Annotated in this window: 46 protein-coding genes, 4 tRNA genes, 3 rRNA genes and 3 pseudogenes (2 of these 56 cut by a window edge); 20 read left to right on the top strand and 36 right to left on the bottom strand. The window is 47.2% G+C overall.

The features are described 5' to 3' along the window. The 11 genes from rplV to rpsL form a co-directional block, all read right to left on the bottom strand. Positions 1-171, bottom strand: partial view of a 50S ribosomal protein L22 gene (rplV, locus tag IPG31_12695; protein MBK6619160.1) — the 5' portion only. 159 nt of this gene lie to the left of the window's left edge; the window shows 171 of its 330 coding nt (coding positions 1-171); its start codon is at positions 169-171; its stop codon lies beyond the left edge, outside the window. A 10-nt stretch (positions 172-181) separates the two neighbouring features. Further along, positions 182-466, bottom strand: a complete 285-nt coding sequence (rpsS, locus tag IPG31_12690; protein ID MBK6619159.1) for a 30S ribosomal protein S19 — start codon at positions 464-466, stop codon at positions 182-184. 5 nt (positions 467-471) lie between these two features. After that, a complete protein-coding gene (gene rplB, locus IPG31_12685) occupies positions 472-1,305 on the bottom strand; it encodes a 50S ribosomal protein L2 (GenBank protein MBK6619158.1) in 834 nt (277 codons plus the stop codon). Further along, entirely contained in the window at positions 1,305-1,640 is a 336-nt protein-coding gene (gene rplW / locus IPG31_12680) for a 50S ribosomal protein L23 (GenBank protein ID MBK6619157.1), read from the bottom strand. Before rplW ends, rplB begins: the two co-directional genes overlap by 1 nt. Next, complete coding sequence (rplD, locus tag IPG31_12675; GenBank protein MBK6619156.1) at positions 1,637-2,257, bottom strand: 50S ribosomal protein L4; 621 nt, start codon at positions 2,255-2,257, stop codon at positions 1,637-1,639. Before rplD ends, rplW begins: the two co-directional genes overlap by 4 nt. Positions 2,258-2,285: 28 nt before the next feature. Then, positions 2,286-2,942 carry a 50S ribosomal protein L3 gene (rplC, locus tag IPG31_12670; GenBank protein ID MBK6619155.1) on the bottom strand — a complete coding sequence of 219 codons (657 nt, stop codon included), beginning with the start codon at positions 2,940-2,942 and terminating at the stop codon, positions 2,286-2,288. Positions 2,943-3,029: 87 nt separating this feature from the next. Further along, positions 3,030-3,338 (bottom strand): 30S ribosomal protein S10, encoded by a 309-nt coding sequence (gene rpsJ / locus IPG31_12665; GenBank protein ID MBK6619154.1) that lies wholly within the window; start codon positions 3,336-3,338, stop codon positions 3,030-3,032. A 149-nt stretch (positions 3,339-3,487) separates the two neighbouring features. Then, positions 3,488-4,678: an elongation factor Tu gene (gene tuf, locus IPG31_12660; GenBank protein ID MBK6619153.1), complete on the bottom strand. Its 1,191-nt coding sequence runs from the start codon at positions 4,676-4,678 to the stop codon at positions 3,488-3,490. A gap of 32 nt (positions 4,679-4,710) precedes the next feature. Next, complete coding sequence (gene fusA / locus IPG31_12655; GenBank protein MBK6619152.1) at positions 4,711-6,804, bottom strand: elongation factor G; 2,094 nt, start codon at positions 6,802-6,804, stop codon at positions 4,711-4,713. A gap of 83 nt (positions 6,805-6,887) precedes the next feature. Continuing rightward, positions 6,888-7,358, bottom strand: a complete 471-nt coding sequence (gene rpsG, locus IPG31_12650) for a 30S ribosomal protein S7 (GenBank protein ID MBK6619151.1) — start codon at positions 7,356-7,358, stop codon at positions 6,888-6,890. 65 nt (positions 7,359-7,423) lie between these two features. Beyond that, positions 7,424-7,801 (bottom strand): 30S ribosomal protein S12, encoded by a 378-nt coding sequence (gene rpsL, locus IPG31_12645; protein ID MBK6619150.1) that lies wholly within the window; start codon positions 7,799-7,801, stop codon positions 7,424-7,426. 384 nt (positions 7,802-8,185) lie between these two features. Between rpsL and IPG31_12640 the strand changes: the two genes are divergently transcribed. Continuing rightward, positions 8,186-8,734 (top strand): L,D-transpeptidase, encoded by a 549-nt coding sequence (locus IPG31_12640; protein MBK6619149.1) that lies wholly within the window; start codon positions 8,186-8,188, stop codon positions 8,732-8,734. 117 nt (positions 8,735-8,851) lie between these two features. Here IPG31_12640 and IPG31_12635 read toward each other — a convergent pair whose 3' ends face one another. Next, a complete protein-coding gene (locus tag IPG31_12635; protein ID MBK6619148.1) occupies positions 8,852-10,183 on the bottom strand; it encodes a GNAT family N-acetyltransferase in 1,332 nt (443 codons plus the stop codon). Between the two features lie 122 nt (positions 10,184-10,305). Beyond that, positions 10,306-12,453: an Ig-like domain-containing protein gene (locus IPG31_12630; GenBank protein MBK6619147.1), complete on the bottom strand. Its 2,148-nt coding sequence runs from the start codon at positions 12,451-12,453 to the stop codon at positions 10,306-10,308. Positions 12,454-12,948: 495 nt separating this feature from the next. On the opposite strand from IPG31_12630, the gene IPG31_12625 reads away from it, so the two are divergent. Both IPG31_12625 and IPG31_12620 read left to right on the top strand, forming a co-directional pair. Beyond that, positions 12,949-14,952 carry a methyl-accepting chemotaxis protein gene (locus IPG31_12625; GenBank protein MBK6619146.1) on the top strand — a complete coding sequence of 668 codons (2,004 nt, stop codon included), beginning with the start codon at positions 12,949-12,951 and terminating at the stop codon, positions 14,950-14,952. Between the two features lie 74 nt (positions 14,953-15,026). Next, complete coding sequence (locus IPG31_12620) at positions 15,027-20,237, top strand: Hpt domain-containing protein (protein MBK6619145.1); 5,211 nt, start codon at positions 15,027-15,029, stop codon at positions 20,235-20,237. A gap of 30 nt (positions 20,238-20,267) precedes the next feature. On the opposite strand, the gene aroB is transcribed toward IPG31_12620, so the two are convergent. From aroB to IPG31_12590, 6 genes are all read right to left on the bottom strand, one after another. Next, entirely contained in the window at positions 20,268-21,383 is a 1,116-nt protein-coding gene (gene aroB / locus IPG31_12615; protein MBK6619144.1) for a 3-dehydroquinate synthase, read from the bottom strand. Between the two features lie 187 nt (positions 21,384-21,570). Beyond that, positions 21,571-22,938 carry a phenylacetate--CoA ligase family protein gene (locus IPG31_12610; GenBank protein ID MBK6619143.1) on the bottom strand — a complete coding sequence of 456 codons (1,368 nt, stop codon included), beginning with the start codon at positions 22,936-22,938 and terminating at the stop codon, positions 21,571-21,573. Between the two features lie 192 nt (positions 22,939-23,130). After that, positions 23,131-24,282: a glycosyltransferase family 4 protein gene (locus IPG31_12605; protein MBK6619142.1), complete on the bottom strand. Its 1,152-nt coding sequence runs from the start codon at positions 24,280-24,282 to the stop codon at positions 23,131-23,133. Between the two features lie 32 nt (positions 24,283-24,314). Beyond that, on the bottom strand, positions 24,315-25,532 hold the full coding sequence (locus IPG31_12600) for a glycosyltransferase, exosortase A system-associated (GenBank protein MBK6619141.1): 1,218 nt from the start codon (positions 25,530-25,532) through the stop codon (positions 24,315-24,317). Positions 25,533-25,646: 114 nt separating this feature from the next. After that, positions 25,647-26,723, bottom strand: coding sequence for a bifunctional diaminohydroxyphosphoribosylaminopyrimidine deaminase/5-amino-6-(5-phosphoribosylamino)uracil reductase RibD (gene ribD, locus IPG31_12595; GenBank protein ID MBK6619140.1), 1,077 nt, complete (start codon positions 26,721-26,723; stop codon positions 25,647-25,649). A 42-nt stretch (positions 26,724-26,765) separates the two neighbouring features. Then, positions 26,766-29,483 carry a cation-transporting P-type ATPase gene (locus IPG31_12590; GenBank protein MBK6619139.1) on the bottom strand — a complete coding sequence of 906 codons (2,718 nt, stop codon included), beginning with the start codon at positions 29,481-29,483 and terminating at the stop codon, positions 26,766-26,768. 75 nt (positions 29,484-29,558) lie between these two features. Between IPG31_12590 and IPG31_12585 the strand changes: the two genes are divergently transcribed. Continuing rightward, entirely contained in the window at positions 29,559-30,095 is a 537-nt protein-coding gene (locus tag IPG31_12585; GenBank protein ID MBK6619138.1) for a tyrosine-protein phosphatase, read from the top strand. A gap of 45 nt (positions 30,096-30,140) precedes the next feature. Here the strand turns inward: IPG31_12585 and ttcA are convergent, their stop codons facing one another. Next, positions 30,141-31,022: a tRNA 2-thiocytidine(32) synthetase TtcA gene (ttcA, locus tag IPG31_12580; GenBank protein MBK6619137.1), complete on the bottom strand. Its 882-nt coding sequence runs from the start codon at positions 31,020-31,022 to the stop codon at positions 30,141-30,143. A gap of 159 nt (positions 31,023-31,181) precedes the next feature. Here ttcA and IPG31_12575 point away from each other — a divergent pair, with 159 nt between their 5' ends. Genes IPG31_12575 through IPG31_12565 form a run of 3 tightly spaced genes read left to right on the top strand, consistent with a single transcriptional unit; the run spans position 31,182 to position 32,644 of the window. After that, a complete protein-coding gene (locus IPG31_12575; GenBank protein ID MBK6619136.1) occupies positions 31,182-31,637 on the top strand; it encodes a cupredoxin family protein in 456 nt (151 codons plus the stop codon). Next, a complete protein-coding gene (locus IPG31_12570) occupies positions 31,634-32,167 on the top strand; it encodes a DUF411 domain-containing protein (protein ID MBK6619135.1) in 534 nt (177 codons plus the stop codon). Before IPG31_12575 ends, IPG31_12570 begins: the two co-directional genes overlap by 4 nt. Beyond that, on the top strand, positions 32,168-32,644 hold the full coding sequence (locus IPG31_12565; protein MBK6619134.1) for a cytochrome c: 477 nt from the start codon (positions 32,168-32,170) through the stop codon (positions 32,642-32,644). Positions 32,645-32,661: 17 nt separating this feature from the next. Here the strand turns inward: IPG31_12565 and IPG31_12560 are convergent. The 3 genes from IPG31_12560 to IPG31_12550 form a co-directional block, all read right to left on the bottom strand. Continuing rightward, a tRNA-Arg gene (locus IPG31_12560) sits at positions 32,662-32,737 on the bottom strand. 79 nt (positions 32,738-32,816) lie between these two features. Then, positions 32,817-34,094: an HlyC/CorC family transporter gene (locus IPG31_12555; protein MBK6619133.1), complete on the bottom strand. Its 1,278-nt coding sequence runs from the start codon at positions 34,092-34,094 to the stop codon at positions 32,817-32,819. A 105-nt stretch (positions 34,095-34,199) separates the two neighbouring features. Next, on the bottom strand, positions 34,200-34,397 hold the full coding sequence (locus IPG31_12550) for a DUF3460 family protein (GenBank protein MBK6619132.1): 198 nt from the start codon (positions 34,395-34,397) through the stop codon (positions 34,200-34,202). Positions 34,398-34,649: 252 nt separating this feature from the next. Between IPG31_12550 and IPG31_12545 the strand changes: the two genes are divergently transcribed. The 4 genes and pseudogenes from IPG31_12545 (at position 34,650) to IPG31_12530 (ending at position 37,920) form a co-directional block, all read left to right on the top strand. Then, positions 34,650-36,068 (top strand): homospermidine synthase, encoded by a 1,419-nt coding sequence (locus tag IPG31_12545; GenBank protein ID MBK6619131.1) that lies wholly within the window; start codon positions 34,650-34,652, stop codon positions 36,066-36,068. A gap of 31 nt (positions 36,069-36,099) precedes the next feature. Then, entirely contained in the window at positions 36,100-37,113 is a 1,014-nt protein-coding gene (locus tag IPG31_12540; GenBank protein ID MBK6619130.1) for a metal-dependent hydrolase, read from the top strand. Positions 37,114-37,323: 210 nt separating this feature from the next. Further along, positions 37,324-37,473 (top strand): annotated as a pseudogene (locus tag IPG31_12535) (ATP-binding protein). A gap of 285 nt (positions 37,474-37,758) precedes the next feature. Next, positions 37,759-37,920 carry an IS3 family transposase gene (locus tag IPG31_12530; GenBank protein MBK6619129.1) on the top strand — a complete coding sequence of 54 codons (162 nt, stop codon included), beginning with the start codon at positions 37,759-37,761 and terminating at the stop codon, positions 37,918-37,920. 183 nt (positions 37,921-38,103) lie between these two features. Here IPG31_12530 and rrf read toward each other — a convergent pair. The 5 genes from rrf to IPG31_12505 form a co-directional block, all read right to left on the bottom strand. Further along, a 5S ribosomal RNA gene (rrf, locus tag IPG31_12525) occupies positions 38,104-38,216 on the bottom strand. A gap of 54 nt (positions 38,217-38,270) precedes the next feature. Further along, positions 38,271-41,286, bottom strand: a 23S ribosomal RNA gene (locus IPG31_12520). Between the two features lie 172 nt (positions 41,287-41,458). Further along, positions 41,459-41,534 (bottom strand) — tRNA-Ala (locus IPG31_12515). Between the two features lie 2 nt (positions 41,535-41,536). Beyond that, positions 41,537-41,613 (bottom strand) — tRNA-Ile (locus tag IPG31_12510). 90 nt (positions 41,614-41,703) lie between these two features. After that, positions 41,704-43,243: ribosomal RNA gene (locus IPG31_12505) — 16S ribosomal RNA — on the bottom strand. The 16S, 23S and 5S rRNA genes sit together here with 2 tRNA genes alongside, the layout of an rRNA operon. A gap of 370 nt (positions 43,244-43,613) precedes the next feature. Here IPG31_12505 and tnpA point away from each other — a divergent pair. Beyond that, positions 43,614-44,003 (top strand): annotated as a pseudogene (gene tnpA / locus IPG31_12500) (IS200/IS605 family transposase). Between the two features lie 257 nt (positions 44,004-44,260). Here tnpA and IPG31_12495 read toward each other — a convergent pair. Next, positions 44,261-45,580 carry an N-acetylmuramoyl-L-alanine amidase gene (locus IPG31_12495; GenBank protein MBK6619128.1) on the bottom strand — a complete coding sequence of 440 codons (1,320 nt, stop codon included), beginning with the start codon at positions 45,578-45,580 and terminating at the stop codon, positions 44,261-44,263. After that, on the bottom strand, positions 45,556-46,083 hold the full coding sequence (gene tsaE / locus IPG31_12490) for a tRNA (adenosine(37)-N6)-threonylcarbamoyltransferase complex ATPase subunit type 1 TsaE (protein MBK6619127.1): 528 nt from the start codon (positions 46,081-46,083) through the stop codon (positions 45,556-45,558). The genes IPG31_12495 and tsaE overlap by 25 nt, the downstream gene beginning before the upstream one ends. On the opposite strand from tsaE, the gene queG reads away from it, so the two are divergent. Beyond that, positions 46,057-47,154 (top strand): tRNA epoxyqueuosine(34) reductase QueG, encoded by a 1,098-nt coding sequence (gene queG / locus IPG31_12485; GenBank protein ID MBK6619126.1) that lies wholly within the window; start codon positions 46,057-46,059, stop codon positions 47,152-47,154. The two genes, tsaE and queG, sit on opposite strands and share 27 nt — an antisense overlap. A gap of 13 nt (positions 47,155-47,167) precedes the next feature. Here the strand turns inward: queG and IPG31_12480 are convergent, their stop codons facing one another. Beyond that, on the bottom strand, positions 47,168-47,866 hold the full coding sequence (locus tag IPG31_12480) for an SDR family oxidoreductase (protein MBK6619125.1): 699 nt from the start codon (positions 47,864-47,866) through the stop codon (positions 47,168-47,170). 170 nt (positions 47,867-48,036) lie between these two features. On the opposite strand from IPG31_12480, the gene IPG31_12475 reads away from it, so the two are divergent. The 7 genes from IPG31_12475 (at position 48,037) to IPG31_12445 (ending at position 54,077) form a co-directional block, all read left to right on the top strand. Beyond that, positions 48,037-48,504: a hypothetical protein gene (locus tag IPG31_12475; GenBank protein ID MBK6619124.1), complete on the top strand. Its 468-nt coding sequence runs from the start codon at positions 48,037-48,039 to the stop codon at positions 48,502-48,504. After that, on the top strand, positions 48,495-49,667 hold the full coding sequence (locus IPG31_12470; protein ID MBK6619123.1) for an N-acetyltransferase: 1,173 nt from the start codon (positions 48,495-48,497) through the stop codon (positions 49,665-49,667). The genes IPG31_12475 and IPG31_12470 overlap by 10 nt, the downstream gene beginning before the upstream one ends. Positions 49,668-49,673: 6 nt before the next feature. Next, entirely contained in the window at positions 49,674-50,480 is an 807-nt protein-coding gene (locus IPG31_12465; protein MBK6619122.1) for a nucleotidyltransferase family protein, read from the top strand. 19 nt (positions 50,481-50,499) lie between these two features. Beyond that, positions 50,500-51,576 carry an LPS export ABC transporter permease LptF gene (lptF, locus tag IPG31_12460; GenBank protein ID MBK6619121.1) on the top strand — a complete coding sequence of 359 codons (1,077 nt, stop codon included), beginning with the start codon at positions 50,500-50,502 and terminating at the stop codon, positions 51,574-51,576. Beyond that, positions 51,573-52,640, top strand: coding sequence for an LPS export ABC transporter permease LptG (gene lptG, locus IPG31_12455; protein ID MBK6619120.1), 1,068 nt, complete (start codon positions 51,573-51,575; stop codon positions 52,638-52,640). Before lptF ends, lptG begins: the two co-directional genes overlap by 4 nt. A gap of 41 nt (positions 52,641-52,681) precedes the next feature. Further along, positions 52,682-53,911, top strand: a complete 1,230-nt coding sequence (locus IPG31_12450) for a CDP-alcohol phosphatidyltransferase family protein (GenBank protein ID MBK6619119.1) — start codon at positions 52,682-52,684, stop codon at positions 53,909-53,911. A 90-nt stretch (positions 53,912-54,001) separates the two neighbouring features. Further along, positions 54,002-54,077 (top strand) — tRNA-Lys (locus IPG31_12445). A 25-nt stretch (positions 54,078-54,102) separates the two neighbouring features. Here IPG31_12445 and IPG31_12440 read toward each other — a convergent pair. The 5 genes and pseudogenes from IPG31_12440 to IPG31_12420 form a co-directional block, all read right to left on the bottom strand. Beyond that, positions 54,103-54,891: a site-specific integrase gene (locus IPG31_12440; protein MBK6619118.1), complete on the bottom strand. Its 789-nt coding sequence runs from the start codon at positions 54,889-54,891 to the stop codon at positions 54,103-54,105. Next, positions 54,869-56,413: pseudogene (locus IPG31_12435) on the bottom strand (conjugal transfer protein TrbE). Before IPG31_12435 ends, IPG31_12440 begins: the two are co-directional and overlap by 23 nt. Beyond that, positions 56,410-56,721: a VirB3 family type IV secretion system protein gene (locus tag IPG31_12430; GenBank protein MBK6619117.1), complete on the bottom strand. Its 312-nt coding sequence runs from the start codon at positions 56,719-56,721 to the stop codon at positions 56,410-56,412. The pseudogene IPG31_12435 and the gene IPG31_12430 overlap by 4 nt, the downstream one beginning before the upstream one ends. Before the next feature lie 11 nt (positions 56,722-56,732). Further along, positions 56,733-57,122 (bottom strand): TrbC/VirB2 family protein, encoded by a 390-nt coding sequence (locus tag IPG31_12425; GenBank protein ID MBK6619116.1) that lies wholly within the window; start codon positions 57,120-57,122, stop codon positions 56,733-56,735. A 290-nt stretch (positions 57,123-57,412) separates the two neighbouring features. Continuing rightward, positions 57,413-57,671 carry the 3' end of an IS5 family transposase gene (locus IPG31_12420; GenBank protein MBK6619115.1) on the bottom strand. The gene runs 722 nt beyond the window's last position, so only the last 259 of its 981 coding nucleotides appear in the window; the start codon falls outside the window, past its right edge — the gene reads right to left on this strand; its stop codon occupies positions 57,413-57,415.

The raw sequence follows: 57,671 nt of genomic DNA, 5'->3' as shown, positions 1-57,671 counted from the left end.
ATTTGCCACCGCAGATTCCAATAATTTAAGAACAATATTAGCCCCTTTCTTTGGGCTAAAAGTCAGTAATTTAACTGCACTATCTACTGACAAACCCCTTATCTGATTGGCAACAAGGCGACACTTTTGTGCAGACAACCTCACTCCTCGCAACCTTGCAACTGTTTCCATTTTCGATCCTTTAACGTTTATTTACAGCAGTTTTTTTATCACCTGCATGACCTTTAAACGTTCTTGTATGCGAGAATTCACCTAATTTATGACCAACCATATTCTCAGTTACATAAACAGGAACATGCTGCCTACCATTATGCACCGCTATTGTAAGCCCTATAAAACTCGGCAAAATTGTTGAACGTCTTGACCACGTTTTTATAGGTCTTTTATCTTTTTTTTCACTTGAGATTAACACCTTATTTATTAAGTGCAAATCAACAAACGGACCTTTTGCAATAGATCGACTCATCTTGACTATCCTTTTTTCGCATATCTTGCACGAAGAATCATATTATTTGTTCTTTTATTATTTCTGGTTCTCCCACCTTTGGATGGCGTCCCCCACGGACTTACCGGATGCCGTCCAGCAGCGGTTCTTCCCTCGCCCCCTCCGTGAGGATGATCAACAGGATTCATTACCACACCCCGAACCGTCGGCCTAACGCCACGCCAACGAACTGCCCCAGCTTTACCCATCGACTGCAGATTATATTCAGAATTACCCACCTCTCCAATAGTCGCCCTGCAATCAATATGTATTCTCCTAATTTCGCCAGATCTCAGCTTAATTTGAGAATACATACCATCACGCGCCATATGCTGAACAGAAGTACCTGCTGATCTAGCTATCTGCCCCCCCTTACCCGGTCTAAGCTCAACACAGTGAATAACACTACCAACAGGTATCTCCCGCAATGGCAGAGCATTACCAGGCTTTATCGGCGAGCCTTGGCCACTTAAAATTACCGATCCAACCTCGATACCTTTCGGAGCAATCACATACCGCCTCTCGCCGTCCGCATAACAAAGTAGCGCAATATGTGCATTACGATTTGGATCGTATTCTATTCTCTCCACTCTAGCACAAATATGATCTTTGCTACGCCGGAAATCAATTTTTCGGTAATGATATTTGTGTCCACCGCCAATGTGTCTAACCGTAATTTTTCCGGAATTATTTCTACCTGCCGTTTTTTTACTTTTTTCAGTCAGACTGGCATGAGAACGGCCAGAGTATAATCCCTTATTAACGAGCTTAACGACACCTCTTTGTCCAGGGGAAGTTGGTTTAGTTTTAACGAGCTGCATTACCTATCCTCAAATAACTTCACATCTGTAAAGTCAATCTCTTGTTTCCCTTTAATACTTACGTACGCTTTTTTACGGTCATTCTTAGAGCCAAAATACCTACCAAATCTTTTTTTCTTTCCTTTCAAATTTGAAATTTGAACGCTCTCGACCTTAATATTTTGTTTCTTCCATATCAGCTCGATTGCCTGCTTAATTTCAATTTTATTACAATCCCTCACAACAAAGAATATAACCTGATTATTTTTTTCAACAATGAACGTTGCTTTTTCAGATACCTGCGGAGAAATTATCAGATTACAAGCTCTTTCCAAGGAAATTAGACTGGTGATCATAAAAGCAATCCCTCTATTTTAACTATTGCCTCACGCGTAAAAATCACATTATCATACCGAAGTAAACTAATCGGATCAATGTGCATAAAATCGAGCACTCTTACACTTGGCATATTTCTAGATGCTAAAAATAAGTTATTATCAAACCCATCAGTAATGATCACGACGTCTGACATATTGAAATCGCGCAACTTACGCGCCAACTCCTTTGATTTCGGCTGAGTAATGACGAATTCATTACTTATCTTCAACCTCTCATCTCTCACCAGCTGAGACAATATAGAACACATTCCCGCCCTATACATCTTCCGATTAATTTTATGCGAAAAATTTTCATTCGGTTTATTGGGAAATATCTTACCTCCACCTCGCCAAAGCGGATTAGCAGCTGAACCTGTTCTAGCTCTACCCGTTCCCTTTTGCTTCCACTGCTTATGCGTCGATCCGGAAACATCCGATCTACCTTTTTGAGCACGCGAACCAACCCTCGCATTCGCCAAATATGAATTAACTAGTTGATGTATTAATGGTTCATTAAAAGCCCTATTAAAAATTGCATCTGCGACAGCAATATCTTTTGAGCCATCTCCATCTAAACACAGAATTTTCACCACTATTTACTCGCCCAGTATTTTAATTAACAATCTAAATCGGGTTTTTTCTACCCTGTTGTTTTACGCCGGGCCTAACAAGCACAACCCCACCCTTAGCACCCGACACAGCACCTTTTATATATATCAGACTACGCTCGCCATCAATCCGGATAATTTCCAAATTTTGAGTTGTATTTTTCTTGCCACCAAGCCTTCCAGCCATTTTTTTTCCAGGAAAAACTCTGCCAGGATCTTGAGCCATGCCAATTGACCCCGGCTTCCTATGCGCCTTGGAATTCCCATGACTAGCACGATTAGAAGAAAAATGATGTCTTTTAATTGTTCCGGCAAAACCCTTTCCAATTGTGATCCCCGTAACATCCACCTTCTCACCCAGCTCAAAAATCTTATTACTAACTTCATGGCCAAGCTCAAGCACTTTTATTTCTTCAATATCCACAGAAAACTCACGAATAACTCTTCCCGCCTCTACGCCGGCACGGGCAAAGTGCCCCGATTCCGCTTTTTTTATCCTGCCAGCCTTCTGATTACCGTAAGCAATCTGAACAGCGGTGTAACCATCCGTATTTCTAGTTTTTATTTGAACGATCCTATTATTAGACACATCCAAAACTGTAACTGGTATGCTTTGCCCAGACTCGACAAAAACTCTAGTCATTCCTATTTTTTTGCCGATCATTCCCAGCATTATCCAAACCCTCTAAATTTATAAATTTCAAAACTTTATTGCTAGTTTACAAGCAAGGGATTCTTTATCAATCAATTTCAGCAATTTTTACAACTTTATCTCTACATCAACACCCGCTGGCAAATCCAATTTCATCAGGGCATCGACAGTTTTGTCTGTTGGATCAATTATATCCATCAATCTTAGATGTGTACGTATCTCAAATTGATCCCGTGACGTTTTATTTACATGAGGTGATCTCAAGACATCAAACCGCTCAATTCTAGTTGGCAGAGGCACAGGACCCCTGACCACCGCACCAGTTCTTTTTGCTGTATCCACTATCTCTAGCGCCGACTTGTCTATAAGGCGATAATCGTACGCCTTCAAACGTATCCGGATTTTTTGATTTTGCATCAATTTTGCTCTCTTACAATATGTTACTTTTATTAAGATCAGCCGGTCATTATATCACGACTCACAATTACGCACTAAACCATTCGGCACATTCTGATATTTTTATTAACTTATCTTGTCAAAAATTTTATTAAAAAATATGTCTTTTACTACTCCAGTACTTTTGCAACCACACCCGCTCCCACGGTGCGCCCACCTTCACGGATGGCGAATCTCAATCCCTCATCCATTGCAATAGGGGCGATAAGATTTACAGTAACTGAAACATTGTCACCCGGCATAACCATTTCTGTACCCGCTGGCAGCTCTATCGATCCGGTCACATCCGTTGTCCGAAAGTAAAACTGTGGGCGATAACCCGCAAAAAATGGTGTATGCCGACCGCCCTCTTCCTTGCTCAACACATAGATCTCTGCCGTAAACTTGGTATGCGGCAGAATACTACCCGGCTTAGCCAGCACTTGTCCACGCTCAACCTCTTCTCGCTTAGTACCTCGCAATAGTACGCCCACATTATCTCCGGCCTGCCCTTGATCAAGCAGCTTACGAAACATCTCAACACCTGTACAAACCGTTTTAATGGTTGGCCGCAAACCAACAATCTCAAGCTCCTCCCCAACCTTGATAACGCCACGCTCTACGCGCCCCGTCACCACCGTACCTCGACCAGAGATAGAAAACACATCCTCTACCGGCATAATGAATGCACCATCAATTGCACGCTCTGGCTCAGGTATGTAGGTATCCAGCGCCTCCGCCAGTTTAAATATTGAAGGCTGCCCAATCTCACTTTGATCCCCTTCCAGCGCTTTTAGCGCCGATCCAGTTATAATCGGTGTGTCATCGCCAGGAAAATCATACTTTGAAAGTAGCTCACGTATCTCCATTTCCACCAGCTCCAACAATTCGGCATCGTCCACCATATCCGCTTTATTCATGTAGACAATGATGTAAGGAACCCCAACCTGGCGCGCCAGCAAGATATGTTCACGCGTCTGCGGCATCGGTCCGTCTGCTGCCGATACCACTAGAATCGCTCCATCCATCTGCGCTGCACCAGTAATCATGTTCTTTACATAATCAGCATGCCCAGGACAATCAACGTGCGCATAGTGACGATTACCCGTCTCGTATTCTACGTGAGAGGTGTTAATCGTGATGCCGCGCGCACGCTCCTCCGGCGCAGAATCAATCTGGTCATAGGATTTCATCTCCCCACCATACTTGCTCGTCAACACCGTCGTGATCGCAGCCGTCAGTGTGGTCTTACCATGATCCACGTGCCCTATTGTTCCAACATTCACATGTGGTTTACTTCGCTCAAATTTACTCTTAGCCATGTTTTACCTTTCTCGCTTTACCTGGGTTGTATTTATTTTTTACTTACGATTGCTTCAGCAACATTTTTAGGTGCTTCCACATAATGCTTAAACTCCATCGAGTAAGTTGCCCTGCCTTGAGTTGCCGAACGAAGCGTAGTTGAATAGCCAAACATCTCTGCCAACGGCACCTCTGCCTTGATAACCTTAAATCCAGGGGTATCATCCATACCTTGAATTATTCCCCTTCTTGAGGATAAATCACCAACAACATTACCCATAAAATCTGCAGGAGTCTCAACCTCTACCGCCATCATAGGCTCTAAAAGTACTGCATTAGCTTTTCGCATTCCTTCTTTAAAAGCAATCGATGCAGCCATCTTGAATGCATTTTCATTCGAATCGACATCGTGATACGAGCCATCAAACAGCGCAATTTTAACATCTACAACCGGATAACCAGCCAAAACCCCGTTAGTAAGCGAATCGATAAGTCCCTTTTCAACTGCCGGAATATATTCGCGCGGAACTGCCCCACCTTTGATCTCATCAACGAACTCGAATCCCTTACCGGACTCATTTGGCCCCATACGCAACCACACATGCCCATATTGACCGCGCCCACCACTTTGTTTAATAAACTTCCCTTCAACCTCAACCTGTTTTTTTATCGCTTCTCGATATGCAACTTGCGGAGCTCCGACATTCGCCTCCACTCCAAATTCGCGCTTCATCCGATCGACAATGATCTCCAAATGCAACTCACCCATTCCCGATATGATGGTTTGCCCGGACTCTTCATCTGTTCTTACTCTAAACGAGGGATCCTCTTGCGCCAATCTATTTAGCGCTATTCCCATTTTTTCCTGATCGGCCTTTGTTTTTGGCTCGACAGCTACATGTATCACCGGCTCCGGAAAGTCCATTCTTTCCAGTGTAATTATGTTATCTAAGGAACACAACGTATCCCCTGTTGTTACCTCTTTCAATCCAACCGCAGCAGCAATATCACCCGCACGAACTTCTTTTAATTCTTCACGCTGATTAGCGTGCATCTGCAGTATTCGACCAATTCTTTCTTTTTTTCCTTTTACCGGATTAAAAACCGTATCACCCGATTTAACCACCCCGGAATACACTCTAAAGAAAATCAATTGCCCAACGTATGGATCTGTAGCGATTTTAAAAGCTAACGCCGCAAAAGGTTCTTTTTCTCCCGGCTTACGCTCACCAACATCGCCATTCTCTTCTGTGCCTTGTATTGCATTTACATCTAACGGCGATGGAAGGTAATCAATCACAGCATCCAACATAGCCTGCACACCTTTATTTTTGAATGCCGTACCACATAACATTGGAATAATTTCGTTATTGATCGCTCTTGCACGCAGCCCCTGTTTAATTTCCGCCATGGACAGATCACCATTTTCAAGGTATTTGTTCATCAACGCTTCGCTTGCTTCGGCTGCGGTTTCTACCATTTTTTCGCGCCATAATTTTGATTCTTCAAGCAAATTTACAGGAATCTCCTTTTCCTCGAAGTTAATTCCGTTTGATGCATCATCCCAATAAATAGCCTTCATTTTCACCAAATCTACAACCCCAGCAAAGCTATCTTCCGAACCTATCGGCAATTGCACAGGAACCGGCTGAGCCTTTAGACGCGTATTTATTTGCTGATACACACGCATAAAATTAGCTCCAGACCGATCCATTTTATTGACAAAGGCAAGCCTAGGTACTTTATATTTATTGGCCTGCCTCCAGACGGTCTCTGTTTGTGGCTGCACCCCCCCAACCGCACAGAAAACAGTGCAAGCCCCATCTAAAACTCGCAGCGAACGCTCCACTTCGATTGTAAAATCCACGTGACCCGGAGTATCAATAATATTTATTCGATGCTCCGGATAGCTTCCCTTTTCCATCCCCGTCCAAAAACAAGTGGTGGCAGCAGATGTAATGGTAATGCCACGCTCCTGCTCTTGCTCCATCCAATCCATTGTCGCTGCGCCATCATGCACCTCACCGAGTTTATGCGACACTCCCGTATAGAACAATATTCTTTCGGTAGTAGTTGTCTTTCCGGCATCAATATGCGCCATAATGCCTATGTTTCGGTACTTATCTAGCGGGATTTGTTTTGACACAATTAATTCCTGAATATTTACTTACAGATATTTCGCTCGGCATCAGCCACCAATCAACACAAATATGAATTCCACGCAGCAAGCTAAAACCTAAAATGCGAGAATGCCTTATTCGATTCGGCCATTCTGTGAATCTCCTCACGCTTTTTAAATGCCGCCCCTCTATTTTCGGACGCCTCAATTAACTCACCAGCCAACCTTAAGCCCATTGATTTTTCATTTCTTTTCCTAGCAGCATCTCGCAACCACCTCATTGCCAAAGCATTACGCCTTACAGAGCGGACCTCTACTGGAACCTGATAATTTGCGCCACCAACACGCCTACTCTTAACCTCCACCACAGGTCTTATGTTTGATAACGCCTGAGTAAACACCTCTAAAGGATCTTTCCCAGTTTTTTTACCAACCTGATCTAAAGCACCATATATGATCCTTTCAGATACTGATTTTTTACCATGCGTCATCAACACATTCACAAATTTTGCCAACTCAATATTATGATATTTTGGATCGGGCAGAATTTCTCTTTTAGGCACTTCTCTACGTCTTGGCATTTTTTTACTCCAGATTGCTATCTATATACTGATCTTGTCTTTTCTATATTTTATAAAACAGTCAGTTAACTACTCTTTGGTTTTTTTGAACCGTATTTAGATCGAGCTTTCTTGCGATCTTTAACACCAACCGTATCCAAGCTACCCCGAACAGTATGGTAGCGCACACCCGGCAAATCTTTTACCCTACCACCACGAATTAAAACAACCGAGTGCTCCTGCAAATTATGCCCTTCTCCACCAATATAACTACTGACCTCAAATCCGTTGGTTAATCGAACGCGCGCAACTTTTCTCAGTGCCGAATTTGGTTTCTTAGGCGTTGTTGTATATACCCTGGTACAAACCCCTCTCCTTTGCGGACAACTTTCCAGTGCCGGAACCTTGCTTTTAACTGTCTTTGCCTTACGTGGCTTTCTTACTAATTGATTAATGGTTGGCATTTTGCTTCCTATTCAGGAGATCCTATCGTTACTATTATTTATTTCTTGGTTACATCAAGACACCAGCCAGCTATACGCCAGCATTTTCCCGCGTTGCTCTATTATTTACCCGACCGCTTTAGACATTTTATGACTGGGGCAAGTGTATTTTACATCATGGCAAATCAACTAAAAGACCGTGGATTCTATGGTGTTATTTTCTGCATGTCAAGTTTTGGCTTTTGTCTGTGTTTTGGTTTTTAGTTTCTGTCGACTTTAGCTTTTAACTTGATGGCATTATTTTATAACGCTTACACTTACTATTATTCGCGTTTTAATTTTGTATTTCCAGGCATATACATTCTTAGGAAGATTTTTTTCGTAATAGGCGCATATTCAGTGAAAGTGAAAATTTTTTTTACTCTTCTTTTCAATCTAGTTATTTTTAATTTTGCGGTGGCCGATACCTCGATTGAGACCCAGATTGAAATTGACACGTCCAAATTGCAGTTAGCAGTTATGCGAGAAGGTAACATATTGTTATTAATAAAAGATATCTCTATAGGCCGATTTGGTTCCAGTCGAATACGTATCCGTGGCAGCAATATCACTCCGATAGGCACTTTCAAGATATCTTCGATCAGAAAGAGCCAAAGTTTTTACAAATTCTTTGCCTTGGAATATCCCAATCGCGAAAATGCCGATCTTGCTTTACAGGAAAACCGGATTGACTTTGCAACATGGGAAGAAATAACCAAGGCTATCGATAAAAATAGACCTGTCCCACAAAATACTTTATTGGGGGGACATCTTGGTATTCATGGCATTGGTAAAGGAGATATTGACATTCATCGCCGCTATAACTGGACTAACGGGTGTATTGCAATTACTAACGAGCAAATTGATCAACTGAGCCACTGGGTGAGACCTGGAATGCGCGTAACTATTTTTTAGTCACTCGTATCAATTTTCTCATTTTTACACTTCAAGTCACCATCTTCGAATTAAATCTAAAATTCCCTTGATTAATAAGCATTCATCAACCTATCCGTTACACATGGCCATAATAGATCATTCAGGTGACTCGTACAGTCTGCTCCATGCTCCCCGAATTTGCGACACACTGGTCACATCACGTCCAAGCAGCCGCCGCGACAACTTGGGAAGACGTTCGTTATGTCGAAAACTATTGGCAGTCATGCCATTTCCATACACATGGATAAATTTCTTACTGGCGGAATCGTAAATGTGCTCACGTAAATAGCTCTCCTGTATAAATCCCATTTTCAGGGTATTTTTCTGAGAAACAGGATTATCATCATAGACAACTGCGGTAAGTTTATTCAGTCCCACCCGATTAAAAACAAAGTCCATGACCAATAGCGATGCCTCCAAAGCTATACCCACTGTATGATCAGCAGGATCTGGCAGGCCAATCAGAAATTCGGCACGACGATGCAAGAATTGTATTTCAGCCAGATTGGCCAAGCCAACCGGCCGGCCGGTAGCTTTTTTACAAATGATCCAGTTAATCGATCTGCTTTGGCAAGGGTGTTTCACCTGCGCACTGCGCAATTGTGCAGCCAGTTCTTCTGGCGGCTGATGGCGAGGAATCGAGTGATTGTACTGTGCCATGAATACCGCATTCTGATAGCAGTGATATAAATAATCGGCATCCTGTTCGGCATAACGACGCAGATACAAATGGTTCCCTTCGAGCTGCTCAAGCCAGACAATATCAACTTCCGCATAATTCCAGACTGCACGGGACAATTCAGGCTGGATTTCCATTGCACGCGCAAAGCATCCCCGTGCTTCATCGATTTCATTCACGGCTTTCAGCGCTGCCCCCAGATTGTTCCACCCCTCTGCATAGTTCGGTCGCCATGCTAACGCTTTTTTGTAACAGGCAATCGCTTCCTGATTCTTACCACTTCTCTGCAGCACATTGCCGAGGTTATTTAACACCTGGACATGGTTTGGCTTTAACGCCAATGCTTTCTGAAAACTTTCGGCTGCAGCAGCCAGCCGGTTTTGAGTTGTCTGTATATTACCGAGAATATTTAATGCATCCGGATCCTGCGGGACGAGCTGCAAAGCGCGCTGACAATATGTCATAGCTTCGTCAATCCTACCTTGCTGCCAGAGCGCATTGGCATAATTCGCCTGAAAATCCGGTCGCTTGGGATCGAGATGCGCCGCTCTGGCAAAAAAAGTATTGGCAGTTTGATAACGCTGAGTACGGGCGTGGATAACCGCCATTAAATGGATTGCATCAGGATAATCGGGTGCCTTGGCAATGACTCTGGCACAGAAAGACTCAGCCTCCGGCAGATTTCCTGTTTGCAGATACTGGGCCGCAGTCCGTAACCATGCGGAGAGTTGATTGGAAAATCGAGTCATTACTATACCGGGGATCGCTTGCAAAGAGTCCACAAAAACAAGAACGGCGATTCGCGAATTGAGGGATATAACCCCTCCTAACCCATGAACCGCCGCAAACGGAAGAACAACCTCTTGGCTCGCTATGTCATCCAGATTCCAGGAAGATAAATCAGCTCGGGTTCGACATCACCAATAATGCTGATGACATCAGAAGGCTCGGTTACTGCAAAATTAAGTATCGTAGCGTCATGGATACCCGCATACGGATTTCCGGCGGCATCCACGATGGCATGCTCACCGATACGAATGTGATAACTAGTATCCGGCACCAGATCATCGAGCGGATTAATTGTTACCTTACCCTGGTTAAAGGTTACCTGACTGGCATCATTGATATTGATCGCCCGAATATCTGCTCCATTGCTTAGAGTGATTTCACCGTTACCCGGCTGCACTACTTCACTGAAGTAGAGTGTTATATCACTGTTTGCCGAAAACTCTTCCGCACCATCCCACGGATTGCTACCCGTCAGGAACGGGCCGGAAGAAATCGTCCTGAAATTCAGTGTGGTTTCATCGTTAATACCCGCGAATGGTATTCCTGCCAGATCAGCAATTGCGCCTTCCGTGATCCGGATATGATAATCAGTGTCGACAATCAAATCTTCCGCAGGATTGATAGTTACCTTGCCGAAATTAAAAGTCACCTGGCTGGTGTCATGAATATCAATAATCCGGGTATCGCTGCCATTACTCAGAATAATATTTCCCTGACCCGCCTGAACCGGTTCATCGAAAGACAGAACCATATCGCCATCAAGCTGAAAGCCAGCCTCATCACCCGGAAGATTGCTGCTGACCAACACGGGATTGGATGAGGTTGTTGCGAAATTTAAAATAGCTTCATCATTGATACCAGCGTAAGCATTGCCATCCAGATCGATGACTGCCCCCTCACTGATACGAACATGATAGTTTTTACCTACCTCCAGATCTTCGGTTGGATTGATAATCACTCCTCCCCAGGCATCAAAAATTACTTGACTGGCATCACTAATATCAATAACCCGGACATCGCTACCATTGCTCAGAATGATGTTGCCCTGCCCACCTTGCACCGGCTCGTCAAAGAACAGCTGAATGTTATTATCCGCCTTGAATCCTGACTGATCATCCCACGGATCGCTCCATTGCAAACTTGGCGCAGATGATACTGTGCCGAAATTCAGCGTGGCATCGTCAATGATACCTTCGTATGGATTTCCAGCTTTGTCGGTTATGACCCCGCTATCAAGACGGATGTGATAGGTTGTATCGGCAATTAAGTCATCCGTTGGATTGATGATGACCCTTCCTGATGGTCCAAATTTTCCATAATCAGCAAGAAATGTAACTTGACTCGTATCTGTGATATCGATAATACGCTCATCGTTACCATTACTGATAATGACCCGGCCTTGTCCGGCCTTAACTTCCTCATTGAAGTTCAATTCGATATTGGCATCAATTTTGAACCCTTCAAAATCATTCCAGGGGAAACTGAAAACCAGTACGGGAGGAATATCATCATCCGATGGTAGAAGGTCGAATTTTAGCGTAGCTTCAGTGCTACCGTTTTGACCATCGGTAATCAGATAATTCAGAATCACAGGCCCGATATAGCCAGTCTCCGGTGTCAGCAGCCAGCCATTATCGGTTTCGGTCAATGTACCATATGAAGCCGATAACCCGGTTATTGAGAGCGGATCATTTTCCGGATCGACATACCCAGTCGATAAATCTGCCGCGAGTAGAGTGTAAGGCATGTCTACCTTTCCTGCCTGCAGCACTGCTTGGGTACCTGTAAGCTCGGGAGCGTTGTTAACACCACTTATTTTTACAGTGGCTGTTGCCCAGTGCAACGGACCGACGCCTTGTCGAGTTGCATAAATGAAACTATCCTCCAGAAATTGACCTTCACCCAGCCCCTTGACTTCATTCTGCAAGGCGGACGACGGTGCATAAGCGACTTTACCATCATCGGTAATCCAGATATGGGCACCACGCTGACTCAGATTAATATCGCTGATTCCATCCTTTTGCCGTAAGTCCTCCAGATTATCGCCATCGTCAAGCGACCACAGTTTTCGTCGATTTTTACCGCCAAGATCATTTCCCAGAACATTCAGAACTGCCAGGTTGTTCATATCAGTAGAGATATCATCAAATTCGTCATCTCGAGCTCGAGAATGACGAGCAAATTTAATATCTTTAAGCGGTTTGATTACCTTCAATTGCTTTGATGTCATAACATTTGTCCTTTTTCAACATTGATCATCCGTGCATTTTTTTGACTCGTACCCTCAGCACAACATACAACATCAATCTTTTCATTTACCGAAATCGTACTACCGGTAACTCCAGTGAAAACAGGAAAGAACCCTCCAACAGATTAATTTTAGATAAATTACTACGTTAGTGTTACCTCTACATTACCTCAAACTTGTTGTTCGAAAGTTTCTCGTTTACCTCAAATCCTCGAAATCAATTAACAATCAAAACCACGATAAGTATTATTTTTATGAGCCATTTATATTTTTGTATCCAGGAATTAAAAGGTATTCTATACCGCTGGCAATTATGTCAACATAATGTTTATTGATTTGAATCCGGGGTGATTGGCAGGAAGCCTACATGATCGAAATATCGTCGAATTTGGAATCAGCCACTCTAATTAAAACCAAAATGACAACAAGGCCGTGTTACGCATGTTGACGCTGTTTAAAGGTCTTAACATTTCTTATTTGATCCGCATTGCAGGTGTGGTCTTTATTATGCTGTTGCTGGCGAGTTTGTTCATGTTGCATATTGGTGCGCAGCACGCGCGTCAACACTCAGCTTACATGAAAACCATCATAAAAATTTACCATCATGTCGAACAACTGAATGTTAATACTGCGCCACAGCGTAATGAAGAAACTGGACTTCCCTTCACAAAATGGCAGGAGAGTTTGAATCAACTCGGCCAACAAGTTAGATTACTGCAACAAGGGGGCGCGCTCCAGGAAATTGAGCTCAAACCGGTTATTGGTTTACTACCTGCAAGCGTATTTGAAACTTTTGAACAGCAATGGCGAGCAACTGAAGTCAATTTTCAATCCGCTCTGGCAAACCGGGATTCTTTGATCCCTGCAACCGAACTGGAGAAACGTATTCTTGCAATCCATTACGGACTACAAAACAAGCTGCAATCATTATCTGTCGAGATGACACAAGCCCGGTGGAGCGCAGAATCAATTGGAACAGTTAACACCATGGGAACTTGGGCATCAGCGATAGCTGCCACCACCCCCCTGATTACAGCAGTCGGTTCTGATCGCGTGGATAGAACTCTTGCATTGAATGATGTCCTCAGCAGGTTGACGATCATGCGTGGCAAACTAAAAGAAAGCACAGAGTTACTGAGTTCATTAAGAACGGGCGACTTGTTGAATCAACCAGCATCTGCCAACATACCTCTACATATTGAACTGGCATTGAATGACGCGAAGGAATTGCTTCGATTGTCGAATGATATGACCCCTGAGGTTGTGAATACCTGGCAGCGCCTACAAGCATCGCTGACCGCCAGTCAGCAACTGAGCAAGCCTCTCAGTCATATTGAACAGGGTATAACCACATATTTCCATGATTTGCAAACCCGGCAAGCAATATGGATCACCGTATCGTTAACTCTGGCAATCATTGCAGCAGTTCTGTTTATTCGCTGTTTCTCCAGTAACTTGCGTGAGAGGTTATTACGAGGAGAACATGATATCGAGAATACACAGCAAGCCATTCTACAGTTGCTTAATGAAATGGAGAAACCCGCTAATGGTGATCTGACCGCTCGCATGTCGGTAACGGAAAACATGACCGGTACCATTGCGGACGCAATCAATCTGACCATCGAGGAATTGCAAATTTTGGTCAAAAAAGTAGATTATGCCAGCACACATGTCATCAATACTTCCGTGCAGGCCGAAAAAATTTCATCCGGCTTACTTACCGTAGCCCAGGCGCAATCACAGAAAATTGAAGAAAGTACGATTACCGTGCTGGGGATTGCCGAATCGCTGGAAACCGTATCCAGATCCGCCAATGCCTGCGCCGAAGTCTCAAAACAGTCGCTTCAGGCCGCCGAAAGCGGGGCGCGCGCGGTTCAAGATGCCATTAATGGTATGAACGAAATTCGTACTTATATTCAGGAAACGGCCAAACGGATCAAACGCCTTGGCGAGAGTTCCCAGGAGATTGGCGAAATTGTCACACTCATATCAGATATTACCGAGCAAACCAATGTGCTGGCATTAAACGCGGCCATTCAGGCTGCGTCGGCGGGAGAAGCTGGCAAAGGTTTCTCGGTGATTGCACAGGAAATACAGCGCCTGGCAGAACACTCAGCTGAGGCCACCAAGCAAATCAGCACATTAATCCGCAATATCCGTGGAGATACCCAGGACACGATTATCGCGATGGAACGCAGTACGACAGGCGTGGTCGAGGGCACCCGACGCGCTAATGCAACTGGCGATGCGCTGGAAGAGATAGAAACTGTTTCAAAGCAATTGGCGCAGCTGGTTGCTGAGATTTCAACAGCAACACGCAGCCAAACCCTGATTACCAGCAAAATCACCAAAAGTATGGAAGACATTCTGGCTATTACGCGCCAGACAACCGAAGGAACGGCCAGCAATGCTGAATCTATCAAACAGATCGCTGACCATGCAACCAGACTAAAAGCATCTGTTGCCCGTTTCAAGGTTTAGGAAGTTAATGAGGAAAGGCTGTACAGCAAATTTTAAAATACTTTGTTCATCTATAGACTTATAAAGGCCGTTTCATGAGTACTGAAACCAAAATCAATATTTCCAGTGTAGTCGGTATCCGGGAAGCTATCGAACAGATTTTCACGCTGATTATTCGCCATCTTGATGCTTTCCGAGATAATCCGGAAGAATTACAGCAGATTGAAAATTGCCACTATTACACTCATCAGCTAAATGGCATGCTGGAAATGCTGGGACTGAATGGCATATTGTTTGTAACCAGCAATCTCGAATCTCTGCTGAAATCGTTGTATCAGCAGGAACTCGAACCCACTACACCCAACCTGGTGACGGCCAGACAAGCTATTCGTCTGGTCTATCGTCATCTTGACAGCCTGGTAGATGGCGAAGAGGACAATCCGGCAAAATTCTTCCAGATTTATCAAAAAATCATGCAGGCACGAGGAGTCGAGGCGATTTCAGAAGCCGATCTGTTTTTCCCAAGCATGCGCGAAGAACCACCTTTACCACCCGTGCAATATCCTCTCGACATTCAAGCCAAGCTGGTCGCTGCTCGCCAGGCTCGTGCCCAGTTTCAGAAAGGTTTGCTTGGCTGGTTGAAAGATACGAGCAATCGACAAAATCTGCAACAAATGGTCGATGCCATCCGCTCGATTGAAAAACTTCCCGCCTCTCATGAACAAAGAATTTTCTGGTGGATATCCTCCGGATTTCTGGATAGTTTGCTGTTGAATGAACACGGCGCAGACCAGACTACACGTCGCCTGTGTGGAAAAATTGAGCAAGAAATCAGACATCTTGACAAGGAAAATCATCAAATTGCCGATCAGTTGACTCGTGAACTACTCTACCGGGTAGCACGCAGCGAATCTGTCAGTGCGCGCATCCAGGAAATTAATCAGGTCTATGACTGGCAAACGCTATTGTCATCGTTTGATCACCCTCTCCAGTTGGACCAAATGCTGCAGGAAGAAGATGCCCATGTCCCTGAACTTGATGCAATGCGCTGCCTGTTGCAAACGATCAATGATGACTGGCGTGAATTTAGTGCAGGGAAGCAGCAACATCTGGCTAATTTGCTGACATCGACCGAAAAACTCAAGCAGCATTGCCAAAAAGTAGCTTGCCCGCCATTGGAGAAACTGATTAGCGTCCTGCATGGCGCATTTTCCTATTTACGAATCCGGCCACAAGGCATGAATGAAGATATCGCGGTCGATATTGCCTCATCGCTGCTGTTAATTGAAAATGCGCTGGAAAACTTCCATCAATTAGCGCCCGAATTTCCAGATCAGGTTGAAGCATTATCCACTCGCATCCGCGCCGTCATTACTGGCAAGGTAGAAGCCTGCGATTTACCCGATTTACCGGGACCTGATCAGGCTGGTTATCATGTGCAGGAGAAAAAACTGCACAAACAGGTTGCGCAGGAAGTGCAAACCAGCCTGGCGCAAATAGAAGACATTCTGGATCGATTCTTTTTTGAACCACAGATACGCAACGATTTACCTGCCCTGCCTGCCCTATTCAAACAGATTTCCGGCGTGCTTGATATGTTGGGACTGGATGACCAGGCGACTAGATTGCTGGATTTATGCCGTGATCTGGCTGAGAGCCTCACCGATTCAGCCAGCAGTATTGAGCCTGACAAGCAGACCTTGCTGGCGAATGCTCTAAGCAGCTTCAGTTTTTATATTGAAGCTCTGAAAAATTCACAGCCTGATTGCGAAACTATTGTCACCGCAGCGATCAGTATGTTTGATCAGGAGCAGGTTGAATCGGCTTCTTCATTGCAACAGCCTGCCGCAGAGTCCGACTCTGCAGCATCACTACCGAATCTTTCGCTGAAAACTGAAAATAAGGAAATTGACCAGGAGCTGCTAGCAATTTTCCTCGAAGAAGCGGATGACGTACTGACAACTATTAACGAAAATCTACAGCTTTGTCAGACCGATCCAGCCGATATGGCAGCGCTGACGACTATTCGCCGTGGATTCCATACGCTGAAGGGAAGTGGCCGTATGGTACAGCTACGTGAGCTCAGCGAGGTCGCGTGGCGCATTGAGCAGTTGCTGAATCGATGGCTCAGTGAACAAAAATCTGCCAACTCTGCCCTGCTTGAATTGCTGAGTGACTCCCATCTTAAATTTAGCGGCTGGTGCGCTAATCTCAGAAAAAATGGATCTGCCGAAATTGACGCAAACCACTTTATCGAGCGAATCAAGCACTTAATGTACGGCACGGATACACAACTGCCACCATCTTTTGAAACCACATCTCCACCCCAACCCATTACTTCGTCTGAACCAGATTCAGAGCCTGAATCAGAGTTAGCGTTTGTTTTCGAGCCGGAACCTATCGATACGCCATCTCAAATACAGGATGACGCGGCGAATGAAACATTCGTCATGATCGGCGATATTCCGGTAGCACGCGATCTGTTCGCCATTTTTAGTAAGGAGGCACGTGAACGGGTAGTCACACTCAAAAGTGAAATTGCAGCCACTGAAAATGATCATTACCCCCCTGTTTCGCATGAAGTCATGCTGGCTGCGCATACGCTTGCCAGTGCCTCACACTCTCTCGGATTAAATGATATTTCTCGCCTAGCAAAGGTGACGGAACAATGGTTAAATCATTTACTGGAAACCACCCGTCAACTCGATGACCAAACACGACCACGGATAGCAGAGGCAGTGGAACTGCTTGATACCATGGTTGAATCAGCCTGCCAACAACAATTACCGGCAGAACATGTTGTGCAGGCAAGCACAGTGCTCATACAACAATTATCTGATCGTCTGGATGCACTTGAACAATCTGACACGACAGCAGAACGAGTTTGGGAAAATTCCGAATACAAGACCCAAGACGAACAGGTCAATCAGCTTGAATTTGTTTTGCCTGAACCGATAGCTGAGCCAGAGCTGTTAACTGCCCAGCCATCGACTGCGAATGGCACAGCCATCCAGGATCATGAATTGCTGGGCGTGTTTCTGGAAGAAGCTGAAGAATTACTTCCGGAAATTGGCAGTAACCTGCGTGCCTGGCACAATCAGCCTGTTCACTCTGATCAGTCCACCGCGTGCCAGGCATTGCTGCGTGCATTGCATACCTTCAAAGGTAGCGCCAGAATGACCGGATTACTGCAACTGGGCGAGCAGGCGCATCAGATGGAAACTGCAATTGAGAACCGGCAGAATCGAACGACTGATACAGCATTTTATGACGCACTTGACAGTCAGTTTGACGTCATACTGGAAAAAGTTGAACTGTTACGCCAGTCCTACCGCGAACCCTCCCCATTCGAACCGCTGCTGACGGAAAAACAAGAAAATAAAACAGCGGATAAATGGGTACAGTCGTTTGATACGTTGACGCTAACCGCTGAACCAGCGGAAGTTGAAACACCCATCCAAAAATCTATATTACGCGTTGATGCGGCACTGATCGATCGGCTCGTCAGCGATTCTGGTGAATCAAGCATTGCCCGCTCACAAGTTGAAACGCAGCTGGCTGAATTCAAGCAATATCTGCAGGATTTGAGTGAAAGTGTCGACCGTATGCGCGGCCAGCTTCGTGAGATGGAGCTACTGGCAGAAACACGCATAGCTTCTGGAGCGGTTGGCGTACCTTCATCAGCAACTGTATCGACTAATTTCGATCCACTTGAACTGGATCAGTTTACCCGTTCCCAGGAATTGCCCCGCCTGATGGCAGAGTGCATGGATGACATTGTTACTATCCATAAAAGCTTGCGGGATATTCAGCGTAATGCCGAGGCAGCCGTCAATCAGCAAGCACGGTTGAATCGCCAGTTGCAGCAGGATCTGGTTCATATTCGCACGGTGCCATTCAAATATTTCTCCGAGCGCCTGCACCACATTACCAGGCAAGTCTCTCGAGATACTCATAAAAAAACGGTATTGACGATTGATGGAGATGAAATTGAAATTGACCGTAGCGTCGTAGACAAGATTATCTCCCCTCTCGAACATTTACTGCGTAACGCTATCGTGCATGGCATAGAATCTTCGGAACAGCGATTGAGTGGGGGCAAGTCTGAAACGGGCAGCATCACCCTCACCGTGCGCCAACAAGGCAACGAAATTCATATCACCCTGGAAGACGACGGCGCCGGACTGAATCAGGATCGCATTCGTGAAAAAGCATTGCAGCTTGGAATGATTGAGCAGACAAACAATCTGGATGAATCCCAGCTGCAGGCATTGATTTTTCGTCATGGCCTATCAACTCTTGATGAAGTAACCGACATAGCCGGACGTGGAATTGGTCTGGATGTCGTTAACAACAAAATGACGGAAATCGGTGGCAGTATCACCGTCGCATCCTCCCCGGGCCACGGCACAATCTTTACATTACGCTTGCCCGTAACGTTGGCCGTGTTGCCAGCCTTGATGGTCAAAACGGCTGAAAATCGTTATGCCATTCCAACTTCAATCGTTACCAGTGTTCAGGTATTGAATGCCGAAGCCCTCCGTGCAGCTTACGAAACACGCCAGGTCGTGCATGAAGGGAAAAGTTTCCCGCTGGTTTATCTGGCGCATCTGTTGGAGGAAACCAGAGAAGCATCCGAAATCGGACGGCATAACCGGGTTTTGCTGCTGCAAACTGGACAAGATCGACTGGCCATTCATGCCGACGTCCTGATTGGCCAGTGCGAAGTGGTGATTAAGAATGTCGGCCAGCAGCTGATGCGCGCACCCGGTGTAGAAGGCGCCACCATTATGGGGGATGGCAGCATCGTGCTGATCATCAATCCTCTCAAACTGTTGCAACGTGAACAGACCAAGGCGCTGTTGTCAGGTACGGCCACATCAGTCCAGCACACTGCGAATATAACCCAGCCTACCAGCACAGCAACTGTGGTAATGATCGTCGATGACTCGCTGACTGTTCGCAAGGTTACCAGCCGTTTGCTGGAACGGCAGGGCTATGAAATCCTGATTGCAAAAGATGGGGTAGGCGCGCTGGAATTACTGCGGGAAACCATACCCGCCATCATGCTGGTCGATATCGAAATGCCGCAAATGGATGGTTTCGAACTGATTCGAATCGTGCGAAACAATCCGAATTTGCAACATATACCCATCATCATCATCTCTTCGCGCACGGCAGACAAGCATCGTGAACTTGCCAGAGAACTGGGTGTGAGCGAATTTATGGGCAAGCCTTATCTGGAAGAAGAGCTGATCAGCCACATCGAGCGCCTGGTAGAACTGAATTCAAGCGCACGGAATTAATTTGAAAAACGTCTCGACAGTAAATGGAAATCAGTTATTAGCACAAGCGCCACAGGCAACCAGGGTTTCAACCAGTGTATTGATTGGCACGTCATCCACTAGAGCTGCTTGACCGATTTTATCAAGCAGGATGAAACGGATATGGCCACTTTCGACTTTTTTATCCAGCTGCATGAGTTCAAGATAGCGTTGCACCGGAATACGCGGTCCTTCGAGCGGCAAACCCGCCTGTCGGTACAACAGCCGGATACGCTCAACATCCTGTGAAGTAATACGTTGTAGTCGGCAGGAAAGATCCGCTGCCATTATCGTACCCACCGCCACAGCTTCACCATGCAGCCAGGCACCATAACCCATTGCATTCTCGATCGCATGGCCAAAGGTATGTCCCAGATTCAGCAATGCGCGCATCCCGTTTTCGCGCTCATCCAGTGAGACAATTTCTGCCTTGACTTCACAGCTACGACGGATAGCATGGCTCATTGCTGTTTTCTCTCGCACCTGTAATGCCTGAATATGCTGTGTCAGCCAGTCAAAAAATGTCGCATCATGAATAAGCCCGTACTTGATGACCTCTGCCAGTCCTGCACGCAGTTCTCTATCCGGCAGGGTATCCAGCGTGGCACTATCCGCCAGCACCAGCCGTGGCTGATAGAAGGCGCCCATCATATTCTTGCCCAGCGGATGATTGATGCCGGTTTTTCCGCCCACGGATGAATCTACCTGCGCAAGCAACGTAGTAGGTATCTGAATAAAAGGTACTCCGCGTAGATAGGTGGCAGCAGCAAAACCGGTCAAATCGCCAATCACCCCTCCCCCCAGCGCAATCAGAGGAGTTTTGCGTTCACAGCGATGTTCAAGTAACGCAGTAAAAATTGTTTGGAGCGTATCCTGGTTTTTGTATTGTTCACCATCCGGCAGAATAATAGCAAAGGATTTAATACCTCTGTCAGTCAGCGTTGCCTGCAGAATCTGCAGATAAAGCGGAGCAACCGTAGTATTCGTCACGATTGCCGCTCGGCCTGCGGGAAAGTGCGGCGCCAGCAAGTCTCCCCGCGCCAGCAAATCCTTCCCGATATAAATTGGGTAGCTGCGGCTTTCAATCGGGTTATTCAATTCGACGGTGACAGTTTCTATCGTGTTCATGGAACCACCCTGCTGATAATGCGGATTCAATTTCGAAGTGCAACATCTAACGGTGCTTTGGCATAGTACACCGCCTACTCAAAGAATACCTCAAATGAGGTTCTGAATCCAAGTACTTTGCGTAGCTGCTTAAGAAGGCAAATTGGTGGTGGAAACAGGGCTATCGGACAAGCACTACCTGAAAATATTATTGACTGGCAACCTTGCTGACAACGTAGCGGAATTTACCCGATTTTTCGGCGGGTATCTCCGCAACCTGATCAACGACGATATTCACAGTTTGACCCAATCTTGTTTTGAAGGTTTGCTCAATTTGTTGTACCAGTAATCGGTCAAGATCCGGCTTGCTAACGATGTAAATATTAACTTGCATTAATGTTTCCTGTACAACCTTAAAAAACTTTATCTCTGGCTGATTTCTAAGAATACTTGTGAAATCAACTTCATGCATTTTTACCCCATCGACAGAAACCAAGAAATCATTGCTACGTCCCTGTATTTCTTTGAGCAAAGGAAGATTTCTACCACAAGAACACCGCCGATCATCTATAACACCAAAATCACCAGTGCGATAACGTATAAAAGGAAAATCCTGGGAAAAAAAATGAGTAATTACGATTTCTCCCGATTGTCCTGCTGGCAATATATTTCCATCGGAATCTACAATTTCAACAATCATATCTTCAGCAGTAATGTGCATTCCTTTCTCAGGGCATGCATGCGCAATAAACCCCGCATCTCTCCCACCATAACCATTAGCAACAGGACAACCAAATACTGTACTTATCAACCGGGATTGTTCGTTATAAAGCCGCTCTGCCGTTACAAAAACGACTTCTATTCCTAAATCACTCATTTTTTGATTTTGCGACTGCGCATACTGTGCTAGTAATGCTATGGAAGACGGATAGCCAAATAATATTTTCGGATGAGTTCGTCTGATTTCAGCAAGATACTTTGAAAGAACTGCAGGAGACATTACTTTGGTTGGAAAAAGTCGCGTTCTGAAAATTTTATCACGCAAATTCCTTAAGTAATTTTGCGCACCCAGTTCGATTGGCGAACCCCAAATTACAATTTCTGGATCACCAATATCTACGCCCCACCAGCGGGTTGCGCGCCACTTCGCCGCAACATCATGACTTATTCGATCTTTGCCAAGATAAAATACGAGAGGTTCTCCACTGGAACCACTTGTAGCAGCCCTTATTAATTTTTGTTTATTCTCGGTTTTCAAGAATCCAATCTGTTCGCGAATAGTCTGTTTATCGAGTATAGGTAATTTTTCCAAATCGGATAAAGTTACAACCTCATGAACATTAAAACTTAACTGATTGAATAAATTTCTATAATACGGTACCGATTGCTGCGCATTCAATAAAAGTGTTTTCAAACGTGATAATTGTAAATAATGTAAATCATCTATACTCCACCACTGCGTTTTTTCCATTTCGTTACGAATTTGAACCGAATCATGATTCTTGACAAACTCATGCAATGGAAAAACAAACTTAGATATTAAGGCGGTATACAAACTCTTTTTAATGTTCAACATTGTTTTTATCTATCATCCATCTTTATTTTGTAAAACCTAAAGAAGAAAACCACTGAGTGCGCTCCATTGCTTTGCGGACACTGACACTGGCATGTCCCTTGATAACTTCATGCAATGGAAATAACACGCCAGACACCCATTGACTGTAAAGATCAGGTGAAAATTTAAAATGGCTATTTTTCATTGTGTGGATTAACGGTGTTGCGATGTCACTGTATCTGCCACGTGCTTGTTTAACACGTCTTGATAGACAGTAAAAAGCTGGCCATATACCTGCGGCCAAGTGTACTGATGCACCAGTTTCAACCCATTCTCACCAAATTGCCGAATCATGTCAGGATTTTCCAGAAGAGTCAGGATAGCGCTCGCCATTGCCACGGGATCTTGCGGTGGTACCAGTAACGCATTTTTTCCATGCTCGACCAGAAAAGGCACCCCGCCAACATTGGTGCTGACTACTGGCACGTTGCTGGCCAGTGCCTCCAGAACGGAGTTAGGCGTATTATCAATCAGGCTGGAATTGACCATCAGATCGGCCTGTTGATAAAGCGCGGCCATAGCTTCATTTTCCAGACGCCCGGTAAATCTTACCCTATCGACCAAATCCAGTTCGGCAACGAGTTTTTCCAGTGAATCCCGTTCCGGCCCCGACCCCGCAATTGTCAGCTTAGCAGCGGGTATTCTTGAAGTTACCTGAAAAAAAGCACGAATTGCCGTTGCCACATCGTAAATAGGCTCGAGATTCCGTGTAACGATAATATGGGGAGCTGTACTTTTTTCCACGGATCTGCTGTGCCAACTGAATCGTTCCAGGTTAATGATATTAGGAACAATTCTGGCTGCAACACCAAACTCTTCAAAAACTTGTTTAAGAAAACCAGACGGCACGATGATTGCCTGAGTTCTCTTCAAACTTGGTTTTATCCATGTCCACGATCCGAGCAGGAAGTTTGCCGCTTCTCCCCCCCGATAGTTAATGACGACTGGTTTGCACCTCAACCATGCAATCCAGATAGCAGGTGCAGCATAAAGATGCCATGACCAGCCTGAATTTGCCATGACATGAAACAGATCAACGGTTTTTGATGCCTGCCAAAGACGCACCAGATACGGCAGTAAACGAAAAAATGCGCGAACCCCTTTTATCTTTCCAACCCAGAAAGGCGAATAAGGTGCATTAACCTGTATGAGCGTAACTAACGCTCCTGTTGTGCCTAGTAATTCTGCTAACTGTCTGGTCTGGTTAGCCATCCCTCCGGAGGGGGGGGGTAAAGGTCCGACCAGGCCAATGCGCAATCCGGAAAACAGGACATTATCAGTTGAAGTGGCATCCGTATCAGTCATTGCAGCCGCAAATCTTTCTTCCATAAATAGTCTTAGCTTGTTTGCTGCAGCCCAAGCAGTTCCTGATAAACCGGTCGATACCCCGCCACGCTACGCACCCAGTTACGTTCAGTCTCAACATATTCTCGCCCCGCCTGACGAAGGGCTGGCCAACGCGCCGGTGCCTGCAGCAGTGCATTGACTTTCTCGGCAAGTGAACGGGGATCGTTGGTTTTGAATAACACCCCATTATGACCATCACGAATCAATTCCCGGTGACCGCCCACATCAGATGCAGCGAGCAGTTTTCCTTGAGCCATTGCTTCCAGTGGTTTCAAGGGAGTCACCAGATCGGTCAGGCGCATGGAAAGGCGTGGATAAACCAGTACATCAATAATGCTGTAGTAGCGCTGCACTTGTTCGTGCGGCACGCGTCCGGTAAAGACCACCTTGTCTGCAATCTTCAATTCGTTGGCCAGTTGCCGTAATTCTGCCTCTTGTGGCCCACCACCCACCAGCAGCAGGCGAATATCCGGATTATCGGCAAGCATCCATGGCAATGCCTGCAACAATACCGTTAATCCTTCATATGCGTAAAATGAGCCGATGAAACCGACAACCTGCCGGTTTGTTAATCCCAAACTATTCCTTAGCTCACCATCGGTGGACTGGATCATCTCAAAATTTTCCAGATCAACCGCATTAGGAATCACCGTTACTTTTTCAGGAGCAATCTTTCGCGAAATGATGTCGCCACGCAAGCCTTCGCATATGGTAGTAATAGCATCCGCATGATGCATTGCATAATTTTCCAGTGCGCGCGTCAGGCGATAGCGAATTCCCCATTCTGTGCTGGTGCCATGATCGACGGCGGCATCTTCCCAGAAGGCGCGCACCTCGTATACCAGCGGAATTTTTAGCTTACGCGCTACCCGCAGTGCGGCGATTCCATTCAACGAGGGGGAATGGGCATGCAGAATATCCGGCTTAACTTGGGGAACGATTTCAAACAAGCGTTGTGTCAGACTGTTGATTACCGCTACTTGATTAAGAACTGGTAATCTACTCAGGTAACTCCCACCTTTGGGTGTACGAAAGAATGTCCAGTCATTCACTGTTTCTTCCAGTTGTTCGCCACTGGCCTGTTTCTCGCCGGTCACATGAAAAGTTTCCCATCCCATGGCGCGTTGCGCCTTCAATATCGACAGGGTGCGAAAGGTATAGCCACTGTGCAGAGGCAGGGAATGATCGAGTACGTGCAGAATGCGCATCAGTCTAATATTACGGGAGAATTGAAGTTATGAAGAGCTGCCGGTAATCACTAAAACCATACAGTCAACATAGTACTGCATCATTTGATGGAACATAGGTGAAAACTGCAGCTTTTAAACCAGCTTTTTCACAAGCGTTGCCGTCAGACGCATATCTTTTCCAACTTGGCGCCAATCGAGATTTTGCAGTTCGATGTGATCAGACAAATTGGTCAGCTCACCAAGTGCGAGTATACCCCTCGCCTGATCACCCAACAGCATAGGTGCAAAATATAAAATTATTTCATCCACCAGGCCACTTGCCACGAGTGCACCATTCAATGTCGCACCTGCTTCAATTAATAATTCGTTGATTTGGAGCTCGGCAAGGCTGTTCATGACAGCATGCAAATCAACTTTTCCGGCTTGACTTGGCAACACCAGAACCTTTATACCCGCCTGTTGCAGGGATTGTATTTTTCGTTGGTCGGTGGCGGTGGTAAAGACCCAGGTCTGCCCCCCCTCCCCGGTCAGGACTTTAGCCTGCACAGGCAGCCTGAGACAAGTATCAAGCACCACTCGCACCGGTTGTCGAGTAGTTTCTACGTGCCGCACGTTCAGTTGCGCATTATCCGATAGGATTGAGCCAATCCCGGTTAAGATCGCGCAGGATTGCGCACGCCATTTATGTGCATCCAGCCGAGCCGCCTCACCCGTGATCCATTGACTTTGGCCGTTGTTCAGTGCGGTCTTTCCGTCGAGACTAGCGGCAACCTTCATCCGCACCCAAGGGCGACCCAATTGCATGCGGGTAACAAAACCAATATTCAATGCCCGTGCCTCGGCCGCCAGCAATCCGGACTGTACTGCTATTCCGGCTGCCCGCAGCTGCCTGATACCCTCGCCATTGACTCTGTCATTGGGATCCAGCATGGCCATCATTACACGATTAACTCCAGCCTCAATCAATGCCCGTGTACAAGGTGGTGTGCGCCCCTGATGGCTACAAGGTTCCAGAGTCACATACACCGTTGCGCCTCTCGCAAGCGAACCCGCTGCACGTAGCGCATGAATTTCGGCATGCGGCTCTCCTGAACGCACGTGCCAGCCACTCCCTACTATCTGGCCATCCCTAACGATCACACACCCTACGCGCGGATTGGGAGTGGTGGTATACAACCCATTCTCCGCCAGACGCAGCGCCTGCGTCATCCACGCATGATCAGCAGCACTAAAAAACAAGTAAACCCCGTTTCAACATTTTACAATTCTGAAATGACAAAGCAGATATTTCTCAGTTTCGACAATCAGAAACAGCATCAAACCGAACAGCAGAATTTTCGACCACGCTGCCAGATTGATACCGGCCGTTGCGAATAATTGCTGCATGTAACCATTGTAGGTAAATAAGAGTTGCAGAATCAGTAATAACGCAACCAACAACAGTGCATAAGGATTACCGACAAAATCTCGCCACTTGATCACAGGCGCCAGCATATAACGACAATTAAAGAGATAACCGATTTCACCGATGACAAGCGCGTTGACGGCTGTCGTGCGGCACACTTCGAGACTCGCTCCTGCAGCCTGCTGCCAGTAATAAAGTCCCAGTGCGCCCACGGTGAGCAATATGGAAACAAATCCAACTCGCCACAGCATAAAAGTATCCAGAATAAAACCTTGGGGATCCCTTGGTGGGCGCTGCATGATCGCAGGCTCCGCCTGCTCAAAAGCCAAGGCCATCGACAAGGTTACCGCTGTCACCATATTGACCCACAATATCTGTACCGGCGTAATCGGCAGCACCACACCCAGCAAAATGGCGACCCCCAGCATGGCTGCCTGCCCGCCACTGACAGCAAGCGTATAGATAATGGTTTTGCGAATATTATCGTAAACTCTGCGTCCCTCTTCCACCGCGTGGATAATGGATGCAAAATTATCATCAGTAATTACCATCTCTGCTGCTTCCTTGGCAACTTCAGTCCCTTTTCTGCCCATGGCCACGCCGATATCCGCCCGTCGCAACGCAGGCGCATCATTAACGCCGTCACCAGTCATCGCAACAATCTCACCATTGGTCTGCATCGCCTCCACCAAACGCAGTTTGTGTGCGGGGCTGGCTCGCGCAAAGACATCAACAATTCTGACAGCTTCTGCAAGCTGCTGATCATCAAGCCTATCCAGCTCACCACCTGTCAAGGCAGCCTGTCCATCACCAATACCCAGTTGCAACCCAATTGCTTTGGCAGTCGTCACGTGATCGCCCGTGATCATTTTTACCTGTATTCCTGCCGAACGGCATGCCGTTACCGCAGCAATCGATTCCTCACGTGGAGGATCAACAATACCAACCAGACCCAGCAGCACGAAACCATCACTGACATCTTCAAACATCAGCGCTGTCTGCTCTACTTCAACGTACTTGACCGCCAGCGCCAATATCCGTTGCCCCTGTGCTGCAACCGTGTCCATAGCCATTTGCCAGAAATCTTTATCAAGCGGTTGATCACCTGCAGCAGTCCGTTGACTCTCGCATCGGGTCAATACCGCTTCAAGCGCGCCTTTCCAGTAAATAAAGCCGCGCCCGGTGTGATCATGATGTAACGTTGCCATGAAGCGATGCTCGGACTCAAACGGAATGGTGTCGATACGTGGGCAAGTTGCCTGCTCAAAAACGGGATCAAACCCAGCCTTCATTGCGAGCGCCAGCAACGCGCCCTCCGTCGGATCGCCTACAAGCGACCAGTTATCATGCTCCTCTTTGAGCTGTGCATCGTTGCATAACAGCGCAACTCGAAATAGATCAGTGAATTCAGGGCACTCCGTCACAAAAAAATCTTCGTCCTGTAGCGTGAATCCGCCGCGTGGCACATAACCAATGCCGCTGACTGCTAATGAGCTATCGGCAGTAATCACTTGTTGTACAGTCATTTCATTGCGAGTTAGCGTTCCGGTTTTATCCGAGCAGATTATCGTAACCGAGCCTAACGTTTCAACTGCCGGCAAGCGCCGGATGATTGCATGACGCCACGCCATCGATCGCACTCCCAATGCCAGCGTGATAGTCATGATGGCGGGCAGTCCCTCCGGGATCGCTGCAACGGCAATACTAACCGCAGCAGTAAATATCTCACCCGTTGTATAGTCATGCAGCAGCAAACCGTATAAAAGCAGACTGGCTGCCAGCACAACAATAACAACGGTCAACCAGCGGCCGAATACCGCCATTTGTCTCAGCAAAGGCGTCTCCAGCACATCGACACGTCGCAACATGGCGTTGACATGACCGATTTCGGTTGTGTCTCCCGTTGCGACGACCACCCCTATTCCCTGGCCATAAGCCACCAGCGTGCCGGAATATGCCATGCAAAAACGATCACCCAGCTCCGCGTTTTTTTTCACCGGCGCTGTACTTTTCTCTACTGCCTCAGATTCTCCTGTCAGCGCCGCTTCCTCGATTCGCAGATTTTTAACACCAATCAAACGAAGATCCGCCGGTACCTTATCACCAGATTGCAGCATGACCACATCACCCGGCACCAGCTCCTCCGCAGCAATCCGTCTACGATGCCCATCACGCAGCACCGTTGCTTCAGGCGACAACATCCTGCGAATGGCATCCAGCGCCTGCTCTGCTTTGCCTTCCTGAACGAAGCCAATCAAGGCATTGATTATGACAACACCGATGATCACTGCTGTATCAACCCACTGTTGCAAGAAAACCGTTACCAGTGCCGCTGCCAATAATACGTAAATCAGCACATTATGAAACTGCGATAGAAAACGCATCCAGGCACTACGAGTTTTGAGAGGACTTAAGCAATTGGCGCCATAATGTTGCTGGCGTATCCCGGCTTCCTGCTGTGTTAATCCCTGCGAAGTGGCTTGCAGCAAACTCAATGCTATTTCGCTTGTCTGACAATGCCAGGCGGTTATTTCCTGGTTAGGATTCAAGCCATTGTTTTTCATGATTGATGACTCTTTTCAATTACCCCGGTATTCATGCTACGATTTTAGCCCGTTTAGACTTTATAGGAGACCAAGATGAAATTTTTGAAGCAGATTACCCTGTTATTCGTCCTGTTTATATTGTTGATTGCTAACTGGGCAATTGCCAAAGGTCTGGTTCCCTATCCTGCTCAAGTCAACAACATAATGCGTTACCAGCGAGTTGCACCCAATATTGCTACTTCCGGCGCACTTGACAGCAATGCCATTCAAGAATTGGTCAAGCATGATTTCCGTACCATTATTGATTTACGCACCGAGCAAGAAGGTACGAATAATGAAAAACTGGCGGTCAAAAAAACCGATATGGAATATTTCAACATTCCCGTCACGCGGGAAGGGATAGACGAATCTCAGCTGGCTGCTTTCAAGGCAATCCTCGCGCAAGCAACCTCGCCGATTCTCCTGCACTGCAGCACCGGTAACCGAGCCGGAGCAATGTGGGTAGTTTACCGGCTTAGTGAAGGCATGTCGGCGGATCGTGCTTTCAAAGAAGGTCGTGATGCCGGCATGAATGAAGCCATGACAGAAATCATTAAGCAAAAATGGTGCCAGGATCGGGATGATTGCTGATCGTGTCAAGAGTCGGGAATGGGCACACTGCAGAGAATAATTTCTTTATGGAAACGGAGCAGCTGTGTCATTAACCCAAGGCATGACCTCATCAAATGCCTTGTCTCCGTCCTCACACGGGACACCGTGGGGCTTGAGGTGGGAGAAATTATAACGTCGAGTATCAGCCAGGTGGGAAAGCTGGATATTTTGTAACGCGGTAAACATGGTTTCGAGCCTGCCCGGGAAATTCCGGTCCCATTTTTGCATCATTTCCTTGATAACCTGACGTTGCATATTGGGTTGGGAACCGCACAAGTTGCAAGGGATAATCGGGAATTGCGTAATTTCAGCAAATGTCGCCAGATCTTTTTCCTTGCAATACGCAAGCGGACGAATCACGATATGCTGACCATCGTCACTGACCAGTTTGGGTGGCATCGCTTTCAGTTTTCCACCGTAAAACATATTGAGAAAAAAAGTTTCCAAAATATCGTCGCGATGATGTCCCAGTGCAATTTTAGTTGCACCAAGCTCACCTGCAACCCGATAGAGCACCCCTCTGCGCAGGCGGGAACAGAGACTGCAGGTAGTTTTACCTTCCGCAATCACGCGTTTCACCACACTGTAGGTGTCTTGTTCGACAATGTAAAAAGGAATGCCAATTTCAGTCAGGTAGTCTGGCAATACTCGTTCAGGAAACCCCGGTTGTTTTTGGTCAAGATTAACCGCGATCAATTCGAAATCCAGTGGAGCATGTGCCTGCAGGTTGCGAAGAATATCCAGTAAAGCATAACTGTCTTTTCCTCCGGACAAACATACCATTACACGATCACCATGTTCAATCATGTTGTAATCGGCGATTGCCGTCCCTACAAGGCGCCTCAGGCGTTTACGCAACTTGTTCGTGTTATATTCCAGTTTTCGGGAAAGGACTTCCACAACCATGGTGACTCCTGACAGACGTGAATAAATAGTGATTTAAAAATTGGTAACTACCGGCAAAACTACAACAAAAGCAATTTCACAGAAATATTCCATTGCTCTCATTATCGAAATAATGCACATTATTGAGATACTTTTTATCAAATAACGAATGGAGGGTATATGAAAAAGTACGCTTGTGTCGCAATGTTAATTCTATTCCTGATTACTCCGATCGCCCAAGCAGAAAAACCGGATTATAACAATGCAACGATAGGCAGGCCAGGTGACGTAGTGAACGTTTCACGCACAATTAATATCGAAGCTTACGAGTACCGTTTCGAACCCTCTGAGTTAAACGTTAAACAGGGTGAAACCATCCGGTTAATCGTCAGCAATTCCGGCAAAAGAAGGCATGAATTTATCCTGGATACTTTGGAGCATCTCAAGGAACATGCAAAAATGATGCGATCACATTCAGGCATGCAACATAATGACCCCAACCAGGTCACCCTCTATCCGGGCGAACAGAAAGAACTGATTTGGCAATTTACCAGTGCGGGTGTACTTCATTTTGCATGCCCAATCCCGGGGCATTTCACAGGCATGCGCGGCAAAATTTTTGTGGAGGATATATGAAAGCAAAGCAATTAAATATTTTGATAACGCTCGTATTAATGGTGGTTATTCTGACCATTTTTCCAGCTTATGTTAGCGCCAATCAGACAGTCGAGGTCTATAAAAGTCCAACCTGTGGCTGTTGTGCCAAATGGGTAGAACATCTGGAATTACATGGTTTTACTGTCAATACTCATGATGTTGGCAACCAGAAAATGCGTGCACAGGCTGGCGTAGCTCCCAGCCTCGGCTCATGCCACACCGCGATGGTTGATGGCTATGCTATTGAGGGACATGTACCGGCGGAAGATATCAAACGTTTGCTCAAGGAAAAACCCCGCGCTGTGGGACTAACGGTTCCGGATATGCCACATGGCTCTCCAGGTATGGAGACCGGGCGTATTGATCCATATAACGTACTACTAATCAAAAAATCAGGAGATACACGCAGTGCGACGACCATTTACAGCCAGCATGGTGCGTTACCATCTTCAAGCGCTACACCGTCATTGAAGAATGATATTTCAGAATCGATACTACGGTTGAAATAAATGGTTTTTTATAGATTCCTCACTATATTGTTACTCTTGGGTCTGACGGCGTGCTCAAAAGAGACTGTCATCAGCCCAGGCGATGCGCTGGATAAAATTTTGGGTACTTCTCAACATGAGCAAGCTGTGGTACGCAATTTCGATCCTGCCCAGATTGAACGCGGACGCACTCTATTTCAAAAAAATTGTGCTGTTTGCCATGGTGAATATGCGCAGGGAACAGCAGACTGGCGCAAACCGCTTGATAACGGCAGATATCCACCACCGCCGCTGAATGGCACCGCTCACGAATGGCACCACTCCACCGATGAGTTGAAGCATTTTATTCTTAATGGAGGCCCACCCGGGGAAGGGCGTATGCCAGGATGGGAGGGAATTCTTCAGGATCAGGAAATTGACGATATTCTGGTATGGATCAAATCGTTATGGCCGGATGAAATTTATCACGGATGGTATACCAGAATCGAGAATCGCTGACTGGCTGGTGGTTTTTATGGCGCGCCCAACACGATTCGAACGTGTGACCACCGCCTTCGGAGGGCGGTACTCTATCCACTGAGCTATGGGCGCTACAAAAAGATACAAATACGAACCCGATTCAGGATGCCTCTCAAACAGCGCCAACTGCTCGTCGGTTACTTGAGGCAGCCTATTCTGATTTTCCCTGTGGGATTGGCTGATCTGGATAAATCCTTACCGTTTTAACACCTTGATTGTTTGTTTGCAAAACTTCCATTCGGCAACCTTCAATCTTCAATCCTGTTCCCGTTTCTGGAATATCTTGAAAATATTCAAGAATCAGCCCATTCAGGGTTTTGGGTCCGTCAAGTGGCAGTTGCAAGCCCAACTTACGATTTAATTCGCGTAACAGTGCCCCGCCCTCGGCAATTATACTCCCATCTGCTTCCCGTTTGCATGTACCGGTTTGCGTGGGTGCATGAGTAGTGAATTCACCAATAACTTCTTCAAGAATATCTTCGAGTGTTACCAGTCCCAACCATTCCCCATACTCATCGACTACCAGACCAATACGGCGATTATTTTCCTGAAACAGCTGCAACTGGGAAAAAAGAGGGGTACCGGAGGGAATAAAATAAGGTTTCTGCATAACCGCCTCTAGCATCGAAGCGCTGATTTCTTCTTCCTTGAGCTGATTCAGTATCTTACGGGCATGCACAATACCCACCACATTATCAAAATGTTTGCGGTACAAAGGAAATCTTGTATGGTGACAGGTCAGTAGCTGGTTTTTGATTGCAGCTTCATCTGCTTCCAGATCAATCGCCTCAATCTGGTTTCGAGGCACCATGACATCATCAACTGTGATCGATTCCAGATCAATCAGGTTGGCCAGTACGCTCTGATGTTTTTTCTGAATAAAGTGCCCGGCTTCCAGCACCAAAGTCTTAAGTTCTTCCATACTAAGCTGGTGAGCTACCTGCTGCGAAGGATTCAGACGTAGCACGACTAACAACGCCTGCACAAACAGATTGATAAACCAGACAACGGGAGAAAAAAGCTTGAGTAATGGTGTCAGAATGTAACTAACCGTCAGCGCAATACGCTCGGGGTAAGCGGCAGCGATCACTTTTGGCGTAATCTCACTAAAAATCAGGATAGCCAATGTTACGGCTACACTGCCCAGCAACAACGCCAGCTCACTGTGAGCGAAAAAAAAAGTAACAATTACGGCAACCAGCGTAGCTGCCGCAGTATTTAACAGATTATTGCCCAGTAGAATGACACCCAGCAACTTGTCGGTATCCTGCAACAATCTGACTGTTAGTTCCGCCCCACGATGACCCTGTTTGGCAAGATGCCTGAGACGATAGCGATTAATCGCCATCATGCTGGTTTCCGATAAAGAAAAAAAACCAGACAACAGCAGCAGTAGCGCCAAGATGATCAGCAGAAGGTAGACAGGAATATCTTCTGGCACCTACTATCCTTACGGTAAAGACAAACTACCCCCAATGGCATTTTATAGGCCATTCGAATAAATAAACGGTAGAAAATATGATATTTCTAAACTTTAATCTTTTTCAAACCAGTCAAAATAGGCGTAGCTCCTGGGCGCCACTTTAGCCTCCTTAAGTGCCTGCTGTGCTTTCTGGTCAACCTTTTTGTCCCACCAGAGTGCGCGTGCTTCTTTCTGTTTTTCTATCCACTCAGGATGCTTTGCAAAAAGCTCACGCATAAACTTGGTGTGCTCGGATTCGTAGAGTTCCATACTGTTCAATTTACTCAAAAAGTTAATAATATCAATCTGAAGGGCTGAGGAATATAATTTATTCTCATTTAAAATCATTAAATTAACTTAATGCTAATGCTGCTGATCATGTCGCCACTCGTTCTCGACCGATCATATCGTGCTCCTGTCTCACTTATATTTGTATTTATACAAAAAGAGTCCTGCCGGTATCGAATCCAGCTGCACTATTATAGATTAGCTACAAAATTGTTTCATAGGAGATAGCTTCACATGGGAAATTATAAAAAATTTGTAAAATTTGAGAACAAGATTATTTTTATCGGATTTGGATGCGTTGGACAGGGTGTGTTACCTCTGATTCTCCGGCATATAGACATATCGCCCGCACAAATCCGTATTATTACAGCTGATACAGAGGGGCAGATCCAAGCCGAGAAAGCACATGTCTCGTTTACGGTTTGCCCGCTTACGCCACAAAATTTTCAACAGATTCTGGATGAGAATCTGGCTCCAGGAGATTATCTGCTCAATTTATCCGTCAATGTCTCCAGTTTGGCGCTGATCGAGTATTGTCATCAGCGCAACCTCCTTTATCTGGATGCCTGCCTCGAACCTTGGCAAGGTGGCTACACCGACACCACCCTGTCGCTATCGGCTCGCTCCAATTATAATGCGCGCGAGCAATCGCTAAATCTGCGTGAACGGCTCGGCAGCGGACCCACAGCGGTACTTTGTCATGGCGCCAACCCTGGATTGGTTTCTCACTTTACCAAACAGGCATTGGTAAATATTGCCCGTGATACCGGCATTGACTTTGTCCTGCCACAAACACGCGAATCATGGGCAGCACTCGCACAGAAACTGAGCATTAAAGTCATCCAGTGTGCGGAGCGTGACACACAAACTGCCAAACCATTCAAGCGGGTCAACGAATTCGTCAATACTTGGTCAATCGATGGTTTCATTGGCGAAGGACTGCAACCCGCCGAACTGGGTTGGGGCAGCCATGAAAAAACTGAACCGCTTGATGCCAGCCATCATGATTATGGTTGCGATGCCGCCATTTATCTACGTCGCCCAGGAACACGTACTTCAGTCAGAGGATGGAATCCGCTGACTGGCGCCTATCAAGGATTTCTAATAACGCATGCCGAGTCGATTGCCATTGCTGACTACTTAACCGTCAAGACCAACGAAGAACTTGAATACCGCCCCACCGTCTATTATGCGTATCATCCATCTGATGCAACCGTTCTGTCTATTCACGAGCTGAGTGGCCGGAATTTCAAGCAACAGGAGACCAAACGCCTGCTGATGAATGACATTGATTCCGGTTCCGATGCTCTGGGAATGGCATTGATGGGGCACGCCAAGGGACTATACTGGTATGGATCAATTTTATCGATCGAGGAAGCACGGGATCTTGCGCCCTACAATAACGCCACCAGCCTGCAAGTGGCCGCCGGAGTGCTCGGTGGAATGGTATGGGCAATCGAGAATCCACAAGCAGGTATCGTCGAACCGGAAGAAATGGATTTTAAACGTGTTCTACAAATAGCTTCGCCCTATCTTGGCGATATAACAGGGCAGTATAGCAACTGGACTCCATTGCGAAATAATCTGGCTTTGTATGATGCTCACTTGGATACAACCGACCCATGGCAGTTCAAAAACTTCCGAGTCGTTTAAATTTAATACTCTCAGGTCTCTCATAAACAACATGGATCTTCTCACACAGGGCTTGCTGGGCGCAAATCTCGCCGTTACCCGCGCACAAAAACACGAAATCCGTTTGGCAACGGGAATCGGTTTTTTTGCCGGCATGGTCGCTGATGCAGATATTCTGATTCAATCTGATCAGGATCCATTACTGACAATCGAGTTTCACCGTCATTTCACACACTCATTGTTTTTCATACCTTTTGGCGCACTAATTGCGGCCGTTTTGTTGTGGCCTTTTCTGCGCAAACGCCTGGTATTTTTCCGGTTATATTTCTTCTGTCTGCTAGGGTACAGCTTAAGCGGCGTATTAGACGCCTTAACGAGCTATGGCACCCATCTTTTATGGCCACTTATTGAAACCCGGATGGCCTTGAATATTATTTCTGTAATTGATCCAATTTTTACACTCATTCTGCTGGCAGCGATTTTTATCACATACCGAAACAGAACGGCGACTCACGCTATTTTTGGTTTAATCATCGCCTGCGTCTATCTGCTAATTGGCTACACCCAGTTGCAGCGAGCAGAGCTGACCGCATTGACCATTGCTCAGTCGCGTCAGCACGAGATTGAGCGATTATTAGTCAAACCAACGCTGGGAAATTTATTGCTATGGCGCTCAATTTATGAGTATGACGGCCGGTTCTATGTGGATGCAGTGCGAACGGGATTATTCTCAAGACCCACCTTTTACCCGGGTGAGTCAGTTGAGAAATTCATCAAAACTGATTATCTTGATCGTCATTCCTTGGAATCGGTGCTCGCTGGTGATATTGACCGTTTCGGCATCTTTTCGGACGGATTTTTGGCTTTGCAGCCAGGAACGCAAGATTTGCTGGTAGACATCCGTTATTCCAGCTTGCCAAATAGCATTGCACCGCTCTGGGCTATCGAAATGGATCTGGCGCAGCCGGATCAGCATGCACAGTTTCGTGTGTTCCGCAGCATGTCAAAGACGCTGCGCGAGAAATTCATCGCCTTATTGATGGGAAGTAAACAACCCGCTTTTTAGTTAAGGAACCCCTGAAAAACAAACATTCTAAACGGCAGTCACTCAAAAACTGGCCACCATTTTAAATAATGCAGTTGCGGAAAGCTTCTTTGGCAGCCTCAAGCAGGAACGTTGCCAATGGCGGCATTACCAAACCCGCTATGAAGCAGAAGCAGAAAAATCGATAAAAGCAGCTTAACTGAGGTGTCCGGTTTTACTTGACAAGGTCACATTACTTCAAACCAGCCTTTTAGCCAGTGGGATCAAATCTTCCCCGACACCATGATGACTGTTGCCGCCATCGACCGGATCATCCATCACGCAACCATCATCGAAATCGACAGTGAAAGTTATAGGAGGAAAAACCAGAAAAAATCATGAAGTAGCTAATAAGCTCAACCGGCCATCATAATTGTCGTCAAAGCGGCCAAGATAATTGACGCGAGACACTATCGCAATGGTGCGCATGCGCAGTGAGCCTAGAACTCAAGCCTATGTAATGCGTCGTACAGAACAAGGAATGTTAAATAAAGAAATTCAACGTTGCCTGAAGCGTTATATAGTTCGTGAGCTGTATCTGATTATTCTTGCTGACTTGTCAGACGCAGCCACAATTACTTGACATAGGAGCGTCAACGCCGTGTCGGAAAGCTTCTTCCATGCCTTATAAAAACCGAATTAATCCATCATCAAACGTTTCATTCCCGAGAAGAAGCTAAACAGGCTGTGTTTGAATATATCGAAGTGTTTTACAACCGGGAGCGATTGCATTCAGCTAATGGATATATATCACCCGTTGACTTCGAATTGCAGCAAAATACCGCTTAACTTTGTGTCCAGAAAAGTGTTGACATCACTGCACTGCTCGGTAGTGTCGTTTATCCGGCTCTTATTCATCGGCTCGCGGTTTATGTTCCACGCTCGGTCACCCTCACACAGCTTAGTTCCATCTCCGGGCAAACAAAAAAAGCATCCAAAATTATAAATTTTGGATGCTTAATCATTTAGGGTGCTTGGCGGTGTCCTACTTTCACATGCGTATACACACTATCATCGGCGCTGCTTCGTTTCACTTCTCTGTTCGGGATGGGAAAAGGTGGTTCCAAAGCGCTATGGCCGCCAAGCAAAAACTGTAACTACATATAAATTAGTAAAGTAATTTGAATTCTCAAGATTATAGGATCAAGCCTCACGGTCAATTAGTATCGATTAGCTCAACACATTACTGTGCTTCCACATTCGACCTATCAACGTTGTAGTCTCCAACGAACCTTTAGGGGAGTTATACTCCCGGGAAGTCTAATCTTGTGGCAAGTTTCCCGCTTAGATGCTTTCAGCGGTTATCTCTTCCGCACATAGCTACCCGGCGATGCCACTGGCGTGACAACCGGTACACCAGAGGTGCGTCCACTCCGGTCCTCTCGTACTAGGAGCAGCCCCACTCAAACTTCCAACGCCCACGGCAGATAGGGACCAAACTGTCTCACGACGTTTTAAACCCAGCTCACGTACCACTTTAAATGGCGAACAGCCATACCCTTGGGACCGGCTTCAGCCCCAGGATGTGATGAGCCGACATCGAGGTGCCAAACTCCCCCGTCGATATGAACTCTTGGGAGGAATCAGCCTGTTATCCCCGGCGTACCTTTTATCCGTTGAGCGATGGCCCTTCCATACAGAACCACCGGATCACTATGACCTGCTTTCGCACCTGCTCGACTTGTCAGTCTCGCAGTCAAGCACGCTTATGCCATTGCACTATCAGCACGATTTCCGACCGTACCTAGCGTACCTTCGTACTCCTCCGTTACTCTTTGGGAGGAGACCGCCCCAGTCAAACTGCCTACCATACACGGTCCCTGATCCAGATAATGGACCTAGGTTAGAATTTCGATAATGCTAGGGTGGTATTTCAAGGATGGCTCCATACACTCTGGCGAGCATATTTCATAGCCTCCCACCTATCCTACACAAACATGATCAAAATCCAATGTAAAGCTACAGTAAAGGTGCACGGGGTCTTTCCGTCTAGCCGCGGGTAGATTGCATCTTCACAAACATTTCAACTTCGCTGAGTCCCGGGAGGAGACAGTGTGGCCATCGTTACGCCATTCGTGCAGGTCGGAACTTACCCGACAAGGAATTTCGCTACCTTAGGACCGTTATAGTTACGGCCGCCGTTTACCGGGGCTTCGATCAAGAGCTTGCACCCCATCACTTAACCTTCCGGCACCGGGCAGGCGTCACACTCTATACGTCCACTTTCGTGTTTGCAGAGTGCTGTGTTTTTATTAAACAGTCGCAGCCACCTTTTTATTGCAACCTTTTTCTGCTTCGCATGCAAGATGCTACACATACTAGAGGCACACCTTCTCCCGAAGTTACGGTGTCAATTTGCCGAGTTCCTTCTCCCGAGTTCTCTCAAGCGCCTTAGAATTCTCATCTCACCCACCTGTGTCGGTTTGCGGTACGGTCTTTATTTAACTGAAGCTTAGTGGCTTTTCCTGGAAGCAGGGCATCACTTACTTGGCTCACGAATGAGTTTCGTTATCACGCCTCAACTTAGCCGCCCGGATTTGCCTAGGCAGCACGTCTACACGCTTCAACCGGGACATCCAACACCCGGATAAGCTAGCCTTCTTCGTCCCCACATCGCATTAAATAAAGGTGCTGGAATATTAACCAGCTTCCCATCAGCTACGCATTTCTGCCTTACCTTAGGGGCCGACTCACCCTGCGTCGATGAACGTTGCACAGGAAACCTTGGGTTTTCGGCGAGGAAGCCTTTCACTTCCTTTATCGCTACTCATGTCAGCATTCGCACTTCCGATACCTCCAGCAATCTTCACAGATCACCTTCGCAGGCCTACGGAACGCTCTCCTACCATCTGCAATTACTTGCAAATCCCTAGCTTCGGTGCACAGTTTAGCCCCGTTACATCTTCCGCGCAGGACGACTCGATCAGTGAGCTATTACGCTTTCTTTAAAGGATGGCTGCTTCTAAGCCAACTTCCTGACTGTCTATGCCTTCCCACTTCGTTTACCACTTAACTGTGTCTTTGGGACCTTAGCTGAGGGTCTGGGTTGTTTCCCTTTCGACACCGAACGTTAGCACCCGATGTCTGTCTCCCATACTTGCACTCTTTGGTATTCGGAGTTTGCCATGGTTTGGTAAATCTTGACGATCCCCTAGCCATAACAGTGCTCTACCCCCAAAGGTGATATATGAGGCACTACCTAAATAGTTTTCGGAGAGAACCAGCTATTTCCAGATTTGTTTAGCCTTTCACCCCTACCCACAGCTCATCCCCTAATTTTTCAACATTAGTGGGTTCGGACCTCCACAAAGTATTACCTTTGCTTCATCCTGGCCATGAGTAGATCATCTGGTTTCGGGTCTACACCCAGCAACTAAACGCCCTATTAAGACTCGCTTTCGCTGCGCTTCCCCTAAATGGTTAAGCTTGCTACTGAATGTAAGTCGCTGACCCATTATACAAAAGGTACGCAGTCACCCCTGCTTCAAACACCCTTCAGGTATTTGAATAAAATTTACTATTACGCCCAACCATGGCAATTTATTTATCCATTTCTGGTTTAATTGAACAGCATCGTTGAGCGACACCTTTTAAAAATCAAAAGATGCTTGAAGCAGGGGCTCCCACTGTTTGTATGCATGCGGTTTCAGGATCTATTTCACTCCCCTTCCGGGGTTCTTTTCGCCTTTCCCTCACGGTACTGGTTCACTATCGGTCGATTACGAGTATTTAGCCTTGGAGGATGGTCCCCCCATATTCAGACAAGGTTTCACGTGCCCCGCCCTACTTATCGCAACCTTAGTTCCACATTATGATTTTTGCTTACGGGGCTATCACCCAATATCGCTTAACTTTCCAGAAAATTCAGCTAATCTTAATGCTAAAAGTTGCAGGCTGATCCCATTTCGTTCGCCACTACTACGGGAATCTCGGTTGATTTCTTTTCCTCTGGTTACTTAGATGTTTCAGTTCACCAGGTTAGCCACTTTCTCTCTATGTATTCAAGAGAAGTTACCCTTTCGGGTGGGTTTTCCCATTCGGACATCTCCGGATCAAAGCTTGTTTGCCAGCTCCCCGAAGCTTTTCGCAGGCTTCCACGTCCTTCATCGCCTGTAATCGCCAAGGCATCCACCACATGCACTTATTTGCTTGATCCTATAATCTTGAAAATTCCATATTATTAGATAATACGATTCAATTTTATATAATCTATATATAAATATTCATATTAGAATACAATCGAACCCAAATTACTTTCTATTTTTTAAAGAACGCTACCAGCAAACTTGATTTTTGATTTAATCTAGAACCTGACTCCATGTTTAATTGGTGGAGGTGAACGGGATCGAACCGATGACCCCCTGCTTGCAAAGCAGGTGCTCTCCCAGCTGAGCTACACCCCCTATGGTGGGTCTGGGTGGACTTGAACCACCGACCCCACGCTTATCAAGCGTGTGCTCTAACCAACTGAGCTACAGACCCGTCAGGGCCGCGTTGATTACCACATAAACCAATAACTTGTTTGCTAGTTTTAATAACCAATAAGTGTGAACGCTTAACGATACTAATATGAAAGGAGGTGATCCAGCCGCAGGTTCCCCTACGGCTACCTTGTTACGACTTCACCCCAGTCATGACCCTCACCGTGGCAGGCGCCCTCCTTTCGGTTAAGCTACCTGATTCTGGTGAAAACCACTCCCATGGTGTGACGGGCGGTGTGTACAAGACCCGGGAACGTATTCACCGCGACATGCTGATCCGCGATTACTAGCGATTCCGACTTCACGGAGTCGAGTTGCAGACTCCGATCCGGACTACGACGTGCTTTATGAGATTGGCTCCCCCTCGCGGGTTGGCTACCCTCTGTACACGCCATTGTATTACGTGTGAAGCCCTACCCATAAGGGCCATGAGGACTTGACGTCATCCCCACCTTCCTCCGGTTTGTCACCGGCAGTCTCATTAAAGTGCTCAAATTAATGATAGCAATTAATGACAAGGGTTGCGCTCGTTGCGGGACTTAACCCAACATCTCACGACACGAGCTGACGACAGCCATGCAGCACCTGTGTCTTGGTTCCCTTTCGGGCACTCCTATATCTCTACAGGATCCCAAGCATGTCAAGGGTAGGTAAGGTTTTTCGCGTTGCATCGAATTAATCCACATAATCCACCGCTTGTGCGGGTCCCCGTCAATTCCTTTGAGTTTTAATCTTGCGATCGTACTCCCCAGGCGGTCAACTTCACGCGTTAGCTACGTTACCAAACCCTTAATTAGATCCGACAACTAGTTGACATCGTTTAGGGCGTGGACTACCAGGGTATCTAATCCTGTTTGCTCCCCACGCTTTCGTGCATGAGCGTCAGTGTTAACCCAGGGAGCTGCCTTCGCCATTGGTGTTCCTCCGCATATCTACGCATTTCACTGCTACACGCGAAATTCCACTCCCCTCTGCCACACTCTAGTCTTGCAGTTTCAAACGCCATTCCCAGGTTAAGCCCGGGGATTTCACATCTGACTTACAAAACCGCCTGCGCACCCTTTACGCCCAGTAATTCCGATTAACGCTCGCACCCTACGTATTACCGCGGCTGCTGGCACGTAGTTAGCCGGTGCTTCTTCTGTCGGTACCGTCATTAATTACAATTATTAGTTGCAATCGTTTCTTTCCGACTGAAAGAGCTTTACAACCCGAAGGCCTTCTTCACTCACGCGGCATGGCTGGATCAGGCTTTCGCCCATTGTCCAAAATTCCCCACTGCTGCCTCCCGTAGGAGTCTGGGCCGTGTCTCAGTCCCAGTGTGGTTGGTCGTCCTCTCAGACCAACTACTGATCGTCGCCTTGGTAGGCCTTTACCCCACCAACTAGCTAATCAGACATCGGCCGCTCCTCAAGCGCAAGGTCTTTCGATCCCCTGCTTTACTTGTAAAAGACTATGCGGTATTAGCACATCTTTCGATGCGTTATTCCCCACTTAAGGATACGTTCCGATGTATTACTCACCCGTTCGCCACTCGCCGGCAGGTGCAAGCACCCCCGCTGCCGTTCGACTTGCATGTGTAAAGCATGCCGCCAGCGTTCAATCTGAGCCAGGATCAAACTCTTCAGTTTAATCTTGCTTATCTTCGCAAGAAGATTTATCTTCTAAATTGACTTGCGTTGACACTTATCTCTACATTTTTTTTGCATTACTGCAAACTTTTTTGTATCGCTAAGCGCCCACAATTATTGGTTATTTTTTTAAAGAACATCGCTTTGAAGTGTTTGCCTCGCTGCGTTAGAGATGCGAATTATACAGAGTAATTACTGCACGTCAACGAATATTGGCAATGATTTGCCATATTTATCAAAAAAACTTTTAACTCATTAATTTTAATAAATAATATTTTGAAAGTATTTGCCATCATTTGATGATGACCTCTATCATCAGGTTAAAACTACCGGCTTTAGCTGCGAGAATATGCCACGCAAGAGGTGTCGCATAGATTGCAGATACAGAAATCAAACGATTTACCAGATTAGGGACCAGCCCGTATAAGTAACGAAGTATCTATACGAAATTCCGAAGGGAGAGGTGGCGAAACGTGTTCGAGAGTTGGCTCGTCAGACATGCGAAGCGTTTGAGATCAAGACTGCACAAGACATAGTGCGCAAAGATCATGCGCATATACTGATGAGTTTTTCGCCAGAAATCACTCTGAGCGAGATCATGAAACGGATAAAAGGAAAAACATCGAGCTACCTGTTTGAAGAACTTGCCCATCTCAAGTAGAAGTACCGGGGAAGATATTTTTGGGTACGATGGTATTTCTACACGACAGCAGGCCAGATGGCAGAAGAGATGAGCAAGCAATGCCCGGAGAATTGCTAACAATACGTATCATTCAGTCAACGCATATCCAGACTTCAGCCCGTAACTCTAAACTACTGGCTTTAGCCCGCAGTTTATAACTTTCTAGCCTGGCATATGATCTTCGGATCTTCGGATCTTCGGTCTTGCTTCACCAAACCCACGTTCTGATAGAACAAGCCAGGCGGATCCAGAAATCAGCCTCAACAGCTATTGTTTGACAGCGATCTTAAGCGCTGGTTATTAAATTTCACCCCATGTAATTGGCAGCGCAGTGTTTATTGAGCGCCAGCAAGTTCCGTACGGGTTTGCCAGGGCCGATCCATGAGATGCCGCTTGAGTCCCGATATTATGGCATCGGTCAGTTGATGCTGATATTGCTCACTACCCAGCTTTTTCTCTTCGGCTTTATTACTAATAAAAGCAGTTTCAATAAGAATAGAGGGAATATCGGGTGATTTCAGGACGGCAAAGCCTGCCTGCTCGACTTGTTTTTTGTGCAGATGATTTACTGTGCCGATTTCGGACAACACGTTAGTGGCCAGACGGATGCTTTCATCAATCGTGGCTTTCATCGAAAGATCCAGCAAAGTCTGCTTTAAATAAAGATTTCGGTTATCCAACGTAATCCCTCCCATCAGGTCGGCATCATTTTCTTTTTTTGCCAGCCAGCTGGCAGTTGTCGAAGTAGCACTGCTCTCAGATAGCGCATAAACAGAAGAACCATGCGCCTGTTTGCGTGGTGCAGCATCGGCATGAATGGAGACAAACAGATCGGCATTCGCCCTCCTTGCCTTGGCACGACGATCCGCCAGAGACAAAAATTCATCGCCATCACGAATCAGGACGGCACGCAGGTTAGGCTCTTTATCCAGTTTGGCTTTGAGTTTTCTGGCGATAGCTAGAGTGATGTGTTTTTCCTGAGTACCATGATCACCTATCGCACCCGGATCCTTGCCGCCATGCCCGGCATCGATGGCAATAATGAATGGCCGTCTTTTATCAGGCTTACGATTGATTGCTGCAGTCAGCATGGGAGTAGCGACAGACTTCCTTGCAGAGAAAGCACCTGGCTTTTTTTCTCGCAGCAAGGCCAGAATAGGGTCGTCCACAGTATTTTTATTTTCTGCGGCCAGATCGGGAGGAAACAGATCCAGCACCAACCTATGTACAAATTGATCCGCTGGTTCAAGAGTGAAGGTTCTGGGAACCACGCTTACTTTTAATGTAATTTTCAGCCGGGTTATGGCTTGGCTGACGCGCTCAATATGCAAAGATTTGACCAGACGGTCACGCACATGAACTTTTGAACGTAATGCCTCCAGTGAAGAATACAAACCGACATTTTCCAGATCAAGAATAATGGCCTGGGGAGAGTCCTGCAAATTGATCGAGAAGCTGATAGGCTGAACAGACTCCAGCGTAATGCGTGTGTGTTCTGGACCGGCATAATACCGTGCAGCTTTGATTATATTATTGGCTGCGACCTCTCTGGCGAATAAAGCAAACAGTACTGCAATCAGACAAAAAAATAGCAATCCGTTGCCAATCTGTACATGATGACCGACTCTGCTCAGGAAACTCCCAGGTTTTGCCATTGTTGCATGCATTGTATCCCCACCTCCGTATTTGCCCTGATTGTCACCATTCTTCCGTGGCTGGCGTAATCGAGTGTAATGTCAAGATCAGGCGTATACAGAAGTCCAACAGCCTTCTCAGGCCATTCAATCAAACAAATCGAATCCGGATTGAAATATTCCCGCAAGCCTGCATCTTCCCACTCACCAGGGTCATTGAATCTATAGAAATCAAAATGATACAAGTATAACCTAGAAATTTTATAGATTTCAACCAAATTGTACGTGGGACTTTTGACTTTTCCTGGGTAACCCAGCCCCCTCAGCATGCCGCGCACCAGTGTGGTTTTGCCGGCACCCAACTCGCCATGCAGAAACACAGTCAGCCCACCCCGCAGAAAAGGAGCCAGTTGCGCACCAAGCAACAGGGTCGCATCATTGTCTGCCAGCGTGACGTAGCTTGGTGAGACAGGGCTGGTTTCGGTATGATGCTCGTTATGCAAAAATCGACTCCGGATAAACATACACAGCAAACACAGGACTGGCACCAGCTTGCGAGCCAGATCAAGGATTGGGCGCGCACGCTGGGTTTTCAGGATCTACATATCAGCGATGCCTGCACCGATACGACCGCCAGCGAGAGCGGACTGAATGCATGGCTCGAAGCTGACTACCATGGCGAGATGGATTATATGGCAAAACACGGCATCAAGCGTACTCGCCCTGCCGAGTTGGTGCCCGGTACGCTACGTGTGATTTCGGTACGCATGAACAACAAGCCCGTCGAAATGGAAAATAGCTGGCATGCGATCAGGAACGGGCAAAGGGCGTTCATTTCCCGCTACGCACTAGGCCGTGATTATCACAAGGTTGTGCGTGCCCGATTACAGAAGCTGGCAGATCGCATTCATGCACAGGTGGGAGAATTCGGCTACCGCGTCTTCAGCGACAGCGCTCCGGTAATGGAGGTCGAGTGGGCCAGTCGTAGTGGCCTGGGTTGGCGGGGTAAGCATACATTGCTCTTGACGCGTGAGGCAGGTTCCTTCTTCTTTCTCGGTGAGATTTATACCGATCTGCCCTTGCCGGTGGATCAGCCAATGCCGAATTATTGTGGCAGCTGTACGCGTTGCATCGACATCTGCCCAACACAAGCGATTATCGCACCATATCATCTGGACGCCAGACGTTGCATTTCTTACCTGACTATCGAGCTGAAAGGCAGCATTCCAGAGGACATGCGTCCCTTGATCGGCAATCGCGTCTATGGGTGCGATGATTGCCAGCTGATTTGTCCCTGGAATAAATTTTCCAGATTAACCGAAGAGGAGGATTTTACAGTGCGTCATGGCCTGGACGACATCACACTGATCGATTTGTTCGCCTGGTCACAATCCGAATTTGAAGACAAGCTTGCTGGCAGCCCCATACGACGTATCGGCCATGAGCGATGGCTGCGTAATCTGGCTGTTGGATTGGGAAATGCACCCACCTCGCCAGAAATAATCACAGCACTGAAAACCCGTAGCAATGACACTTCACCGCTGGTACGCGAGCACGTGCAATGGGCGCTTGCAAGACACGGCAGCACAGAATAAAGCTCGTGTCTTTTTACCAGGGGATTAATTGCCCATCATAGGCAAAAAATTTACCAGAATCGCCAGGTGTTATCCGATTTAACACCGCTCGCATGCCAGCCACGCTCTGTTGTGTAGAGATGAGGGCACCGGGACCACCCATGCGCGTTTGCACCCAGCCAGGATGCAACAGAATAGTCGTAATATACTGCCGGGCAAGATCAATTGCCAGGCTTTTGGCAACCATATTTACCGCAGCCTTGCTGGTACGATAGGGATAACTGCCGCCTCGTCCGTTATCGGCAATACTGCCCATTTTGCTGGTAATAATTGCAAATGTCTTCAGCCTGCTCCGTTCCAGCTGCGTCACAAACGACTCCGCCATTTTTAATGGTGCCAGTGTGTTGATACGCAAGGTCTCCAGCCAGGCATCATAATTGATGTGACCAAACTCACCTTGTTGTGCGGGAGGATATACTCCGGCATTATTGATGATCAGATCGATGGTTTCCCCGCGAAGAGTGTCAGCCAACCGATCAATTGCCATAAAATCAGACAAATCGAGTTCGTGAACGAGTAACCGATCTCCATGAATATTCTTGAGTGTTCGGAGTGATTCTGCATGATCGGGTTGCCGGCAGCATGCAATAATGCGCCAGTTATCTGCTGCATATTGTGTGACAAATTCCAGTCCAATGCCGCGATTGGCGCCAGTAATCAGGAGAGTGGATATAGTGTTATTCATCGCGCACCTTTTTTTCAAAAAACTGTCTGTTGATTAACCGTTGCATTGCTACTGATACCAAGCTGTGGCAATATCAAACCGGTTTCGTGATGGCATCGCTGCCTATTTTATTATTATGTACTGCTTATTTTGCTATTTAGCAGAAAGGATGGGGAATTTTGGATAATTTTTTTGACCAGGTATGGCTTTATTTAGAGGTAGTCCCTTTTTGGCCATTTGTGCTGCTGGGTTTTGTTGTAATGATCGGACTGATTGTCGATTACGTCAATCGCCGTCGCCGGGTAGACGCCGTGGAATATTTCGACTCCGCCTTTCGGGAAGAACTGGCAGGACTTTATCCGACTGCGTCACGCTGGCCGAATGAACTTTCTACTTTCATGCAGCCACGTTTGCCCATGTTATTGGATGCTTTTACTACACTACGTAATTTCATTCCGCAAGATCAATTACGTGAATACAATATGGCCTGGAATAACTTCAACGATTTTTCCCGCACGACCTCTGCTGGCGCCGAATCAAATTCAGAAACCTCACCGGAATTGGTTAGAGAACAACAGCTTTTGCAGCAACAACAATTCCAAGAGATGGTAGCCACATTGTTGAGTTATTCCGAACAATTCAAATAACAAAATTGCCTTCTGGAAAGTTTATCGAGATCCGCCCGCTAGCCTCGTATCGCGACATGGGAACCTTTATCGAGGTTCCGTGGCGGGTATACGAGCATGACCCCATGTGGGTGCCACCATTACGACTGGAGCGACGACTGCATTTCTCCCGCCTGAATCCTTATTTCAGGCATGCCCACTGGCAAGGCTGGGTGGCCTGGCAGAATGCCCAACCGGTTGGCAGGATCAGCGCGCAGATCGACACCCTGCACCAGCAGCGTTATGGCAAGGACAGTGGGCACTTTGGCCTGCTGGAGTGCATCGATGATCCTGCCGTGTGCAAGGCGCTGATGCAGACTGCCGAGAACTGGTTATCTGTTCGCGGTGTACAACGTATCAGCGGTCCCTTCAGTTTTTCAATCAATCAGGAGTGCGGTATCCTGGTGGAGGGTTTTGACACGCCACCCACCGTCATGATGCCACACTCCCCTCGCTGGTATGAGCGCCTGCTGGAGCAAGCCGGTTACCAGCCCTGCAAGGATTTACTGGCTTACTGGATTCATACCGACTTTGAAGCACCGGCTGTTATGCAGGTGATGGCGCGCAAGTATCGCACCCGGATTCATGTCAGACCGCTGCAACGTCAAAATTTCAATACGGAAATTGAGCTTCTGCGAGATATCTTCAACGACGCCTGGTCAGAAAACTGGGGGTTTGTACCATTCACGGAAGCAGAATTTGCCGAGCTGGGAAGCGTCATGAAATGGCTCATTCCAGATGATTTTGTGCAGATCGCAGAAGTGGATGGCGTACCTGCAGCCTTTATGGTGGCGCTACCCAATCTCAACGAGATTCTGCGCCAGCTGAACGGCAAACTGTGGCCATTGGGCTGGCTGCAGCTCATCAGGCAAGTCAAGGCTTGCGCCATGACCACTGCTCGGGTGCCACTGATGGGCGTGCGCAAACAGTTCCACAATACCTCCCTCGGGATGACGCTGGCTTTCAGCATCATCGATGCGCCACGCAAGCAAGGGCTGGCAAGAGGAATTCAAGCCATCGAACTGTCATGGATACTGGAAAATAATCTTCCCATGCGCGCCATACTCGATAGAATTGGCGGCAAAATATACAAACGCTATCGAATTTATGAAAAAACCTTGTCTAGCCAGACGGCGGCATGCTGAGTCTGCGTGAATAAGAACAGCTATACCGCCCTGGTATTGGCGGCAGACCGCGCTGGAGGCGACCAGGTTGCACGTACAGCGGGTACAGCCTGCAAGGCGTTTGCTCCTGTTGGCGGGCGGCCCATGGTGCTGCGCGTGCTGGACGCACTGGCCAATTGTCAGGAGGTGCCATCAATACTGCTATGCGGTCCGCCCCAGGCACTGCTTACGCAATGTCCTGAGCTCAAACAACGGATCGAACTAGGGCAAGTCGGCTGGATAGAAAACCAAAAGTCACCCAGTCAAAGCGCAGCAGCCGGCATGGCACAGGTAGCGGAAGACCAGCGCATCCTCCTGACGACTGCGGATCATGCGCTGCTCTCGACTGAGATTGTGACGTATTTTCTGCAAAAATCCAGGGAGCTCGATTGTGATGCCACGGTGGGAATGGTCGAGCACAAAACAATTCAGCGTCAGTTTCCACAAAACAAACGAACTGTCATTCGACTCAAAGATGCGAATCTATGCGGATGTAACCTGTTTACATTCAACCCTCGCGGGCGCCATCTGGTCACATTCTGGCAGCAGGCGGAAGCGCTGCGTAAACGACCATGGCGTCTGGTCAGTCAGGTATTGGGCTGGCGAGCGGTATGGGCTTATCTGCTGGGGAATCTGTCACTTGATCAGGCGATGCACACTATTTCGCAAAAATCTGGTGTCAGGGTAGCACCCGTCATGTTACCTTTCGCGGAAGCGGGAATAGACGTTGACAAGCGAACGGATTTGCAGCTGGTAGAATCCATTCTGGCCGCTCGCTCACCGTTATCTTCATAATCAAGCACAGTTAATTCTCATGAGAATTATCGAGAAGTATATTGCGCGCGAGCTGTTACTTCCTTTCCTGGTCGTCACCCTCATCCTGATTGGACTTTTTACCAGTTTCAACGTGGCACGTTTCCTCACCAGCGCGGTTTCTGAAACCCTGGGCGCCGGGGCAATGTTCAAACTGGTCGGATTGAAAACAATCATCGCAGCTGAAGTGCTGATTCCCATCGCTTTCTATGTAGCAGTAATTTACGGCCTGAGCCGGCTGAATCGCGACCAGGAGCTGAACGTATTGCGCTCGGTTGGTTATAGCGATAGCCGCATTACTTTCACTGTTTTTTGGGTAGCCTTGCCCGTGGCGATACTCAGTGGCTTGCTGTCTGTTTATGCGCGCCCCTGGGCTTATGCCGAAAGCTATATCATGGATGCTCAGGCACAAGCGGAATTAAATGCGGACCGGTTCCAGCCCGGTCGATTTTATGGCAGCGAAAAAAGTGGCCGGGTCATTTTTGTTCGTAACAAGGACGATAACGAAAAACGTCTTGAAGGCATATTCCATTATGTTAGAACTATCGGAAAAAGTGAAATTATCACGGCAACCGAAGGTTACCAGCGGGAGATCACCCTGGAACAACCGGCCCGTATCGAACTTGTCGATGGTCAGGTGTATCGGCTGACTCAGCCCGCCGTCAAAGATACGATGATCCACTTTGAGAAACTGACCTATTTCAATGAGGATCCACAGGCCATGGATTCACGACGCAAAGCGGCGTCGACTCGCGCATTATGGAGTAGCGAGCAGCCACGTGAAATCGCTGAGCTGCAATGGCGGCTTTCACGTCCGGTGGCTACCGTCCTGCTTGCGCTGATGGCCATCTCATTTACCAGGGCAGCGCCCCGCAAGGGAAAAAATGATAAAACCTTCATCGCTGCAGCATTGGTGTTTGCCCTCTATTACAACCTAAGCGGATTGGCAAAAACCTGGGTAGAACAGGGTGTCGTTGCCGCCATACCCGGCATCTGGTGGTTGTATGGCGTTTTCTTCCTGGTAGTGATGCTGCGTTTGTGGGATATCAGGGCAATACGAGCTGTGAGGCAAAATTGAAGATCATTGCACGTTACATTGCCTGGGAAGTCTTCATTGGCATGATCATTGCTGCAGTTATTCTGTTACCGCTATTCAGTTTTTTTGATCTGATTGATCAGCTTGATGATGTTGGCAAAGGAACATACGGTATCAAGGATGCCTTTTTATATATGCTGATGCTGGTGCCGCGTCGATTTATCCAATTAGCGCCATTCATCGCCCTGTTAGGCACAGTGGGGGCACTGGGGGTACTGGCGGTTAATCTGGAGCTGGTGGCGTTACGGGTAGCCGGGCTGTCTCCCCTGGTAATCAGCTTGCCAGCGGTGGGGGTGGGATTACTGCTAACCAGTTTAATTGTCGGACTCGAATACCTGGTTGCCCCCCAGCTACAGCAAAAAGCCATCATGCTGCGCGCAGTTGCGCTGGAACAGAGTGTGGAGCTGGGTCGCGATCTTGGCATCTGGACACGTGATGCACAAAATATTCTGCGTATCGGAGAAATGCTGAACCAGCATTTTGGTCAGGATATCGAGATTATCCACTTCAACCAGCAAGGCAAAATAACCGCTCATGTACAGGCACAACATGCTGATATCACTGATGATGGCATGTGGAAATTACACGAAGTGACCGTGCGCACCTTTACGCCGGAAAAAATAGCGATAACCCATGCAAACGCCATCAGCTGGCACTCATTTCTGGGGCCGGAAGATATCGCAACCTTAACAAAACCCCCTGAGAGCCTCACCCCGCTTGAATTGATGCGACATACCGAATTCCTGCAGACTACCGGACAACAAGCCGACGCCTATCTACTGGCTCTGTGGCGAAAAGCGGGGGCAGTCGTCATGACCACTGCAATGGTGCTGATCGCAATTCCTTTTGTATTTGGCTCGGTACGGGAAGGGTTAAGCGGAAAGCTGGTGCTTGCTTCGCTCGTGGGAATTGGTGTTTACCTGCTCGACCAGATCATCGCCAATATCGGATTGATGCTACAACTTAATCCGATAATCACTTCGTTATCTCCAGGATTGTTGCTGATTGCCACGGCAGGGTACTGGCTACTGCGGCGTGTTGTCTGATGGCAAATCTATTTCTAATCACTTGACCGGACAAATTCAGAATGACGGAAACCATTTTTATTCATCTTGTCAGCGATAGCGCCGCCAAGCTCTGGGGACTCAGCGGTCGGCAACGTTTACAACGCATGCTGACAGAAACCCAATCCACGTTTGAAATAATTGAAAACCTCTCAAACCTGCCTGCAGCGGCCCGTGTTTTACTGATACGCGCGGATTATCTGTATGACGGCAGAATACTAAAAGCCCTACTGCCTTTCGATCCATTCATGATGCTGGTTACGGATGACGACCAACCGGTTGCCATTCTCACCCCCGCGAGCGAAACAACTGTGATGCAGGCAGTATTGCAAGGGGAGGCACCCATCCCGGTCACACTGCTTCAAAAAAAACTGGCAGATATTCAAACTGGAATGCAGCAGAATCTGAAAAAGAAAGATTCTCCCTATATTTTACCGATAAGCGAAACCAATCGCACCGCGCTGGAGCAAGAGCTATTCGCGGCTTCGTATAAAGGTGTCACGGATCTGGTCACCAAGTGGGCATGGCCACTGCCAGCGTTCTGGGTGACTCATTTGTGCGTGCGCTTTGGTCTGAAACCCAATCATGTCACTTTACTGAGTTTGTTATTCGCGATGCTCGCCGGATGGGCGTTCTGGGAAGGCGAGTTTGGCTGGGGATTATTGCTGGGATGGTTGATGACCTTTCTGGATACAGTAGACGGCAAACTGGCGCGAGTCACACTGACTTCCAGCAAAATCGGCGACATCCTTGACCACGGGCTGGATATTGTTCACCCACCGCTATGGTATTGGGCCTGGGGACTGGGCGTCATGACCACAGTCACCCCATTGGCCGAACTGGAATGGCTTGTCGGACTGATGTTTCTTGGCTACATCGGCGGACGATTTTGTGAGGGCGCCTTTCAGCTCTGGCTGGCGCCGTTTGATCTGTTTATCTGGCGCAAAGTAGACTCGTTCAACCGCCTGATTACCGCCAGACGCAATCCCAACCTACTGCTGCTCACAGCGGGCTGGATGGCTGGTCGACCGGATATCGGACTGATACTGGTTGTGGCCTGGCACCTGGCATCCACGCTGATACTGACTATCAGACTGATGATGGCGTGGCGCGAACGTACTCAGGCTGGGAAGTTACACTCCTGGATGGAACCCATTGATCCCATCAGAAACCGTGATCAACTTGCTGTCCGGGTTTTTACCCGAGTGCCACTGGCGCATCGGTATGGCAAAACAGATACCGCCCGTTTTTAACGACAATCACGATGACAGACCGTCCTGTTACGCAAATATCGGAAGTAAGTGTTTCAAAAACACGTTTGCATTGGTATAATGCCGACCTTCGGGTCGTTAGCTCAGCTGGTAGAGCAGCGGACTTTTAATCCGTTGGTCGCGAGTTCGAATCTCGCACGGCCTACCAGATAAATCAAGGGGTTAGTTAAACACTAACTCCTTTTTTCTTTTTGAACGTGACAAAAACGTGACAAGTTAACCACGTTCCCCCCACGTCCGCCCTCGATTCTAGCCGCTGCAACCCTCAAATGCTCGGTTGCATACTTCGCATAGCGATCCACCATAATTCTAGATTTCCAGCCACCTAGATCCTTCAGCTCATCGCAGCTCGTGCCAGCCTGACGATGCCATGAAGCCCAAGTATGTCTAAGGTCATGAAACCGAAAATCACTTATTCCTGCTTTAGCCAATGCGGTATGCCATGCGCTGTTTGTGATTTCCCAACGAATCGGCGCACCAAAATAAGTAAAGCAAAACTGCGGATGCTTGCCGAGCTGTTCTTCAAGAACAATGACTGCATCGAAATTTAGCGGCACACCTCTCGGTGTTCCATTCTTGGTTTGGTTAAGCCAGGCTGTTCTACGTTCCAAATCAACCCGATTCCATTCCAACCCAGTGATTTCCCTGGCACGGCATCCAGTCGCGAGAGCAAAACGGATCAAAGCTGCCAAATGTGGAGGACTAACCGCTATTAATCGATCAGCCTCCTCTCTTGTCAGCCATCTATCACGCTCTGTTTCACCCGCTAAAAAGCGAATTTTTGGCATCGCATCTATCCACTGCCATTCATCACGTGCCATGCGTAACAAGCTACGAATTAGTGCCAGATAACGATTAACTGTAGCAGGTTTGTTCCCCTTTGCCAGTACACCCTGAATTACGGACCAAATCACATCACCAGTGATCTGGTCTACCCTGATAACGCCGCAACTGCGCGGCAATCAGTGCCAGATGCGTGGATTTACCGGCGCCTGTAGGTCCGAACATAAAGGTGTGACCTAAATCGCGCACATGCAAATTCAGCCGGAAAGGGGTAGCTCCTTGTGTGACACAGTGCATCAATGGCGGTGAATTGGGTGGATACATCGGACAGGGTGCGGATTCCTTACCGGTCCAGATGGTATTGACCGGCAACAAATCAGCCAGATTCATGGTGTTAATGAGGGGTCTGCGCACATTTTCAACACCGTGACCGGGCAGGCTTCCCAGATACGCATCCATGGTGTTAATCGTCTCAACCCGTGCGGCAAATCCCAAATGGTTGATTGCTTTTTCAACCTTTCGCCCGGCTTCTTCCAATGCTGCCCGATCTTCCATCATCAGCACGACTACGCTGGTATAGTAACCTTGACCTACAAAACCGCTATTGGTCTCAGCAATGGCTGACTGCGCATCTTCAGTCATATTCAGCGCGTCTTCATCAATGTTGCTGCTTTGCAGATTAAACACCTGGTCAAAGAATCCACGAATCTTTTGTTTCCAGCGTCTGCGGAATTTTTCCAGATGATTGACTGCTTCATGCGCATCCATAAAGATAAACCGCGATGACCAGCGGTACACGCCCGGCAATTCAGAGAGCAGGTTTAACATGCCGGGTGAGGATTCGAGCGGAAAACCCTCAACCGAGACCACCTGAACAAAATTGCGGCCAATCTTAGGCACGACCCCGCTCCACATTTCCTGACCACCCAGCAGCGTATCCAGATACATCGGATTGGCCGGTAACACCATCGGATGATCCACGCCGGTTACGCACAATTGCAGCCACTGCAAGAAATCGTCATGGGTGATGGTGGTATTGTCTTCATTCACCAGCTTGCGGCTTTTTAAGCGCGACAAATGAAATACGCTGGATAATCGGGATTCAAAGTTGGCACATTCGCGCTGGAAATATTCCAGCAGCCCTTGTGTTCTGGCTTTTTGGTCGGGTGCTTGGGCTTCATCGTCAAACATCAGTTCAACGAACTTGCGCTGCGCCAGCATCGGCGGCAAATACGTGAGTGATACGATAAAACAGCTCTCATACATTGTGCCGATACGCTCGAATAGATTGCGCCGCTCCATATCAATGGCAGCGGTAACGGGATCAGGATAATTGGAGTGCGCTTTGTCTGAATAGCCTTGTGCGGGCTTGCGGATGGCATCAACATGAATCATCCAACCATTACCCAAACGGGATAAAGCTTGGTTAATGCGGAATGACACGCGCTCACGCTCAATATCGGTACTGCTGGCGGTATCATCGCCACAAAATACCCAGGCAGCCATCAATGAACCGTTCTTGCCGACAATCACCCCATCTTCCACCACGGCTGCATAGACCAGCAGATCGGCAAAGCCCATTGCTTTGGATCGATGTTGATCCAGTCTTAATTCTTTACCTGCATCACGGATACGGATAAACAGTATCAAGAGCAGCACAGCTCCAGAGATTGCGATAAGAACGGTGATGGCGGCAATCATAGATGCTGTTTTTCCTGTGTGAGCGTATTGTCATAAAAAGGGGTGCTTCGCGCCGGATAGTATTTCTTGTATTGCATCTGGCGCAGATAAACATGACGTAGCTGCGGATCATTTTTAGCCATCAGTCGTAGTGCAAACAGTGCAAAAAACCACAGGGCTACCCCAAAGATCGTAGCCTTGACTTCCATCGCCACAAAAATGGAAGTCGCTGCAATCAGGATAGAAAACATAACCAGTTCCCGGTCACCACCCATAAACAGGTTAGGACGGTTACCCGATTGACGGATAGGTATGGTTCGAAGCGCCATGAGTTTGCCTCCTATTCCTGTGAATTTACGATTGATTCCTGGTCTTGGGGTATTTCACCCGGAATAACCGCACCCTGAAACAAATTGGTCATGATGTTGTTCGCACCGACGAGTAATGCCATAACCAACACGATAAAAATCAAGGTGCGGAAAAAGGCATTGAGTTCACCGCCAAAGATCAGAATGCCGCCTGCAACGACAATACCGACAATGGATAGGGTAAAAGCAACCGGACCGGTGACGGAGTTTCTGAGATTAACCAGCCAGGTTTCATAGGGAAGCGCACCACCCGCGCCTACAGCGGCTTGTGCGTTATCGGTCGAAAACAAAAGCGCACACAAAAAAACGATTGAGAAGAAACAAAAGAATGGAGAGATATCCTTGATATGAATCAGTTTCATAGACTGGCTCCTATGGATGATTTACAACTTTTTGATTTGGTAACTTCCTCTTTTAAAACCTTGTACTTCGATAATCTGCTGGATTTTCCTGCCGTGAGGTGTGCGCGTGATATGCACGACCATATCAACCGCCTCCGCGATTAATGGCATGATTTCTTTAGGGAACCTCTGAAAAACAAACATTCTGAACGGCAGTCACTCAAAAACTGACCACTACTTCAAATAGTGACGCTGATTTTTATGAAAACAGCCGTTCCTCTCTGGAAACAAGCTCATTTACTGGCTTGTTTTCAAATTTCAGACGCAACAAGACATCGACGTTCATAAGCATCACCACGGATGACGTTGGCAATGGCTGTCAGGAAGGTCAAACGGGCCGCATTTTTGGCCAGGCCGCGATAGCGATTTTTAGCATACCCAAAGCGGATTTTGATATCCCGAAACACGTGTTCGACTTTGGCGCGGCGTTTCGCCAGCTCACGGGCGGCACCGCGCAGTAGTTGAGCCGCCCCGGAATCGTCTTTCGTGAGCCTGGCCAGTTTGCCCGGA

It is taken from the genome of Nitrosomonas sp., from assembly GCA_016703745.1.
Taxonomy (GTDB): domain Bacteria; phylum Pseudomonadota; class Gammaproteobacteria; order Burkholderiales; family Nitrosomonadaceae; genus Nitrosomonas.
Note: the sequence above shows the minus strand (reverse complement) of the source record. Positions and strands in the feature narration are given on the sequence as shown.

Excerpts from the sequence above, each read along its gene's own strand:
- ttcA (MBK6619137.1), bottom strand. The coding sequence starts at position 31,022 with ATGGTTGTGGAAGTCCTTTCCCGAAAACTGGAATATAACACGAACAAG.
- IPG31_12430 (MBK6619117.1), bottom strand. The coding sequence starts at position 56,721 with ATGGCGCTTCGAACCATACCTATCCGTCAATCGGGTAACCGTCCTAAC.
- rpsL (MBK6619150.1), bottom strand. The coding sequence starts at position 7,801 with ATGCCAACCATTAATCAATTAGTAAGAAAGCCACGTAAGGCAAAGACA.
- IPG31_12495 (MBK6619128.1), bottom strand. The coding sequence starts at position 45,580 with ATGGCAAAACCTGGGAGTTTCCTGAGCAGAGTCGGTCATCATGTACAG.
- IPG31_12540 (MBK6619130.1), top strand. The coding sequence starts at position 36,100 with ATGGATCTTCTCACACAGGGCTTGCTGGGCGCAAATCTCGCCGTTACC.
- IPG31_12450 (MBK6619119.1), top strand. The coding sequence starts at position 52,682 with ATGACGGAAACCATTTTTATTCATCTTGTCAGCGATAGCGCCGCCAAG.
- tuf (MBK6619153.1), bottom strand. The coding sequence starts at position 4,678 with ATGGCTAAGAGTAAATTTGAGCGAAGTAAACCACATGTGAATGTTGGA.
- IPG31_12425 (MBK6619116.1), bottom strand. The coding sequence starts at position 57,122 with ATGAAACTGATTCATATCAAGGATATCTCTCCATTCTTTTGTTTCTTC.
- tsaE (MBK6619127.1), bottom strand. The coding sequence starts at position 46,083 with ATGTTTATCCGGAGTCGATTTTTGCATAACGAGCATCATACCGAAACC.
- IPG31_12635 (MBK6619148.1), bottom strand. The coding sequence starts at position 10,183 with ATGACTCGATTTTCCAATCAACTCTCCGCATGGTTACGGACTGCGGCC.
- ribD (MBK6619140.1), bottom strand. The coding sequence starts at position 26,723 with ATGACGCAGGCGCTGCGTCTGGCGGAGAATGGGTTGTATACCACCACT.
- IPG31_12550 (MBK6619132.1), bottom strand. The coding sequence starts at position 34,397 with ATGGAACTCTACGAATCCGAGCACACCAAGTTTATGCGTGAGCTTTTT.
- IPG31_12565 (MBK6619134.1), top strand. The coding sequence starts at position 32,168 with ATGGTTTTTTATAGATTCCTCACTATATTGTTACTCTTGGGTCTGACG.
- rplW (MBK6619157.1), bottom strand. The coding sequence starts at position 1,640 with ATGATCACCAGTCTAATTTCCTTGGAAAGAGCTTGTAATCTGATAATT.
- IPG31_12545 (MBK6619131.1), top strand. The coding sequence starts at position 34,650 with ATGGGAAATTATAAAAAATTTGTAAAATTTGAGAACAAGATTATTTTT.
- IPG31_12590 (MBK6619139.1), bottom strand. The coding sequence starts at position 29,483 with ATGAAAAACAATGGCTTGAATCCTAACCAGGAAATAACCGCCTGGCAT.
- lptF (MBK6619121.1), top strand. The coding sequence starts at position 50,500 with ATGAGAATTATCGAGAAGTATATTGCGCGCGAGCTGTTACTTCCTTTC.
- IPG31_12570 (MBK6619135.1), top strand. The coding sequence starts at position 31,634 with ATGAAAGCAAAGCAATTAAATATTTTGATAACGCTCGTATTAATGGTG.
- IPG31_12605 (MBK6619142.1), bottom strand. The coding sequence starts at position 24,282 with ATGACTGATACGGATGCCACTTCAACTGATAATGTCCTGTTTTCCGGA.
- rpsS (MBK6619159.1), bottom strand. The coding sequence starts at position 466 with ATGAGTCGATCTATTGCAAAAGGTCCGTTTGTTGATTTGCACTTAATA.
- IPG31_12610 (MBK6619143.1), bottom strand. The coding sequence starts at position 22,938 with ATGTTGAACATTAAAAAGAGTTTGTATACCGCCTTAATATCTAAGTTT.
- queG (MBK6619126.1), top strand. The coding sequence starts at position 46,057 with ATGCAAAAATCGACTCCGGATAAACATACACAGCAAACACAGGACTGG.
- IPG31_12600 (MBK6619141.1), bottom strand. The coding sequence starts at position 25,532 with ATGCGCATTCTGCACGTACTCGATCATTCCCTGCCTCTGCACAGTGGC.
- IPG31_12630 (MBK6619147.1), bottom strand. The coding sequence starts at position 12,453 with ATGACATCAAAGCAATTGAAGGTAATCAAACCGCTTAAAGATATTAAA.
- rpsJ (MBK6619154.1), bottom strand. The coding sequence starts at position 3,338 with ATGCAAAATCAAAAAATCCGGATACGTTTGAAGGCGTACGATTATCGC.
- IPG31_12620 (MBK6619145.1), top strand. The coding sequence starts at position 15,027 with ATGAGTACTGAAACCAAAATCAATATTTCCAGTGTAGTCGGTATCCGG.
- IPG31_12575 (MBK6619136.1), top strand. The coding sequence starts at position 31,182 with ATGAAAAAGTACGCTTGTGTCGCAATGTTAATTCTATTCCTGATTACT.
- rplC (MBK6619155.1), bottom strand. The coding sequence starts at position 2,942 with ATGCTGGGAATGATCGGCAAAAAAATAGGAATGACTAGAGTTTTTGTC.
- IPG31_12585 (MBK6619138.1), top strand. The coding sequence starts at position 29,559 with ATGAAATTTTTGAAGCAGATTACCCTGTTATTCGTCCTGTTTATATTG.
- aroB (MBK6619144.1), bottom strand. The coding sequence starts at position 21,383 with ATGAACACGATAGAAACTGTCACCGTCGAATTGAATAACCCGATTGAA.
- rpsG (MBK6619151.1), bottom strand. The coding sequence starts at position 7,358 with ATGCCAAGACGTAGAGAAGTGCCTAAAAGAGAAATTCTGCCCGATCCA.
- rplB (MBK6619158.1), bottom strand. The coding sequence starts at position 1,305 with ATGCAGCTCGTTAAAACTAAACCAACTTCCCCTGGACAAAGAGGTGTC.